At 46.6% G+C, this 55,150-nt stretch carries 63 protein-coding genes (1 of these 63 cut by a window edge); 37 read left to right on the plus strand and 26 right to left on the minus strand.

Features of this window, described 5'->3' with window-relative positions; genetic code table 11:
- Positions 1-162 precede the first annotated feature (162 nt).
- The 8 genes from AC1RJL_RS09955 (at position 163) to glmS (ending at position 9,389) form a co-directional block, all read left to right on the plus strand.
- Positions 163-450, plus strand: a complete 288-nt coding sequence (locus AC1RJL_RS09955) for a hypothetical protein (RefSeq protein WP_492913474.1) — start codon at positions 163-165, stop codon at positions 448-450.
- Positions 437-784, plus strand: coding sequence for a hypothetical protein (locus AC1RJL_RS09960; protein ID WP_492913476.1), 348 nt, complete (start codon positions 437-439; stop codon positions 782-784). Before AC1RJL_RS09955 ends, AC1RJL_RS09960 begins: the two co-directional genes overlap by 14 nt.
- 51 nt (positions 785-835) lie before the next feature.
- A complete protein-coding gene (glmU, locus tag AC1RJL_RS09965) occupies positions 836-2,194 on the plus strand; it encodes a bifunctional UDP-N-acetylglucosamine diphosphorylase/glucosamine-1-phosphate N-acetyltransferase GlmU (RefSeq protein ID WP_492913478.1) in 1,359 nt (452 codons plus the stop codon).
- Positions 2,195-2,456: 262 nt separating this feature from the next.
- Entirely contained in the window at positions 2,457-2,549 is a 93-nt protein-coding gene (locus AC1RJL_RS09970; RefSeq protein ID WP_492913480.1) for a hypothetical protein, read from the plus strand.
- A gap of 277 nt (positions 2,550-2,826) precedes the next feature.
- Entirely contained in the window at positions 2,827-4,302 is a 1,476-nt protein-coding gene (locus AC1RJL_RS09975) for a polysaccharide lyase (RefSeq protein WP_492913481.1), read from the plus strand.
- A gap of 142 nt (positions 4,303-4,444) precedes the next feature.
- The gene (locus tag AC1RJL_RS09980; RefSeq protein WP_492913483.1) at positions 4,445-6,562 is read left to right on the plus strand and encodes a glycoside hydrolase family 9 protein; all 2,118 of its coding nucleotides are present in this window, start codon (positions 4,445-4,447) and stop codon (positions 6,560-6,562) included.
- Positions 6,563-6,705: 143 nt separating this feature from the next.
- Positions 6,706-7,476, plus strand: coding sequence for a DeoR/GlpR family DNA-binding transcription regulator (locus AC1RJL_RS09985; protein ID WP_492913485.1), 771 nt, complete (start codon positions 6,706-6,708; stop codon positions 7,474-7,476).
- 80 nt (positions 7,477-7,556) lie between these two features.
- Positions 7,557-9,389, plus strand: a complete 1,833-nt coding sequence (gene glmS / locus AC1RJL_RS09990) for a glutamine--fructose-6-phosphate transaminase (isomerizing) (RefSeq protein ID WP_492913487.1) — start codon at positions 7,557-7,559, stop codon at positions 9,387-9,389.
- Positions 9,390-9,553: 164 nt separating this feature from the next.
- Here the strand turns inward: glmS and AC1RJL_RS09995 are convergent, their stop codons facing one another.
- From AC1RJL_RS09995 to AC1RJL_RS10005, 3 genes are all read right to left on the minus strand, one after another.
- Positions 9,554-10,057, minus strand: a complete 504-nt coding sequence (locus AC1RJL_RS09995; protein ID WP_492913489.1) for a hypothetical protein — start codon at positions 10,055-10,057, stop codon at positions 9,554-9,556.
- A gap of 148 nt (positions 10,058-10,205) precedes the next feature.
- Positions 10,206-11,495 (minus strand): sensor histidine kinase, encoded by a 1,290-nt coding sequence (locus AC1RJL_RS10000; protein ID WP_492913491.1) that lies wholly within the window; start codon positions 11,493-11,495, stop codon positions 10,206-10,208.
- Positions 11,492-12,166 carry a response regulator transcription factor gene (locus AC1RJL_RS10005; protein WP_492913493.1) on the minus strand — a complete coding sequence of 225 codons (675 nt, stop codon included), beginning with the start codon at positions 12,164-12,166 and terminating at the stop codon, positions 11,492-11,494. Before AC1RJL_RS10005 ends, AC1RJL_RS10000 begins: the two co-directional genes overlap by 4 nt.
- A gap of 154 nt (positions 12,167-12,320) precedes the next feature.
- Between AC1RJL_RS10005 and AC1RJL_RS10010 the strand changes: the two genes are divergently transcribed.
- From AC1RJL_RS10010 to AC1RJL_RS10025, 4 genes are all read left to right on the plus strand, one after another.
- A complete protein-coding gene (locus AC1RJL_RS10010; RefSeq protein ID WP_492913495.1) occupies positions 12,321-12,800 on the plus strand; it encodes a Fur family transcriptional regulator in 480 nt (159 codons plus the stop codon).
- 155 nt (positions 12,801-12,955) lie between these two features.
- Positions 12,956-13,222: a PepSY domain-containing protein gene (locus AC1RJL_RS10015; RefSeq protein ID WP_492913497.1), complete on the plus strand. Its 267-nt coding sequence runs from the start codon at positions 12,956-12,958 to the stop codon at positions 13,220-13,222.
- Entirely contained in the window at positions 13,222-13,752 is a 531-nt protein-coding gene (locus AC1RJL_RS10020) for a cytochrome b/b6 domain-containing protein (RefSeq protein ID WP_492913499.1), read from the plus strand. Before AC1RJL_RS10015 ends, AC1RJL_RS10020 begins: the two co-directional genes overlap by 1 nt.
- Positions 13,753-14,011: 259 nt before the next feature.
- Positions 14,012-16,954: a bifunctional diguanylate cyclase/phosphodiesterase gene (locus tag AC1RJL_RS10025; protein WP_492913501.1), complete on the plus strand. Its 2,943-nt coding sequence runs from the start codon at positions 14,012-14,014 to the stop codon at positions 16,952-16,954.
- A gap of 22 nt (positions 16,955-16,976) precedes the next feature.
- Here AC1RJL_RS10025 and AC1RJL_RS10030 read toward each other — a convergent pair whose 3' ends face one another.
- A complete protein-coding gene (locus AC1RJL_RS10030) occupies positions 16,977-17,111 on the minus strand; it encodes a hypothetical protein (RefSeq protein WP_492913503.1) in 135 nt (44 codons plus the stop codon).
- 179 nt (positions 17,112-17,290) lie between these two features.
- Here AC1RJL_RS10030 and AC1RJL_RS10035 point away from each other — a divergent pair, with 179 nt between their 5' ends.
- Together AC1RJL_RS10035 and AC1RJL_RS10040 are read left to right on the plus strand one after the other, a co-directional pair.
- The gene (locus AC1RJL_RS10035; RefSeq protein ID WP_492913505.1) at positions 17,291-17,803 is read left to right on the plus strand and encodes a methylated-DNA--[protein]-cysteine S-methyltransferase; all 513 of its coding nucleotides are present in this window, start codon (positions 17,291-17,293) and stop codon (positions 17,801-17,803) included.
- Between the two features lie 30 nt (positions 17,804-17,833).
- A complete protein-coding gene (locus AC1RJL_RS10040; RefSeq protein WP_492914723.1) occupies positions 17,834-18,118 on the plus strand; it encodes a DUF4143 domain-containing protein in 285 nt (94 codons plus the stop codon).
- A 94-nt stretch (positions 18,119-18,212) separates the two neighbouring features.
- Here AC1RJL_RS10040 and AC1RJL_RS10045 read toward each other — a convergent pair whose 3' ends face one another.
- Both AC1RJL_RS10045 and AC1RJL_RS10050 read right to left on the minus strand, forming a co-directional pair.
- Positions 18,213-18,710, minus strand: coding sequence for a hypothetical protein (locus AC1RJL_RS10045; RefSeq protein WP_492913507.1), 498 nt, complete (start codon positions 18,708-18,710; stop codon positions 18,213-18,215).
- Positions 18,711-19,147: 437 nt separating this feature from the next.
- Positions 19,148-19,363: a helix-turn-helix domain-containing protein gene (locus AC1RJL_RS10050; RefSeq protein WP_492913509.1), complete on the minus strand. Its 216-nt coding sequence runs from the start codon at positions 19,361-19,363 to the stop codon at positions 19,148-19,150.
- Positions 19,364-19,498: 135 nt separating this feature from the next.
- On the opposite strand from AC1RJL_RS10050, the gene AC1RJL_RS10055 reads away from it, so the two are divergent.
- Positions 19,499-19,729 carry a hypothetical protein gene (locus AC1RJL_RS10055; RefSeq protein WP_492913511.1) on the plus strand — a complete coding sequence of 77 codons (231 nt, stop codon included), beginning with the start codon at positions 19,499-19,501 and terminating at the stop codon, positions 19,727-19,729.
- A gap of 116 nt (positions 19,730-19,845) precedes the next feature.
- On the opposite strand, the gene AC1RJL_RS10060 is transcribed toward AC1RJL_RS10055, so the two are convergent.
- The gene (locus AC1RJL_RS10060) at positions 19,846-20,124 is read right to left on the minus strand and encodes a hypothetical protein (protein ID WP_492913513.1); all 279 of its coding nucleotides are present in this window, start codon (positions 20,122-20,124) and stop codon (positions 19,846-19,848) included.
- A 206-nt stretch (positions 20,125-20,330) separates the two neighbouring features.
- On the opposite strand from AC1RJL_RS10060, the gene AC1RJL_RS10065 reads away from it, so the two are divergent.
- Positions 20,331-20,717, plus strand: coding sequence for a helix-turn-helix domain-containing protein (locus tag AC1RJL_RS10065; RefSeq protein WP_492913515.1), 387 nt, complete (start codon positions 20,331-20,333; stop codon positions 20,715-20,717).
- Positions 20,718-20,906: 189 nt separating this feature from the next.
- On the opposite strand, the gene AC1RJL_RS10070 is transcribed toward AC1RJL_RS10065, so the two are convergent.
- Positions 20,907-21,683 (minus strand): nucleotidyltransferase domain-containing protein, encoded by a 777-nt coding sequence (locus AC1RJL_RS10070; RefSeq protein ID WP_492913517.1) that lies wholly within the window; start codon positions 21,681-21,683, stop codon positions 20,907-20,909.
- 125 nt (positions 21,684-21,808) lie between these two features.
- Here AC1RJL_RS10070 and AC1RJL_RS10075 point away from each other — a divergent pair, with 125 nt between their 5' ends.
- Positions 21,809-23,041 carry an ATP-binding protein gene (locus AC1RJL_RS10075; protein WP_492913519.1) on the plus strand — a complete coding sequence of 411 codons (1,233 nt, stop codon included), beginning with the start codon at positions 21,809-21,811 and terminating at the stop codon, positions 23,039-23,041.
- A 139-nt stretch (positions 23,042-23,180) separates the two neighbouring features.
- Entirely contained in the window at positions 23,181-23,834 is a 654-nt protein-coding gene (locus AC1RJL_RS10080) for a helix-turn-helix transcriptional regulator (protein ID WP_492913521.1), read from the plus strand.
- 125 nt (positions 23,835-23,959) lie between these two features.
- Here the strand turns inward: AC1RJL_RS10080 and AC1RJL_RS10085 are convergent, their stop codons facing one another.
- A complete protein-coding gene (locus AC1RJL_RS10085) occupies positions 23,960-24,199 on the minus strand; it encodes a hypothetical protein (RefSeq protein ID WP_492913523.1) in 240 nt (79 codons plus the stop codon).
- A gap of 13 nt (positions 24,200-24,212) precedes the next feature.
- Between AC1RJL_RS10085 and AC1RJL_RS10090 the strand changes: the two genes are divergently transcribed.
- A complete protein-coding gene (locus AC1RJL_RS10090) occupies positions 24,213-24,377 on the plus strand; it encodes a hypothetical protein (RefSeq protein WP_492913525.1) in 165 nt (54 codons plus the stop codon).
- Between the two features lie 58 nt (positions 24,378-24,435).
- On the opposite strand, the gene AC1RJL_RS10095 is transcribed toward AC1RJL_RS10090, so the two are convergent.
- The 4 genes from AC1RJL_RS10095 to AC1RJL_RS10110 form a co-directional block, all read right to left on the minus strand.
- Positions 24,436-26,979: a DEAD/DEAH box helicase gene (locus AC1RJL_RS10095; RefSeq protein WP_492913527.1), complete on the minus strand. Its 2,544-nt coding sequence runs from the start codon at positions 26,977-26,979 to the stop codon at positions 24,436-24,438.
- Entirely contained in the window at positions 26,976-27,884 is a 909-nt protein-coding gene (locus AC1RJL_RS10100; RefSeq protein ID WP_492913529.1) for a HamA C-terminal domain-containing protein, read from the minus strand. The genes AC1RJL_RS10095 and AC1RJL_RS10100 overlap by 4 nt, the downstream gene beginning before the upstream one ends.
- 144 nt (positions 27,885-28,028) lie before the next feature.
- Positions 28,029-29,102: a ParA family protein gene (locus AC1RJL_RS10105; RefSeq protein WP_492913531.1), complete on the minus strand. Its 1,074-nt coding sequence runs from the start codon at positions 29,100-29,102 to the stop codon at positions 28,029-28,031.
- 208 nt (positions 29,103-29,310) lie between these two features.
- On the minus strand, positions 29,311-30,081 hold the full coding sequence (locus tag AC1RJL_RS10110; protein ID WP_492913533.1) for an HNH endonuclease: 771 nt from the start codon (positions 30,079-30,081) through the stop codon (positions 29,311-29,313).
- Positions 30,082-30,497: 416 nt separating this feature from the next.
- Between AC1RJL_RS10110 and AC1RJL_RS10115 the strand changes: the two genes are divergently transcribed.
- The 3 genes from AC1RJL_RS10115 (at position 30,498) to AC1RJL_RS10125 (ending at position 31,949) form a co-directional block, all read left to right on the plus strand.
- Positions 30,498-30,785, plus strand: coding sequence for a hypothetical protein (locus tag AC1RJL_RS10115; RefSeq protein ID WP_492913535.1), 288 nt, complete (start codon positions 30,498-30,500; stop codon positions 30,783-30,785).
- Entirely contained in the window at positions 30,737-31,054 is a 318-nt protein-coding gene (locus AC1RJL_RS10120) for a hypothetical protein (RefSeq protein ID WP_492913537.1), read from the plus strand. The genes AC1RJL_RS10115 and AC1RJL_RS10120 overlap by 49 nt, the downstream gene beginning before the upstream one ends.
- A gap of 268 nt (positions 31,055-31,322) precedes the next feature.
- A complete protein-coding gene (locus AC1RJL_RS10125) occupies positions 31,323-31,949 on the plus strand; it encodes a hypothetical protein (protein ID WP_492913539.1) in 627 nt (208 codons plus the stop codon).
- 9 nt (positions 31,950-31,958) lie between these two features.
- Here the strand turns inward: AC1RJL_RS10125 and AC1RJL_RS10130 are convergent, their stop codons facing one another.
- Positions 31,959-32,390, minus strand: coding sequence for a DUF924 family protein (locus AC1RJL_RS10130; protein ID WP_492913541.1), 432 nt, complete (start codon positions 32,388-32,390; stop codon positions 31,959-31,961).
- Between the two features lie 75 nt (positions 32,391-32,465).
- Between AC1RJL_RS10130 and AC1RJL_RS10135 the strand changes: the two genes are divergently transcribed.
- Together AC1RJL_RS10135 and AC1RJL_RS10140 are read left to right on the plus strand one after the other, a co-directional pair.
- Positions 32,466-32,747 carry a helix-turn-helix domain-containing protein gene (locus tag AC1RJL_RS10135; RefSeq protein WP_492913543.1) on the plus strand — a complete coding sequence of 94 codons (282 nt, stop codon included), beginning with the start codon at positions 32,466-32,468 and terminating at the stop codon, positions 32,745-32,747.
- Complete coding sequence (locus tag AC1RJL_RS10140; protein ID WP_492913545.1) at positions 32,744-34,030, plus strand: type II toxin-antitoxin system HipA family toxin; 1,287 nt, start codon at positions 32,744-32,746, stop codon at positions 34,028-34,030. The genes AC1RJL_RS10135 and AC1RJL_RS10140 overlap by 4 nt, the downstream gene beginning before the upstream one ends.
- Positions 34,031-34,048: 18 nt before the next feature.
- On the opposite strand, the gene AC1RJL_RS10145 is transcribed toward AC1RJL_RS10140, so the two are convergent.
- From AC1RJL_RS10145 to AC1RJL_RS10165, 5 genes are all read right to left on the minus strand, one after another.
- The gene (locus AC1RJL_RS10145; protein WP_492913547.1) at positions 34,049-34,957 is read right to left on the minus strand and encodes an NAD(P)/FAD-dependent oxidoreductase; all 909 of its coding nucleotides are present in this window, start codon (positions 34,955-34,957) and stop codon (positions 34,049-34,051) included.
- Between the two features lie 4 nt (positions 34,958-34,961).
- Positions 34,962-35,474 carry an RrF2 family transcriptional regulator gene (locus tag AC1RJL_RS10150; protein ID WP_492913549.1) on the minus strand — a complete coding sequence of 171 codons (513 nt, stop codon included), beginning with the start codon at positions 35,472-35,474 and terminating at the stop codon, positions 34,962-34,964.
- A 113-nt stretch (positions 35,475-35,587) separates the two neighbouring features.
- A complete protein-coding gene (locus tag AC1RJL_RS10155) occupies positions 35,588-36,019 on the minus strand; it encodes a YybH family protein (RefSeq protein ID WP_492913551.1) in 432 nt (143 codons plus the stop codon).
- A gap of 144 nt (positions 36,020-36,163) precedes the next feature.
- Positions 36,164-36,700, minus strand: a complete 537-nt coding sequence (locus tag AC1RJL_RS10160; protein ID WP_492913553.1) for an SRPBCC family protein — start codon at positions 36,698-36,700, stop codon at positions 36,164-36,166.
- Positions 36,701-36,769: 69 nt separating this feature from the next.
- A complete protein-coding gene (locus AC1RJL_RS10165) occupies positions 36,770-37,120 on the minus strand; it encodes an ArsR/SmtB family transcription factor (RefSeq protein WP_492913555.1) in 351 nt (116 codons plus the stop codon).
- Positions 37,121-37,344: 224 nt separating this feature from the next.
- On the opposite strand from AC1RJL_RS10165, the gene AC1RJL_RS10170 reads away from it, so the two are divergent.
- From AC1RJL_RS10170 to AC1RJL_RS10185, 4 genes are read left to right on the plus strand one after another with little or no spacing between them, the layout of a single operon-like run.
- Entirely contained in the window at positions 37,345-37,608 is a 264-nt protein-coding gene (locus tag AC1RJL_RS10170; protein ID WP_492913557.1) for a helix-turn-helix transcriptional regulator, read from the plus strand.
- Positions 37,601-38,821, plus strand: coding sequence for a type II toxin-antitoxin system HipA family toxin (locus tag AC1RJL_RS10175; protein ID WP_492913559.1), 1,221 nt, complete (start codon positions 37,601-37,603; stop codon positions 38,819-38,821). The genes AC1RJL_RS10170 and AC1RJL_RS10175 overlap by 8 nt, the downstream gene beginning before the upstream one ends.
- Before the next feature lie 3 nt (positions 38,822-38,824).
- Positions 38,825-40,630 carry a DNA helicase RecQ gene (recQ, locus tag AC1RJL_RS10180; RefSeq protein WP_492913561.1) on the plus strand — a complete coding sequence of 602 codons (1,806 nt, stop codon included), beginning with the start codon at positions 38,825-38,827 and terminating at the stop codon, positions 40,628-40,630.
- Positions 40,631-40,646: 16 nt separating this feature from the next.
- Positions 40,647-41,699, plus strand: coding sequence for a metal-dependent hydrolase (locus AC1RJL_RS10185; protein WP_492913563.1), 1,053 nt, complete (start codon positions 40,647-40,649; stop codon positions 41,697-41,699).
- Positions 41,700-41,868: 169 nt separating this feature from the next.
- Here AC1RJL_RS10185 and AC1RJL_RS10190 read toward each other — a convergent pair whose 3' ends face one another.
- Together AC1RJL_RS10190 and AC1RJL_RS10195 are read right to left on the minus strand one after the other, a co-directional pair.
- Entirely contained in the window at positions 41,869-42,657 is a 789-nt protein-coding gene (locus AC1RJL_RS10190) for a TFIIB-type zinc ribbon-containing protein (protein WP_492913565.1), read from the minus strand.
- A complete protein-coding gene (locus AC1RJL_RS10195; RefSeq protein ID WP_492913567.1) occupies positions 42,654-43,562 on the minus strand; it encodes a LysR family transcriptional regulator in 909 nt (302 codons plus the stop codon). Before AC1RJL_RS10195 ends, AC1RJL_RS10190 begins: the two co-directional genes overlap by 4 nt.
- Positions 43,563-43,699: 137 nt before the next feature.
- Between AC1RJL_RS10195 and AC1RJL_RS10200 the strand changes: the two genes are divergently transcribed.
- The 4 genes from AC1RJL_RS10200 to AC1RJL_RS10215 are packed head-to-tail and all read left to right on the plus strand — an operon-like array spanning position 43,700 to position 45,177.
- Complete coding sequence (locus tag AC1RJL_RS10200) at positions 43,700-44,455, plus strand: SDR family NAD(P)-dependent oxidoreductase (RefSeq protein WP_492913569.1); 756 nt, start codon at positions 43,700-43,702, stop codon at positions 44,453-44,455.
- 10 nt (positions 44,456-44,465) lie between these two features.
- Positions 44,466-44,678, plus strand: a complete 213-nt coding sequence (locus tag AC1RJL_RS10205) for a type II toxin-antitoxin system TacA family antitoxin (RefSeq protein WP_492914725.1) — start codon at positions 44,466-44,468, stop codon at positions 44,676-44,678.
- 9 nt (positions 44,679-44,687) lie between these two features.
- Positions 44,688-44,978, plus strand: coding sequence for a hypothetical protein (locus AC1RJL_RS10210; protein WP_492913571.1), 291 nt, complete (start codon positions 44,688-44,690; stop codon positions 44,976-44,978).
- Positions 44,979-44,994: 16 nt separating this feature from the next.
- Positions 44,995-45,177 (plus strand): hypothetical protein, encoded by a 183-nt coding sequence (locus AC1RJL_RS10215; protein ID WP_492914727.1) that lies wholly within the window; start codon positions 44,995-44,997, stop codon positions 45,175-45,177.
- Here AC1RJL_RS10215 and AC1RJL_RS10220 read toward each other — a convergent pair.
- On the minus strand, positions 45,174-46,034 hold the full coding sequence (locus AC1RJL_RS10220; protein ID WP_492913573.1) for a PA4780 family RIO1-like protein kinase: 861 nt from the start codon (positions 46,032-46,034) through the stop codon (positions 45,174-45,176). The genes AC1RJL_RS10215 and AC1RJL_RS10220 overlap by 4 nt on opposite strands.
- A 352-nt stretch (positions 46,035-46,386) precedes the next feature.
- Positions 46,387-48,351 carry an alpha/beta hydrolase family protein gene (locus tag AC1RJL_RS10225; protein ID WP_492913575.1) on the minus strand — a complete coding sequence of 655 codons (1,965 nt, stop codon included), beginning with the start codon at positions 48,349-48,351 and terminating at the stop codon, positions 46,387-46,389.
- Between the two features lie 271 nt (positions 48,352-48,622).
- Between AC1RJL_RS10225 and AC1RJL_RS10230 the strand changes: the two genes are divergently transcribed.
- The 5 genes from AC1RJL_RS10230 (at position 48,623) to AC1RJL_RS10250 (ending at position 53,205) form a co-directional block, all read left to right on the plus strand.
- Complete coding sequence (locus tag AC1RJL_RS10230; protein ID WP_492913577.1) at positions 48,623-48,931, plus strand: PepSY domain-containing protein; 309 nt, start codon at positions 48,623-48,625, stop codon at positions 48,929-48,931.
- A 35-nt stretch (positions 48,932-48,966) separates the two neighbouring features.
- On the plus strand, positions 48,967-49,296 hold the full coding sequence (locus tag AC1RJL_RS10235) for a PepSY domain-containing protein (RefSeq protein ID WP_492913579.1): 330 nt from the start codon (positions 48,967-48,969) through the stop codon (positions 49,294-49,296).
- Positions 49,296-49,967, plus strand: coding sequence for a response regulator transcription factor (locus AC1RJL_RS10240; protein ID WP_492913581.1), 672 nt, complete (start codon positions 49,296-49,298; stop codon positions 49,965-49,967). Before AC1RJL_RS10235 ends, AC1RJL_RS10240 begins: the two co-directional genes overlap by 1 nt.
- A complete protein-coding gene (locus AC1RJL_RS10245) occupies positions 49,964-51,295 on the plus strand; it encodes an ATP-binding protein (RefSeq protein ID WP_492913583.1) in 1,332 nt (443 codons plus the stop codon). Before AC1RJL_RS10240 ends, AC1RJL_RS10245 begins: the two co-directional genes overlap by 4 nt.
- A 95-nt stretch (positions 51,296-51,390) precedes the next feature.
- Positions 51,391-53,205, plus strand: coding sequence for an ABCB family ABC transporter ATP-binding protein/permease (locus AC1RJL_RS10250; protein ID WP_492913585.1), 1,815 nt, complete (start codon positions 51,391-51,393; stop codon positions 53,203-53,205).
- 97 nt (positions 53,206-53,302) lie between these two features.
- On the opposite strand, the gene AC1RJL_RS10255 is transcribed toward AC1RJL_RS10250, so the two are convergent.
- From AC1RJL_RS10255 to AC1RJL_RS10265, 3 genes are all read right to left on the minus strand, one after another.
- Complete coding sequence (locus AC1RJL_RS10255; protein WP_492913587.1) at positions 53,303-53,617, minus strand: hypothetical protein; 315 nt, start codon at positions 53,615-53,617, stop codon at positions 53,303-53,305.
- Positions 53,618-54,002: 385 nt separating this feature from the next.
- Positions 54,003-54,221, minus strand: a complete 219-nt coding sequence (locus AC1RJL_RS10260) for a VF530 family protein (RefSeq protein ID WP_492913589.1) — start codon at positions 54,219-54,221, stop codon at positions 54,003-54,005.
- A 17-nt stretch (positions 54,222-54,238) separates the two neighbouring features.
- Positions 54,239-55,150, minus strand: the 3' portion of a protein-coding gene (locus AC1RJL_RS10265) for a Bcr/CflA family multidrug efflux MFS transporter (protein WP_492913591.1). 288 nt of this gene lie beyond the right edge of the window; 912 of the gene's 1,200 nt are visible here — the last part of the coding sequence; the start codon falls outside the window, past its right edge; its stop codon occupies positions 54,239-54,241.

Below are 55,150 nucleotides of genomic sequence, written 5' to 3' on the forward strand. Positions count from 1 at the left end.
CTGCAGGAGGCTGGTATAACACCCTCAATGACAGAGGGTTATGACTGTTACCAGAATGCATTGGCAGAGCGAGTCAAATTTATGTCCATATATGGCCCATATTTGGACTCACAGTAAAAACAAGCGTATCCTTAACAGGTAACTAATTATCCGGAGGGGCTTATGTCCTTATCAATAGGATCACGTATTACTACCGTGTCGGCTTTTAAGAAGGCACTGGCATCAATGGATGTATCAGAGCCTGTGATCGTTACCCAAAACGGCGAGCCATTGTATGTGGTGCAAGACCCGGTTCAATTTGAAATGCAGCAAGAGCAGATGGCACTGTTGCGGATGCTGTCTTTTGCAGAAAAGGATGTGAACGCTGGTCGCACTTTGTCTTCCGTCCGGCTTCGCGACGGTTTAAATGGACTGGTGGATAAAGGATTGGTAGATAGTGACTCCGAGTAATATCGAATATTCCCAAACATTTGAGCGTCAGCTCCACGACCGTTTTTACTACCTTGCCAGGCACATAGGCCAGAAAGCCGCAAAAGATTTATTGGATGATTTTCTTGATGGTTTTGAGGCTAGGGTTCTAGCGCATCCGAAAAGCTCCCCTTTGTGTGAAGAAACTGCTGACCTTGGCATGACAAACTATTGCGATTACGTGGATCCAAAATGCCAGATGAGAGTGATATATCGCACAGATAAAACTAAAGGTATGGTCTATGCCCTGCTCTTTCTAAACACCAGACAGAGTATTCGGCAAGCGCTGATTCAATACTGCTTACGTCAAGAATGACAATTTACCCAGCACATTAACATTAAAGAATTCGTTTAAAAGGAAACAACCATGCTCGATATCCTCGTCCTTGCCGCCGGTAAAGGCACCCGTATGCGTTCTGATTTACCCAAGGTATTGCACCCGATTGGCGGCAAAGCGCTGGTGCAACATGTAGTCGATACTGCGCGTCAGGTTGGCGGCGAGCAGATCCTGATTATCGTCGGCCACGGTGCGGAAAAAGTTGAAGAAAGGATGGCCGCGCCTGATGTGAAGTTTGTATTGCAAGCGCAACAACTCGGTACTGGCCATGCGGTGCAACAAGCGCTGCCGCAATTGCGCAATGATGCAACGGTATTAATCCTCTATGGTGATGTTCCACTGACACGTGCAGAAACCCTGCAAAAATTAATTGCCGGTGTGAATGAAACACAAATGGGTTTGCTCACGGTCAATATGCAGGATCCGACCGGATATGGCCGCATCGTCCGCGATAATTCCGGCGCAGTGATCGCGATTGTCGAACACAAAGATGCCACTGACGAACAAAAAAAAATTGCTGAAATAAATACGGGCATCATGGCGGTTAAAGCGGTGCACTTACAAAAATGGTTGCCGCAATTAAACAATAATAATGCGCAGGGCGAGTTTTACCTCACCGATATTATCGCCATGGCCAAAGCGGATGGTATTGCGATTCACGTCGAACAACCCAACGCGGTTGAAGAAGTGGAAGGAATTAACAATCGCCAGCAACAAGCCGCCCTTGAACGCTTTTATCAACAACAAAAAGCGAATGAATTGATGGTGGCTGGTGTGACTTTGCTTGATCCGGCGCGCATTGATATTCGCGGCAATTTAACTGCTGGCCGCGATGTGGTTATCGATGTGAATTGTGTTTTTGAGGGTGATGTTGTGCTTGGTGATGGTGTTGTCATTGAACCTAACAGCATCATTATCAACAGCAAAATCGGCAACAACACGCACATCAAAGCCTTTAGCCATATCGAAGATTCCGTGCTCGCCGATCATTGCGATATCGGACCTTATGCGCGCTTGCGTCCGGGAACCCATCTTGCAGACGATGTAAAAATCGGCAACTTTGTCGAAACCAAAAAAGCGGTGATTGCCAAGGGCAGTAAAGTGAATCACTTGAGTTATATCGGCGATGCAACCATTGGCAGCAAAGTGAATGTTGGTGCCGGCACAATCACCTGTAACTATGACGGCATTAATAAATTCAAAACCGAAATTGGTGATGACGTTTTTGTTGGCTCTAACTCAGCATTGGTTGCGCCGGTAAAAATCGGTGCCGGCAGCACCATTGGTGCCGGCTCGGTAATCACTAAAGATGTTGAAGAAGTTGAGCTTGCCATCGCACGGAGCAGGCAGCGTAATATCCAGGGCTGGGAACGGCCAACTAAAAAGTAATGATCGACAAAAAACAAAGGAGCCAAATCGGCTCCTTTTGTATTTTTGGGTAGCAATTTGATTGTTTTCACCTGTTTGTCAGGTTGCTGACGTGTTCCTATTTATTTGTCCCGCGCACAATTTCTCCACCTCAATACACAGGTGACGACATGATTATTAGAAAACTCAGGCTGCAACGCGGCTGGTCGCAAGAACAATTGGCAGAGGCTGGCATATCCAGGATATCTTCTGGCCATTTATCGGTTGGGGTCTGGGTCTAACCATGCATGGGCTTTGGTCATACGAAGTGTTTAGTTGGATAACGCCCAACTGGGAACGCAAGATGGTTGAAAAGCGTTTGGGAAGGAAACTGTAAATGACAACGAGGCCCTGGCGCCTCGTTTCAGACCGCTAACAAACTATTCGGGCCAAACGCCGGGCGTTTTATTTTGAATGAGCTATGTATCCTATTTTTGCGGTACGACTTTCAGTAGTGATCAAAATTGGTAAAAAGTGGGATGAATAGTACAGAAGAAATACCAATGATCACGACATAAAAATAGTTATAACATCGACCACCACAATTGCATTGCTCTGGCTTTTCGTTAGGCGCCGCTGTCGCGCTGAGTTCGCAAAAAACCGGGGATTAAACCATGAACAAAAATTTGATCAGTGCCTTGGCACTGGGTGTGAGTGCATTGTTATTATCAAGCGTAAGTAATGCCTACGAATGCGGCAGTCTTACCCAATACCAAAATGGCCAGAGTTACACTACGGGCCAAATCGTCAAAAATAGTAATCGCGCATTTTCCTGCACGGTGGGTGGCTGGTGTTCGCTAGGCGGCCCTTATGAGCCGGGTGTTGGCTGGGCGTGGACAAATGCGTGGAGTGATTTAGGTTCATGTGGATCAGTGGCGACGAGTTCATCTACCGCGCCAGTATCAAGCAAATCTTCATCCAGCCTGCTGTCATCAAGTTCGAATTCCAGTTTACCGCCTTCCAGTAAAAGCTCATCGAGTGTAGTCAGTTCAAGTAAGTCTTCCGCGAGCAGCCTGACAAGTAGTTCACGATCTTCGCAATCGAGCATTTCCAGCAATTCGTCTGGAATTGGAGCGCCGTCGGTATATAGCAATAATTTCCAACAGCACACTGCCGGTGCTTATACCGCTGCCAGATTCAGTGCGGATTGGGGCTTTACGCCGGGAGCGTCTGCCGGTGTAGCGGATAATCGTCTTAGTGTTGTGACTGATCCGCTTGAGTCCGGTAATCGCGTGTTGCGCGTAACCTACAAGGCTAACCAGATTGGCGGCAGCTCTGCCTCGGTGTTCACTTATCCGATCCCGGGTGGGCCGCACACCCAACTTTGGCTGCAATACAAACTGATGTTTGATAACAATTTCACTTGGGTAAAAGGTGGCAAGCTTCCGGGGCTGGCGGGTTACAACGGCACCAAACCAACCGGATGCGTCAACAATAGTCTGCTGGATGGATTCAGTGCGCGCTTTATGTGGCGTGAAAACGGCAATGGGTTTTTGTATCTCTACAATCCGGTAAAGCAAGATGAATGTGGAGACTATTCGCCGCTTGCGAGTTTTTTCACCAAAGGGCGCTGGTATACCATCACCAGTTTTGTTGAGTTGGGAACAGCCAATCAATACAACGGGGTTGTCACAACTTATATTGATGGGATTGAAGTATCCCGAGTATCCGGGTTGATGTTGCGCAATTCCGCTGCGGTCAGTATCGATAAGTTTTTATTTGAAACTTTTTTCGGTGGCAGCACTACGGATTGGGCACCCACTACCGACCAGTATTCCTATTTTGACGATATCACTATTAGCACTACGAGCCGTTTAAGTGAGGTGACCACCGGCGGCAATAATAATGGTGGGAATATTAACCATCCTATAAGTGGCTACAGCCTCTGGCAAAGCAACAAATCCTATAGTCAAAGCGCGCGTGTTTATCTGCAGGATAGCTCGAATACCTATCACTATTACCAGGCGCGCTGGGGGGTGTCCGCCAACAAAAGCCCGCTGCAAAATTCCCTGCCGGAAAATTATGTGGGCGTTTACAGCCCGGTAAGGTTGGATAATGGCCAACCCTGGGTAGAATTGATTAATCCTTGATGACAATCCCGGTGCCCATGAATCCAATATGGCACCGGGTTGTTTACCAGAGGATGCTGGAAAAGTATAAAAATCGCTTATCTCTTTACTGTGAAACCGTTATCATCCGGTAATTAAATCAGATAATTAATAAGAGTGATTTATGAGCCAGTCTGCATCTGCATTGTCAAAATTATTTCTCGGCCTGACATTCATCGGATTGATCACTGCCTGTGGTGGTGGAGGTGGTGGTTCGGGCAATGTTAAACCCAGCTCTACACCGGTGACTGTATCCAGCCAAGCCCCGGCGGTTTCGTCGGTCGCACCGTCATCAACACCTGCATCCAGTGCTGCCGCGAGTTCTTCTGCGAACGGCTGCCAGCAACCGGCGTCTTCATCGGCTATGTTTGTGCCAAGTGCTGCTTTATTGGGTAATGCGACCATCAGTAATTTTATTGTGGTGGATCAATTTGGTTATCTACCGGACGCTAAAAAAGTCGCGGTGATTCGCGATCCGCAAATCGGCTATGACGCTGATCTTAGTTTTAACCCGGGCGCGTCCTATGAGTTGATTAATCTCGATACCAATACGGTTGCTCTTAGCAAAGCCGTTACTAGCTGGAAATCCGGTGCGACCTTTGATGCGGCTGGCGACAAAGCCTGGTGGTTTGATTTCTCCAGCATAACCACGCCGGGTACCTACGCGATTTTGGATAAAGCTAATAACGTCCGCTCACCTAGCTTCAAAATTTCAACGACGGTGTACAAAACCGTGCTTAAGCACGCAATGCGCACGTTCTACTATCAGCGCGCCGGATTGGCTAAACAGGCGCCTTGCGCCGAAGCGGGTTGGACCGATGCAGCCAGTCATATAGGTGCAGGTCAGGATAAAAACGCCCGTCTCTACAGCGATAAAAATAACGTCGCGACAGAAAAGGATTTATCCGGCGGTTGGTACGATGCGGGCGACTACAACAAGTACACCAACTGGCACGCCTACTACCTCGTCGCCCTGCTCCATGCCTATGCCGAAAATCCCAATGTCTGGACTGACGATTACAACATTCCCGAGTCCGGCAACGGCATTCCCGATATTATCGATGAGATCAAATGGGGTTTTGATTGGCTGAAGAAAATGCAGAACAATGACGGTTCTGTACTTTCAATCCTTGGGCTGTCGCACAGCAATGCTGCAAACCAGCACGCCAGCCCACCATCGACTGCGACAGGTGCCAGTTATTACGGCCCGGCAAATACTTCGGCAACCTTGACCAGCGCCGGCGCATTTGCGTTGGGCAGTAAAATTCTGGGCAGTATGGGTAATGCCGAACTTAATACCTATGCTGCTGATTTAAAAACCCGCGGTGAAAAAGCCTGGGATTGGGCAATCGCCAACCCGAATGTCATCTTCCGCAATAACGAAGGTGCATCAGCAGGTTTGGGTGCCGGCCAACAGGAAGTAGACGATGCAGGCCGTGCGACGAAAAAACTCACGGCGGCGATCTACCTGTTTGCTGCGACCGGATCATCAACCTATCGCGCCCATGTCGATGCCAATGCTACCAATGCAACCAACTGGGTTGCGCCATGGAATGAGCCGGAGTTAACGGCTTGGCTGTATTACGCCAACTTGCCGGATGCGACCGCTACAGTCACAAGCAGTGTAAAAAACCAATACCAATCCGCACTTAATGCCAATGATAACTGGCCGGCTGTACACAACGGCAATGATCCTTATCGCGCCTTTTTAGGCACCAGCAACTTCACTTGGGGTAGTAACCGCACTATGTCGCGCAAAGGCCAGACTTTTTACAATCTGATCAGTTACGGCGTAGGCACCCCGGATACAAACGAAGTGCGCAACGCGGCAGTCGGTTACCTGAATTACATCCATGGCACCAATCCACAGGGCATGGTTTACCTCTCCAACATGTACAGCCTTGGCGTCCACAGCTCAGTCAATGAGTTCTACCATTCCTGGTTTACCAACGGCAGCGCATTGTGGGATAGAGTCGGTACATCAACCTACGGTCCGGCACCGGGATTTTTAGTGGGTGGCCCTAACCCGTCCTACGACTGGGATAGCAATTGCACCTCCAACAGCCCGAATGCTGGCTGTGGCGCTGCAGCACCCAATCCGCCCAAAGGCCAACCGGCAATGAAAGCCTATCTGGATTTCAATACCAGTTGGCCATTGAATTCCTGGCAGGTCACCGAAAACCACAATGACTATCAGGTTGCCTACGTGCGTTTGCTTTCAAAGTTCGTCCCCAATCCTTAGTTGTTAAAAGATCAAGTAAAAGGCATTTGTCGCAGGACAAATGCCTTTTGTCGTTTTAATTGACATATTTCGTCAAAAATCTTGCTTAAAAGTTTCGAAAGTTTAAAATATCTTTCAAATCGAAACTTATGGGCAAGTCGAGAATGACAAAACGCAATACCCAGCAGCGCCGCCGCGCGATAATCGACCTGCTCAATGCCAGCGGTGAGGTCAGCGTAGAGACGCTGGCGGAGCACTTTTCTACCTCTGAGGTCACTATCCGCAAAGATTTAGCCGCATTGGAGTCCAACGGTTTGTTACTACGTCGCTATGGCGGCGCGGTATTGATGCCGCAAGAATTAATCAATGATCCAACCAGTGAAAAAATTTCACTCCATAAGCAAGCCATTGCCAAAGCCGCCGCCCAATTGATCCGCGACCACAACCGCATCATCCTCGACAGCGGCAGTTCCACTACCGCCGCGCTCTTGCCTGAATTGTCCGGCAAGCAGGGTTTGGTGGTGATGACCAATTCCCTCAGTATCGCCAATGCCCTGCGCGAACTGGAAAACGAGCCCACTATTTTGATGACGGGCGGCACCTGGGACCCAAAATCCGAAGGCTTCCAGGGCCAGCTCGCCGAGCAGATCCTGCGCTCCTACAACTTCGACCAGTTTTTTATCGGTGCCGACGGATTGGATCTGGAGCGCGGCACAACAACATTTAACGAACTCTATAGCCTCAGCCGGGTGATGGCGGAAGTCGCACGCGAAGTTATCGTGATGGCGGAATCCGACAAGATCGGCCGCAAAATCCATAACCTGGAATTGCCTTGGTCAGCGATAAAAGTATTGGTGACTGACGACGGCATCGACGAACAAAACAAAAAGAAAATTGAACAACAAGGTGTGCAAGTCATTTGTGCATCTGCATAACAATTTATAAAAAGCGTTAAGACCACGATTTACAAAAACAAAATATTTTTACTACTACTAAACAGCTCAAGGAGTTAATCATGTGTGGAATCGTCGGCGCAGTAGCGCAACGTGATGTGGTGGATATTCTGGTAGAGGGATTGCGTCGCCTTGAATATCGCGGTTATGACTCTGCCGGTGTGGCCGTCGTTAACAGTAATGGTGAATTGCAGCGTGTTCGCCGTCTGGGAAAAGTAAAAGAATTGGCGGATGCGGTGCACTCCACGCCAACGCCGGGTGGCACTGGTATCGCACACACCCGCTGGGCAACACACGGTGAGCCGAGTGAGCGCAATGCACATCCGCATTTATCAAAAGACCATATTGCGGTAGTGCACAATGGCATTATCGAAAACCATGCGTCGTTGCGCAATTTGTTGCAGGAAGAGGGCTATATATTTACCTCGGATACCGACACCGAAGTTATCGCGCATTTGGTGCAAAAAGAATTAAAAAATACGGATAGCCTGTTAAAAGCCGTGCAGAAAAGCGTAAAAAATTTGCACGGCGCCTACGGCACAGTATTGATGGATAAAAATGATGCATCACGCTTGGTAGTCGCGCGTTCCGGTAGTCCACTTGTAATTGGATTAGGTATCGGCGAAAACTTTATTGCTTCTGATCAACTTGCGCTGTTGCCGGTAACCCGCCGTTTTATTTTCCTGGAAGAAGGCGACGTTGCGGAAATCACTCGTCACAGTATCCGGATCTTTGATAAAGGCGGCGTAGCGGTTGAGCGTCAAATTCATGAATCAACTGCCAGTTATGACGCGGGTGATAAAGGCCAATACCGCCATTTTATGCTCAAGGAAATTTATGAACAGCCTAACGCAGTGATGAGTACGCTCGAAGGTCGTTTGAGCAGCGAATCGGTAATGGACGAAACCTTCGGCAATGGCGCTGCCGATTTATTTAAAAAAGCAAAACACATCCAGATCGTTGCTTGCGGCACCAGCTATCACTCCGCAATGGTCGCGCGCTATTGGCTGGAATCACTCGCCGGAATTTCCTGCAACGTAGAAATCGCCAGCGAATTCCGCTATCGCAAATCCTTTGTACAACCCAACAGCATGGTTGTGACAATCAGCCAATCCGGTGAAACGGCGGATACACTTGCGGCATTGCGTTTAGCAAAAGAACTCGGTTATTTAGGTAGTTTGAGTATTTGCAACGTGGCCGGTTCATCGCTGGTGCGCGAATCAGATCTCGCGTTTATGACCCGTGCCGGAGCAGAAATTGGTGTAGCCTCTACCAAAGCATTTACCACCCAATTGGTTGGTCTGGCGATGTTGGTATTAGCGATTGGAAAATACAATGGCCTGTCAAATGAACAACAAAAAGAGATGGTCACTGCATTAAAAAATCTGCCGGCAAAATTGGAAGAGTCGTTAGCGTTAGCACCAAAAATCGAAGCACTTGCCGAAGAGTTTGCCGATAAACACCACGCACTTTTTTTAGGCCGCGGCGACCAGTATCCGATCGCAATGGAAGGCGCGCTAAAATTAAAAGAAATTTCCTACATCCACGCCGAAGCCTACGCTGCCGGTGAATTAAAACACGGGCCACTCGCATTGATCGACGCGGAAATGCCAATCATCGTTGTTGCACCGAATAACGACTTGCTGGAAAAATTAAAATCCAACGTGGAAGAAGTGCGCGCGCGCGGCGGTATTTTGTATGTGTTTGCCGATGAAGATGCAAAGTTCGAATCTGATGCGACCATGCGTGTAATCAATATTCCGCATATTCATCCATGGTTAGCGCCTATACTCTACACATTGCCATTGCAATTGCTGAGCTATTATGTAGCGATTATCAAGGGTACTGATGTTGACCAACCACGTAACCTCGCAAAAAGTGTGACAGTGGAATAACGTGCAATAACCCCCCCGGAGGGGGGGCAGTGTTAAATAATTAGTAATACTAACCCAGCAGTGACCTGGTTAAGACCAGGCTACTGCTGGTTTTTTTATTTTCAAAATGTTGCAGTTTGTAATAATCACTGATCACAGAAAAATAAAAAATTAAATTAATAAAACTATATTTTCTTTGCTATCGAAATCACCTTCAATATTTTTGGTTCACGCCAGTGATTTACGATTATCATTGATTGAAACAGTTGCTCGCTCTTTTCAGTTAATCCAATCTGATAACTTTGGTTCATATCAATGGATACTAAAGCCATACTGTTATCTACCATGGAAATTCTTAATGAACTTATATCAATGTGAATATTTGTAAGTCGCTTTAGGTCTTGCAAATGCTTTTCTATTTGAGATGCATTAAATGTTTCAACATGGCCTGTTGAATGTGAAACATCCATTGAAAAGCCAGGGTGATACTTAGAGATCATACCTTCAATATCGGCATTTTTTACCGCATTTTCGTGATCTTGTAAAAAACGTACTACTTTCTTTTCATCAAGAGGATTCAACCAAGAGGCAATATCAGGTATAAAGTTAACTATTGTTACTATTATTCCGAGCAAAGTTGAAAAGAAAAAAACATATTTATTAATGCGGTTAAAACGAAAAATTGACAATTTGAAAATTCCAAAATAGTAAAAATTGATATTAAACCAAGTTAAAAATAAATTTTCTCAGATTTGCTGATAATTCATTATTACGAGATATTACACAAAGACGCCGATGCCTTTGGTGTTTTATTTCTTACCAAGTCTAATTTATAGATCAAATAAACTTTACTGAAAAGGTAATCGTTTCTGAGTCGGGCACAAAAGACAGATTCCAATTACAGTGCACACAGAGCCGACTAATCAACTCAAGCCCCAGGCCCCCGCCATTGCGGCCGCTTTTGCGCGCGAGCCGGCCGTACATTTCGCTGATTTCCTGCATGGTCATTTCTTTATTGGTATTTTTAATGGTGACCGTTGAATCTTTATCCAGGCTGATAAAAATTTCTCCGCTGTGAGAATTTTCAATGGCATTCCTGAGTAAATTTCCTAATGCACATTTTACCATTTGCAGCGGTGCTATAATTTCCGAGGCCTGCAGTTCTTCCATTTTAATTTCAATATTTCTTTCACTGGCCAGGAAGGTGTGCTCTTTTATTATTTCTATTAATAGCTGATCAAGAAAAATCAATTCACTATTTTCCTGAACGCGGGCTGGATCTTTGGCGAGTACCAGCAAAATAGCGATCATTTCATTTACGTCACTGATCGATCCACGCACACAAGTTAAACGGCCCTTAACATTGTCGGGAATATTTTTTTCATCGAGGGATAGTTTTACTACGCCATCGATAACCGACAGTGGCGTTCGCAACTCATGGCTCGCCATATTGATAAAATCGCGTTCCCGCTCCAAAAATTGTTCGTTACGTTCGATATAGGTGTTCATTGCATCGACAATTACTGCGATTTCCCTGCTTGAGTTAGCGGGTAATAACAGGCGCTGGTTTTGCTTGTCCGGCGTTAGCCGTTGAATTTGTTGTGCAAGTTCTTGCAGAGGTTTGACCAACCATCCCGCTGCCCATGCAATAAAAAGACAAAGGATAAAACTGACAACTCCTGCAGCAATAAAAATAGTATTCCTGGCTTTTGCTTCGGTCCGCTCAAGATCATCAATATGCAGTAGCAAAACAAGCGATTGCTCACCGATCTCCCTGATCAATAGCACTCTGTTTTTTCCTTCAAATATAAATTCATCATGCAACCCTGGTCCAAGTTCAAGCAGTGGTGCATGGCGTTGATTATTTTCATCCAAAGCGAACATTGCCATGGCGTCAGTGTTTGGCCACTCATAGTCGGGGTCAACTGCGCGCCGGTTAATCAAATAATCCATTTCGCTTTTCAGCGATGAATTCCACACGAGTTTCTCGGCACTTTCGTTGACGACAAAGTCATTGGCCAATACGCCCAGTGTCAGCAATATCTGATAAGTGATTAAACCGATAATAATTTTTCTGCGTAAACTCCAGCGATAGTTAAATTTTTGCAGCGCATTAGTTGAATTCATAAACTCGCCAGGCGGTAGCCGATTCGTGGAAGGGTGTGAATGAGTTTGTTAGGAAAAGGTGCATCAATTTTACGGCGCAAGTCATGGATGTAAGCACGCAGCTTATCGCTGCCCGGAGGGCTATCACCCCAGATACATTCTTCAAGTTGCGTGTGGGTGACAATTGACGGACTCGCCTCCATAAGAAGGCGCAATAATTTTTTATACATTGGATAAAGTTGGATGGATTGTCCGGACCGACTCACTTCCATTGTAGAAAGATCAAAGCGCAGATCGGCAATTTCCAAAATACGCGCTTTGGCCGAACGGGACGTGCGCGCAATCAACGCCTCCATACGCACTTCCAATTCCAAAAACTCAAACGGTTTGGTCAAGTAATCATCCGCACCTGCATGGAAGCCGCTGACTTTATCCGGCAGTTCCGCGCGTGCGGTCAGCATGATGATGGGCACAGTGCTGTGGTGCTCTTCGCGCAATTCTTTTAACAATTGGAATCCGTCCAATTTGGGCAGGTTCCAATCCAGAATAATGCCATCGTACTGCTGGGTCGTTGCCAGCCACCGTCCCACTAACCCATCGGGCGCGGCATCCAATATGTGTCCTTTCGCTTCAAAATAATCGAATAAATTGGCTACCAGATTTTGGTTGTCTTCAACAATAAGCAGCTTCATTTTTCTCAATCCACAAGGTTGATCTGGTTCTGCAGGAGACAGTTTGCAGGGACAAAATAAGGACGGGGTGCCCGCTACAATAGCGCGCACTCATTCTTATTAACGATTGCTATTAAATATCAGTGAAACCAACTTGATAAGTCAAGAAATGTCTATGAATTCAAGTAGCGGCATTATGAGAAAAGCGAAAGCGGCAGATCACCTGGATTTTGGCGAGCGTTACTTTGCGGTTTCGCAGCTCAAGCATGCCGGCTTGGCGGCGACAGACTCCCGGTTGAAAGTGCTCGCTACCTTTTATTCTACCCATGGATCAAAGCAATCCATCCTTGATATTTACCGCACCTTGCAAAAAAACAAAACACCGGTGCCCTTTTCCACTATTTACAGTGTATTGAGCCGTTTTGCTGAAAAGGGCATTTTAGTCTCCCGGATGCAGATTAATGGTGCGAAACACTACGAGGTAAATTGTGGTGCTAATCCTTCACATATTGTTTGCTACAAATGCGGCAAACGGTTGAGTTTTTTTAACTACCAATTAATGGATGCCTGCAAAAAACAAATCCAACATTTAGGTGTTGATACCGAAGAATTTTCCTTGTCAATAAATGGTAGATGCAAAGCCTGCGCTGTTTAGCATGGCTATGTGTGAAAAAGGATTCTTTAGCGTTATCCGATTATAAAAATAGTTACAAAGTTCGCATAAAAAAATAACAGCTTGAACTTATGCCTTACCTGGGAATCATTTCTATTGTTAGTCAAAACCTTCTAATCCAATACGGAGATTACACTATGCGTACGCTTATCCTTGCGACCCTAACCCTGTGCAGTGCAACTGCTTTTGCCGGTCCACAATGTACAACGGCCGATAAATCAACCTGGTTAGACCAAACTAAATTCCAGCAGGAATTAAAAGAAAAAGGTTACGAAATTAAAGTATTTAAAGTAACCGACGGCAATTGCTACGAAATTTATGGCTGGAACAAAGACAAGAAAAAAGTTGAAATTTATTTCGATCCGGTTTCAGGTAAACCGGTCAAAGAGGAAATTGACGAGTAATGTCACCACAAACCGAAAAACTCTGGGACCCGCTCATCCGGTTGTTCCACTGGTCGATAGCGGGAATTTTTATTGCCAACTATTTCTTCAATGAAGCGGGGGATTCCTGGCACCAATGGTTAGGTTATATCGCCGTGGCTTGGTTGGTGGTGAGATTTTTCTGGGGTTTTTTCGGCGCCGGCGCGGCGCGTTGGGCAGATTTTTTCCCGACGCCTGCACGGCTTAAAACACATATCAGTGCTTTGATAAAAGGCGAACATTATCACCGCATGGGCCATTCACCCTTGGGCGGCTTGGTGATGATCCTAATGATGCTCTGTATTTTATCACTGGGTATCACCGGTTTTATGATGGAAGAAGTTGATTATTTCTGGGGCGAAGATTGGGTGCAAAATCTGCATGACGGGATTGCCAGTACTTTATTGGCGCTGGTATTAGTACATATAGTCGCTGCCTTGTTTGAAAGCTATCGCTTAAAGGAAAACCTTCCGTTGTCGATGATTACTGGCAACAGGCGCAAAGTAGAATAAATAACTATAAATGGCATCGCACACATTATTTAATCTGGATATAGACGGCCGCATCTTTTGCCAAACGCGCGATCTGGCAGACAGGGTACCAAGCGGATTACACGCAGCCTCATGCGTATTTATGCGCCACACAAAACTCACCGCAGCGGCTAAGGCTTTTATCGATGTGATGGGCGTGGTTTAAATCCACCGGGCAATAGACCGGGTGACTGCTATAGTAATCACTAATGTCTACTTTTTCGCCGGATTCCTCCCCTCCATGCCTGATGCTATTCCTCTACTGCTGCGTCGCCCCAAATTGTTGGCGTTGGCAGTGCTGACTACTTGCCTGAGCCTTGCAGCGCTGGTTATTTGGCAGCTGGAGCAAAACCAGCGCCATGCGATGCGTGCCGATGTGGAAAATATCGCCCAAAATCATGCGTTTTTAGTGCGTGATAGCCTGGATCAGGCGCTCACGCTCAATTATTCCCTCGCTGCCATGATCCGTCTCGGTCAAGGCGCGACCAATCGTTTTGACGATGTAGCGCGCGAGTTGCTGCCCTATTTCGAAAGTGTTTCCCATATCAGCCTGTCGCCTGATGGCATCATCAGCAAGGTTTATCCACTGGAAGGCAATGAAAAATCCATCGGTTTTAACCAGCTTGAAGATTCTGCCCAGAATAAAGAGGCCATTCGCGCGCGCGATACTGGCAAATTGACCTTGGCAGGACCGGTGCAACTGGTGCAAGGCGGTGTCGGTGCTGTGGCGCGTTTACCGGTATTTTTGGATAGCCAGGGTGAACAGCATTTCTGGGGCTTTACCAATGTGATTATCCGTATCAATCGCCTGCTCGAGACCGCCAACCTCAGCCAATTGGCCGAGCAAGGCATGGCCTACAAACTCTGGCGCCATAACCCGGATACCGGTGAAGAAGAAATTATCGCCGCGAATGTCCCGGAATATTTAGACGATCCGGTGCACAAATCGTTTGATGTTCCCAATGGCAGTTGGACGCTCAGCGTAACGCCTATCCGCGGATGGATTGGCGGTTGGCGGTTGGCGAGTGAAATCCTGATCGCCCTGCTGTTCAGTATGTTACTCGCCTACCAAAGCTGGTTGATGGTGCGTTTACAACGTCGTCGCTTGACCTTGCAGGATGCTGTCGCTGAGCAGACGCGCGAGTTGCTCAATGCGCGCGCGCAACTGCAAGCAACCCTCGATGCTATTCCCGATTTATTATTTGATATTGATGCAAACGGGATTATCCACAATTACCACACCAACCAACCCGAGTTGCTTACCATTGCGCCGGAAAAGTTTTTGGGTAAAAGTTTCCATCAATTTTTACCTCCGCATGCCTGTACGGTTGTTCACGCAGCCATTGATGAAGCGATGGAAAAAGATGTGTCATCCGGCAAAAGCTATTCGATCAATTTGCCGCGCGGTCATGCGACTTTTGAAATTTCGGTATCGCGCAAGGCCGATGACCAAAACGGCGTCGCCCGCTTTGTGGTGTTAAGCCGCGACATCACCCAGCGCCGCGCGGCGGAAGAAGAATTGCGCGTGGCAGCGACAGCATTTGAAGCGCGCGAAGGCATGATGATTACCGACCCGGATGGCATTATTGTGCGCGTCAATAAAGCGTTCACTGAAATCACCGGTTACGAGGCCAATGAAGTTATCGGAAAAAATCCGCGCCTGCTGAGTTCCGGTTATCACAATGCCGAGTTCTACCATCAAATGTGGGACGCGATTATTGAAAAAGGAAATTGGAAAGGCGAAGTATGGAATCGTCGCCGCACCGGTGAGATTTATCCCGAATGGCTCACGATTACCGCGGTAAAAAACCAGGAGGGAAAGATCACCCAATATGTCTCTACCCTGGCAGATATCAGCGAGCGCAAAGAAAGTGAAGAGCGCATAAACAAGCTTGCGTTTTTTGATCCACTGACGCAATTGCCCAATCGCCGATTGCTACAAGAACGGTTGGAACAAGCGATCGCCAGCAGCCATCGCCAACGCACGCTCGGCGCATTATTGTTTATTGATCTGGATGATTTCAAAACGCTCAACGATAACCGCGGCCATCACATTGGCGATTTATTATTGATCGCCGTTGCTGACCGCTTGCGCAGCGCTGTGCGCAAACAGGATACAGTCGCGCGCCTCGGTGGCGATGAATTTTTAGTGGTATTGGAGGGGCTTGGGCAAGTGCATGATGATGCGGCCGCCCAAGCGCAACACGTCGCCGAAAAAATTCTTCTCAGTTTAAATAATCCTTACGCGCTCGAAGGCCAGGATTATTTTAATTCGCCGAGCATCGGCATTTGTTTGTTCGGCGACCAACCGGCGCAAATTGATGAATTGCTAAAACAAGCCGACCAAGCGATGTACCATGCAAAAGCCGCCGGGCGTAATACCCTGCGCTTTTTTGATCCGGAAATGCAGGCAGTCACTGCCCAGCGATTTGCAATGCAAAATGAAATTCGCGAAGCATTGCATCAGCACCAATTCCAACTCTATTACCAGCCGCAAGTGGATCACACCGGAAAAATTGTCGGCGCTGAAGCATTGATTCGCTGGTTACATCCGCAACGCGGTATGGTGCCCCCGTTAGATTTCATTCCGCTTGCCGAAGAATCCGGTTTGATTTTAGCGATGGGCAATTGGATTTTCGCCACTGCCTGCGCGCAATTGGTTGTGTGGAGTAAATCCGCTGTCACCGCCGATATTATTCTCTCAGTCAATGTCAGCGCGCGCCAATTCCAACACCCGGATTTCGTTGCACAACTGCTGCTGATTATTCACGGCAGCGGCATCGATCCGCATAAGCTCAAACTGGAATTAACCGAGAGTATGCTGGTTGCCAACCCGCAAGACATCATCACCAAAATGGATGCACTAAAAACCCACGGTATTAAATTTTCGCTCGACGATTTCGGCACCGGCTATTCATCGCTCTCCTACTTAAAACGCCTGCCGATCAGCGAACTGAAAATCGATAAATCCTTTGTCAATGACATATTGATCGACCCTAACGATGCCGCCATCGCGCGCATGATTATCCGCCTCGCCCAGAGTATGGAGCTGACAGTTATCGCTGAAGGTGTGGAGACAAAAGAACAGCGCGATTGGTTGGAGAGCGAGGGCTGTTATAAATATCAGGGCTATTATTTTGGTCGACCAGTTGCCGTCGATCATTTCAAAACTGAATTCCATTAGCTGTCGCAAAGAAATATATTGCTCAACGTGTTTCCTTTGCGCCCGTAACCGGATGATCAATCCCTTCTTCAATCGGGACGACAGCAAGATCGAGGTTCGACAAGAGCGCACCGCAGGTCAATGGCAAACTGGCAGGGCGGGTAAATTTAATTGCCATTCCTGGAAACATTTAATGGAAAAAGAGAGCTAATTGGTTAAAATCTTTTTTTGGCTACTGAGGCAATTCGCGGTTCCAAATATTGAAAACATTTCACTCGTCAAGAAAATCACCGAAGCGCTGGTAATTCTTTAACGATTAAAACTGTATCCAGCATTCATCTCACTGCGGATAAGACCATGCCGAACTACCACATCATCATTCCCTCACCTGTTGGCCAACTAACCTTGATTGCGAGTGACAGAGGCCTGGCGGCGGTTTTATGGGAAAACGAAGATCCAAAAAGAGTAGGTATCGACAAAGGTGAAAACAATGATGATTTCCCGTTGCTGCTAACAACCGCGCAGCAACTGAAAGAATATTTTAACGGGACGAGAAAAGTATTTGAGTTGCCGCTGGATTTTTACGGCACCGATTTCCAGCAACAAGTGTGGCAAGCCCTGCTTACTATTCCCTATGGGGAGACCCGAAGTTACTTGCAAATCGCACAACACATTAATAATGAAAAATCCGTACGCGCCGTCGGGGCCGCTAATGGTAAAAACCCTATTTCCATTATTGCACCTTGCCATCGCGTGATAGGTTCATCCGGCAAGCTGACGGGTTTTGCAGGTGGCTTGGAAGCTAAAGCATTTTTATTGCAGTTGGAGTCACCCGTGCAACAATCCGATTTATGGGGCGATGTGCGCTGAGCCTTTTAATAACAGCTGCGGCATTAACTTATCACCCAAGCCACCTGGCTTGATGACGATATACGTTTTTCCCACTATCGTGATAAGGATCAAGTTGAAGTTGATCTGGTCATTGAGCAGGGCAAAAAAATATGGGGCGTGGAAGTTAAAAAAGCCACAAGTATTCAAGCAAAAGATGGTGCAGGCCTTAACCGTCTTGCCGATCAGGCAGGCGCACAATTCCAAGCCGGAATTGTGTTATATGGCGGTAACAATACCCTCCCGCTTGCGCAGAAAAATTGTTTTGCAATACCTATGAGCGCACTGTGGGAATAAACTATTGCAATTACAGCGTGATGAAGTGTTATTGCAATAAGTGTTTAAAGAAATTTAAAAAAACCCGGCATATATGTGCCGGGTTTTTTTTGCATTAATTTTTGCAGGTAACTCTGAGCCACGCCCACCACGCGCCGGAGCCAAGTACGCCGCTGTTATAACCGCAGGCACCACAGAAGGCATTCACCTCGTTAGTCGGGAAAGCACGGTTGTCGCCGATAGAATGGGGATTGTTATTGACATACACATCGCCATAAAGTTTGCCGGCATTAGGTCCGCAAGATTGAGGTGGTTCAGTGTCTGGAACATATTTCAAAATAGTTGGATCGCACACATAACCACTATAGGTATAACCACTTTGCGGGGATACAGTACATTGGCCCGCGTAGGCATCAACACCGACTACCTTGGTCGCTGCGAGCACACCGTTGTCGTAACAAACATAATTAAAATATGCACCCCAGGCTCCTCCGTGGATGTAAGTTAATTGCCAATTACAACTCAAGGGAACGGTCGCGGCATGGGTGTTGATAGAGACTGCAGCCAGGACAAAAAAAACAAAGGTCGCACCGATTTTTTTAAAAGTTTTCATACAAACTCCTGTTGAATTGAAAAGTTATTGTGGTGTGAATTCACAATAGTCATCCTGCTATTGCATTCACGGCAATAGAGTTCCACTGCCAGACTGATATGACTCAGCAAAAAACTCCTGTTAATGACAATTTGAAGTAGAAAATAAAAAATAAAAAAACAGACACGCTCGCCCCCGAAAAAGCAGGAGCGAAAGAGATGAATACACTAGTGGTGTAGTAGAGTGGTTAAAAAGCGGGAATCCTTTCTGCACATTATATGTTGATAGAGAGTGTAGAGGATTTTTTGTGGCAAATCGGCTTTTTTATTTGAATTGAAAGTTTTAGGATAAAAAAATTAAATAAAAACGAAAACAGATGCGCCAAAATAATATTTGTCGCATTTAAATTTATTGTTTCGAATTGAATAATCAAAGAAGTTTTCTAGCGGTGCTGTTTTTTACAGACCATCAAATTCAAACAAACTTTTTGCAGGTACATTCAGGGCGAGGATAATTTTTTCCAGGTTGTCAAAACTCGGTCCATGAATTCCGCGCTCAATATTACTGATGGATTCAATGCTCAATCCCACCTGTTCGGCTAACTCCTCCTGGGTTATTTTCCTGGCTTGGCGCAGTTGCTGTACACGTTTGCCAAACTGTTTTTTAAGCTGCACGAGGGCACCTATTTGAAGGTGAAGGGAGGCAGGTATCTTATTGAAGTTGAACTTCGGCTTTAACGAAGCTAGACTTCGGGTGTGATCAATAGGTGATCGATATCAGCCATTGAAATAGGACGAAACGGAGGAATTATGAAAAAGGCGGACAATGCGGAACTGAATCTGGATTTTCTAAGTAATTATGCGCTGGAAGATGAAATCTATTTACAACTGGACAAACTGCAAGCCTTGACCGCATTACAAACGTTGATGAATTCAACGGAAGACCCGGGCGTCCCCAGAAAATATCATCAGCACTATTCCGCAGTAGTGGAGGAGCAATTGCTACAATTGCGCGGTTTACTCAATCAGTTATTTGATTAATATTGTAAAAGTACAAACGTAAAAAAGTTGCATCTGTGCAGATGCAACTGAAGGTTACTTTAGAGACATAACTTTTTTGAAAAGGAAAAAATAATCACCCGGATCACATCAACTTATCATCCATCAGGGCGTACTTTATAGAGTTGTTGTTTGAACGCTGTTGTATGTTCCCGGAGCTGACTGACAAACATATCAACACCATGTTTTCCGGCCTGCTCCAACGGGTTTTCCCGTCGGCTCAAGCAAATGAGTAATTCGCATAACAAGGCGCATTGACCTTCCAGATTGACAAAGTCATCACACAATCTGATCCACTGCTCACTGGTGCGTTGTTCGCTGTCATTTACCTTGTTTAACAACCCTTCCAAAGGGGTTTGCAAATCATCAGGCTCCATTGTAGGTAGACCCCCTGAGGCAATATCACACGTATAACGCGTGTCCCGATTACCTAATGCTATCCATAACTACTCAAATGCTGTCTATAAGCGTGTTTATTCTTACATTTTAATATATTTATGTTGATGAATGGATGCTAGTCGATAATTACCATAGCTGTCAACCGTGTGAATCAAGCCGATTCACCTGTATTCGGATGACTTCCATGGCAAAACCTGCCGTCACAGAACTGGATCGCCAAATCGGGCAGCGCCTTAAAAAACTCCGTATGCAGGCGGATGTCAGCGCCGTTGCCCTGGCAGAAGCCATAGGTTCTACCCAGCAACAAGTTTCCCGTTATGAAAATGGTGAAAACAAACTCAGCGCCTCCCAACTTTACTTGCTCTCCCAATGTCTGGGTGTACCTATCTCCTGGTTTTTCCTGGAGTGCACTCCGGAGCACCCAGTTCCCCTGTTAGTAAAAGAACCCACCTCACACTATTTGCGCCACATCATCGAAGAAGAAATCCATTCACTGCAAAACTTCTGGCCGCGCCTTGCCCAAGACCAGCGCACGGCTATGTTGAGACTGCTGGATTCATTTTTGAAATAACCAACTCGCAGCATGGCGGGTGTTTGGCAGGCAGGTGGCGTCACTCAATCAACAACTCTAAAGTATGGCGCGCTTGTGCAGTAGCCCGTATGGAGCCTAGCGACATACGGGAGCTTTTGATGTTGATCTTGAATGTTATTTTAATACTCCAAAAAAACCAACCCCGCATTCCGCTAGGCTCCATGCGGGCTACACCATATACCGTTTAAACAACTGATTTAACCGCTCAATATCCCGCTCGGTATCCACCTCAACAGGTTTATGTTCCTCGTAATGCTCCAGCATGCTTTCAATAAATTGGTTAAGCACCGGAATCGCAGGCGCTAACTCCTTTTCCATGCTTTGCTTTTTACGCTCTAATAGCAATTCAATTTCTTGATTCACCTGTGGGAAAGCGGTTAATAATTCACGCAGTCGGTGAAATTCAATTGGCGCTGGTGTTTGGCATTTTTCCAACCACATGATGGAAAGCAGTGGGCGCAATACATAAAAATATTTTTTGAGCGGAACAATATCTTCTTTAAGATAACCGCAATAATTCGTTTTGGCCATGCTGCGATAGTGATAAATCCCCTTCACTGGTGAATAAATCTGGGGCAACAAAGCGCGTGCCGCAGGCGCAAATAAACCATCATCGACATACACAATAGGCGATTGCAGCCACTCCACAATACCGGGGTTTGATCGCCATAAAAGCGTTAACGCCTTGCGAATATCCCAGCCATTAATATCGATCTCATCCACAATCGGATATTCAATCACATCGCGCTTGTCTTCCAGGTCAATCGCCAAATACCAATCGCGCGGATGCACATAAATAAACCGCACATCGTAATCACTATTCGGTGATGCAAACCCCCATGCGCGGCTGCCTGACTCAATCGCGTACAACACTTTTACGTTGTGCTCTTGTTCAGCGGCTTTGATACGTTTCAGGATTTCGGTGTGGATATGGTCGGGGATCATAGCATTAGACACAACTCAAATAGGCAATTAGTCGATTAAATAATAGGCAACTGGACGCTAGCTAAATAGGCAATTGGACGATAATATAAGACTATCCTTGCAACCCTTATCAGTCCTTTACTCTCATGCCAACAACTTATCCCCGGTTGATCTCCGCCAAACTAGCCGAAATACTCAGCGATACACCAGTAGTGTGCCTGCTTGGCCCGCGTCAGGTGGGTAAAACTACCTTGGCCCGTCAATATTGTCCGGGATATAGCTATATTAATTTTGACGATTCCAGCCTGCTCAACATTGCCAGACAAGATCCATCAGGGTTCATCCAGGGCTTGGCGGAATACGTCATTCTCGATGAAGTGCAACGCGTTCCCGAACTCTTGCCTGCCATCAAAGCGTCCGTAGATGCCAATCGCAAACCGGGCCGCTTTCTGCTCACCGGCTCAGCCAACCTATTGCTACTTCCCGGCGTACAGGAATCATTGGCGGGGCGAATGGAGGTGGTTAACTTATTACCGCTTGCCGAACAGGAAATACAAGGTGGATCGCATTCACTGTTGCAGCGGTTGCTTGCAGGCGACATAACGGCAGCTATTCATGGCGAGCAGCAAGCCGTTCAGGGAATCGGTGATATTGTCTGTCGCGGCGGATTTCCTGAACCTATGACACGCACGCCCAACCGCGCAAGGCAATGGCATCGTCAATACATCAACGCCATTATCCAGCGCGATGTAAAAGATATAGCTGCCATTCGCGATGAGGCGGAAATGTTGCGGTTATTTGAAATGCTTGCCTATCGCACCGCGAATCTGGTCAATATCACCAGTCTGGCGAATGAATTACAAATGCGCCGCGAAACAGTAGAAAAATACATCACCATACTGGAACGTTTGTATTTAATTCGCCGCTTACCCGCGTGGCATAAAAATGAAACCAATCGTTTGATCAAAACACCCAAAATCCATTTGGTAGATTCAGGTCTCACCGCCACCTTCTGCAATTTACATGCGAGTAACTGGAATAATTTCAGCACCGATTTTGGCGCACTGTTGGAAACCTTTGTTGTGCAACAACTTACCACCCAGGCGACCTGGTTGGATGATGGCCTACGCTTTTCCCACTACCGTGATAAGGATCAAGTTGAGGTGGATATAGTCATTGAGCAGGGCAAAAAAATATGGGGCGTAGAAGTTAAAAAAGCAGCCAGTATCCAGCCTAAAGACGGTGCAGGCCTTAACCGGCTTGCCGCGTTGGCGGGGCCACAATTTCAGGGCGGGATTTTGTTATACGGCGGTAACAACACTTTACCGCTCGCCATAAAAAATTGTTTTGCGGTGCCTATCGATGCCTTGTGGAAATAACCGGCATATTTTCCAAACCCCTTATGTTTACTGGTGTGGCGGGCAATTGGCAGGTTGGTGGCGTCACGTAATTAACAACTCTTCAGGTAATTTACTCCACATCAAATCACTTGGATAAATGTACCTGGAGTAACGAAAGATGGACATGAAAGCAAAATCGTCACTGATTAGAAAATACCGCACCGAGCGTTTGTGGTCACAAGAGCAACTCGCTGAAATCAGCGGCCTCGGCTTGCGCACCATCCAGCGATTGGAAGCGCGCGGCAGCGGCTCGCAAGAATCCATCAAAGCCCTCGCAGCTGTTTTTAACGTAGAAGCCGACACCTTGTTCTGGCGTGATGGTGCTTACCAGACATACAAACATAAACAGTGGGGGTTTGTTATTTTGGCCGTTATGCCGCTGGTTGCGGCATTGGTACTGGTGATCAATGACCTTGTTGTGGCGCTACCGGCAGCGGGCATCGGAATTCTGTTTGGTCTGCTCACGCTGGTGACGGTTGCCTTCAGCTCAATGACAATCGAAGTCAACGAAAGCGAAATCAGTTGGTATTTTGGCCCCGGCCTCTTTAAAAAGAACCTGCCATTGGAAGAAGTTGGCCAATGCCAAAAAGTAAAAAATCCCCTCTGGATGGGATTCGGCATCCACGCCTACGGCACCGGCTGGATCTACAACGTATCCGGCTTGCTGGGAGTTGAAATCGAACTGAAAGGCGGATCATTTATCCGCCTAGGCACTGACGAGCCCAATTACCTGATTCAAGCGATAGAAGATGCAAAAGATAATGTGGAATGAAAAGCTGCGAATAGCGGTATAGATCCCAATAACACACCCATTACAAGCAACTAGAGCGTTCTATATCGCATCAAATACTACTAAAAGGGTGTTATTGGGTGGCCGCATCACCGATGATATAAAACCTATAGTGAACCATCCCCACGCATAGCCAATAATTTATCTCTCAAACTTTCCGCCCGCGCCTTAACCTGCACGGCATTCATATGCAACCCATTCACACTCCACTTATCCATCACCAATTCCGACATCGCCAATGCCGCCACGGCATCACACAGAAATGTGCATTGGCTTTGAAATTCGGTGAAGTCGTCGTAGAGGAGTAATAACTCATTCGTGGGGTTTTGGTTTGGTGGTGATGGCATAAAAGATCCCTCTATGATTAAAGGCGGCGGGCCGGTTTTTGTTGGTTGGTACTTCGGTGGTTGCATTCGGGGCATGGTAGTGCAATGTTTTATTGCAAACAAATTAGTGAGCCCAAATAGCCAGGATGTTGGCTATTTGGGCTCACTTGAATTTATGGAAGGGATTTTAGGGGATTAGGATTTAATCTCGAGAGCATATAATCCTCAATTTCATTTTTAAGCGCCCTTGGACATAATTAAATCACTTCCAGCAACTCTTTAAATTCGGAAGAGTTTACATCCATAGCCTCTATCAAGGCTTCTTTTTTGACAACTAACAACGCTCCATCCTCAAAAACAAAAAAATCCTCGTGGTTTTCAAGTAGAAATTTGGCTAAATGCCTTTGAATTCCAATATTTTGCAATTCAATTACACGCAGGTCATTCGTGCCATACTCTAGAAACTCTCCCCAGTTTTCACCTGCATGTTTATCCCCTAATTTCTCAACCAATATATCGTAATAATTACTGAAATAATTTTTCAGTTTAAATCTAAGAATGTTGTCTACATCAGATATAAGGTTATTGATTACTATATTAATGTGTTTTTGGCTTTTTGGATTAAACGTAATCGATTGATTTTCATCCCAAATCACTTTCGTTTTTTCATGATATTTTATAGAGTCAGAAATCATCCAGCTCAGAGGTTGAGAGTCCATCCAGTTAGCCATAAGTACAGCATAGTATTTTAAAACGTCTCTTGACCCTGATGGGAGCATCGGATTTGTTCCTCCCACCTCCTCTGCTTCCCAAGAATAGAAATCACATAAAAGTTCGAGTTTTTTTAATACAGAATCGTAACGAATATCTGACGATAGTTTTTTGGTGTCCAAATCACTTTTTTGATAAATGCTATTTTGGTATTTAGATTTTATCATTGAATAGGAGGATAGGATTTTTTCTGGGATTAAGATTTCTCTCTTCAATTTTTCTAGAATAGCTTTTGCATTATCATTTTTTATAAGAAAATTTGACCTTAAAGCAGAGTCATCTGATCGAATTTCATGGATCAGTGCGATGTTTGCATAGTGATTCCAAATATTTCTTTCGTTTTCAGAGAATGATTTTTTTGTAAACTCTTGTTCGGTTAGCGCTGCCTCAATATTTTTGTAGAAATTTTTACGGCCAGAAATTAACAACGGTTCTATGGGGCTTATTTCTCTATTTTTGACAACACGTAAGTCTATCTCTGGGTGCTCCCACCTATTCCGCTTATTTTGAATACGAGTACAGATAATATTTCCCGAAAGCTCTCGAGTGAGTCTTCCAGCACGCCCAGCCAAATTCCAAAAATCAATATCCGTGAATTTTGTAAGGCCAATAGCATTGCTAAGTATGAATATATTTTTAGCCGGAAGATTAACGCCTTCTAGTAATGTTGAGGTGCAAAATACAAAGCTTATAACTCTATCAGAAAATAGCTGTTCGACCTTTTCTCGTATTCTTTGGGGAAGACTTCCAAAATGGAAAGCCACGCCCTTTTTAAGGCAATTAATTAGAAAATATTTTTTATGCAGATGTTCCTCAATGACTGATATAACTTCATCAATGCGATCATCTTGTTTATCCGGCAAAGTTTTCGAGAACTCCAATGCATACTCAATGGTGTCGTTCTTTGTATTGCAATATATGATGCTGGCGTCACGCTTATTTAAACGCTTAACCCACGCATAAAAATTATCATTGCTAAAATCAACATCTATATTTTGTTCATCCGCTACATCGGAAAACATTAAACAACGCTTATCCAGAAAATCCAAAAAGTATCTATTCTGAGAAACTGGTGAGCTTTTTACACTTTTTGATTCCTCTGTACTCTTCTCAAAAAGTTGTAGAAAAACTTCTGGGTTAGGGATATTAGGCGACGCAAAATAGAGCTTAATACTCTTTCTCTCGGCCTGTAGAATTGCATGATAATATAGTGGGCTTCTTGTATCATTTTGGGATGTGACTTTTTGTGCCTCATCAATGAATAGATATCCAATTTTAGGATTGCTAAATTCCGCGAGGTACGCTGTTAATCGCTCAGGTGTAAAAATAAAAATAAACTTTTTTTCTTCAGCTTTAAAAGCCTCGGAAACAGTTGGATGGGAAATTATTTTATAGTTCTTTACATCAGAAAATTCCTTTTTTAACTGTAGCAAAGTTTGATTTATCAATGCTCTTGTTGGAACAAGGATAACTATATTTTCATTGCAATTATTCTCCTCTATCAAATGCCTTATAAATTCTTTAATAATGAAAGACTTTCCTAATGATGTTGGCCCTGAGAAGCTGTAATGGTTACTATTCTTTAAGTTTCTAAAAATATCATATTGCTCATCGGTAAAGATTAAGTCTTTGCTCCGAGATTTTTGGTATATTTCCTTAAGACTTTTCTCAAAAACAAGTTCAATCGAGTTATCGTGAGAACCTAGATCATTGTCTTCTAAAAATTTTATCGCAGGGAAATTTCCAAGCTTGACTAATATAGAGTGAGCAAACCTCTTAAATAGGTCATCGTGTTTATAGTCATCAATTAGAAGGCTCACTGCTTTATAAGCTTTATTTTGTGCGTCAAATATTTTTGAGCGCGAAAGAATGTCTGCGAAACGCAATAAATCAACATATTCCTTGGAGCTTAGAACCGTTTTTTTTGAGTTAAAAAAAATTGACGCAGATAACATCTCTGCTTTTATGAATAATTCTCTGAAATATTCCTCTCCAAGTATCTCCTGCGATAGTTTATCAAAAAAACTCATGCTGTAATCTCCTGCTGAATTTTTTTGCGGCTATCTTCTAGGTTTGTAAAAGGCAGTACATATATATAGAAATGGTGACCTAAAAGGTCGTGTTCTTCAATTTTATTTTTTATGTGATCAAAAGATTTCTCAACTTCTGACTTAATTTGTTCTTTAACTTTAAGGCGAAATTCTGAATTGGGAAGGCGCTTATCTTCTGCACTTATAGCTATTTCATAGCCAACAAATATTCCGAACGCATCATCCACCTCAAAATCATTATCCCGCTTTGGTATTATGACAGACCGAATAAAATCTACTTCCTCTTCAGAAAACTCTTCTTTTTCCAAATTATCGCTGACAAGAGATTTTTCATACGGCAAGCCACTCTTCTTATCTCCCTTTGCGTTAATACAATTTTTGAACTCATAAATTGATTTAAAGGCATTAGTTAATGCTGTTGTCAGTGATTTAATTGTCTTGGATTCACCAAAGATAAGTTGATAGTTTCCATTATCTAGCTTTAAAAAATGCACTCCGTCAGCACCATTAACATAATGACCCGTGGATGTTTTTAATTCTAATTTGGAAAGAATTTTAGGCGCGTTTAAATGCGTTTCCAGAAAGCAATATAAAAGAAGTTCGCCCAATTCGCCTTTATTTCTAAGATAATCTAGAAATTTTTCTCTAGCTTTTTTAGACAAACTTCCGGGACGATCAGAATAACGTTCCCTTACCTTTCTTGATAATGAATATTCTATCAAAGGGTCAGTTAAACGATCTGATAGCGAGTTGTAGTCAAATTCATTTGCATTTATTTTCAACGAAAACAAATCTAGCTTATTTTTTTCATACTCATCCAAAACATTCGAACTTATATGATCAAAGCTTTCTAGAAATTCCTTACTTTTAATACTTAGTTCCATGTCTCAACTTCCGGTGATGTATAAAACCAAAGAAATATCTCATGAATATAGCGCAACCTGACTATAGGTTTTTTCTTGCCCTTTTCTGATGGCCTGAAAACCCTATTTGCGACAATAGGAGAATTTTTGATCGAATGAAAAACTCTAAAGCTTTTCAGTGAATGCGACAATATTATCAAGACACTCTTGATAATTTTGCCTTGGAAGCTGCACTCGATCCCCGTCGGGCATGTTGTAGTTAGTCTGCCAATCAAGACGGCACATTGGAATTCCGAGGCTTGACGAAACCTTACCTGCAGTATGAAAATCTTTGACATTACTTACAAATATCTTTTGCCACTCAGCAGAAGAACTTATTGAACCATTAACGGAAGCAAACAATTGTGGCGTCAATTTCCATTGTTCAAAACAGAAATCGATTAATTCATTTCTCACAGAATTGAATGCAGTCGCCACTCCAGCATTTGTTGTGTAATTATTAAAAACAAACTCAAACAATTTTGGTAATTCAAGATCGAACTCGTCCACTTTATTTGAGAAAGTAACTATATCTTCCGCATATTTCTTTAAAGCCGAAGAAGGATACTCACCATACAAAAGCATCAAAATACCTTTAATACCTTCCAGCGAGCTAAAATCCGCCATCATTGGAACGACCAGATAATCCGAAGAAACCAATGCCATCTGGGTATAAATTGAAAAGCTAGGGTTGCAGTCGATAAAAACAGTAAGCGAAGAATAGTGCTCAGATCTGAATTCAAGCTCAGCAAGCCGGCGAATTGCAGTCATGTATTCCTGCCATGCTTTTCGATTTGCTGGATTAATCACAGCATAATTCAAAGCTAAGGATAATGATTCCAAGAACGAGTCACCGGGAATTAAATATAAATTTTCAGGGAGCCCACGATTATGTTTCGATACTTGAACCAAATATGAATCTTTAATGGTGTTGAACCCTGAATTCCCTTTCAAAAGCCAATCCATGAAGCCAACAATATTTCGCCTAGTGCTTTGGGCTTGTATTCGCTGATTAGTTTCATAGCCTCGATGGCCACCGCCCAACAAAAATTGCGAGATATTCGCTTGAGGACATAAATCAATCACCAATACTTGTTCTTGGGGATGATTTTCGGCGTACAGACAGGCTGCGTTTTGGCAAAGAGTCGTTTTTCCGACGCCACCTTTATTATTGTAAAATGCGTAGATTGATGTACTCATTGTCACCTTTCCGTTGTGTTAAAAATGGTGTAAATAATCATATTTTATTTGCTAGTAAATAATAGGCCATAGCAGTAGCTATACATTTAAAATCGAAAATCTTAATGGCAAACTCGGCTCATGGACTAAAACTTAGTAGCGACAAAATAGAAGTGTATTTCTTAGTGCGCCGAACGTCCGCTTTGGGCACAAAGCAGAAGTCAGATAATTATTTTTCCGCATATTCCACCATTCTATCTCGATGCCTACTTAATGCATTTTCATCTGGATAGAATCGACTCGGCATATCTAAGGCTTTTCCTTCGTAATCTAAAAAGTAGTTTTTAACTATTTCATCATTCGATTGTTTCTTTAGTGCTGGAGAAATTATCAATCTAAAACTTTTGTCGAACGAAATTAAATACTGGTCAAATGCTTTGTCATAAAGTGCATTTAAAGCAATGCCATTGCTGGGGAGAGCCCTGCGATTTTCATCTTCAGACCAAGGAATAATATGGCTGGCGACGAGTAATTGCGGAATCGCCAAACCTGAAATCGCGCAGCGATTGTTGTAGCTTTGCAACACAGTCCGGCGGAAGAAATTTTGAACGCGACGCGCTTTTATTTCGCGGATTGTTTCTGTTTCACCGGTAGGAAACTTTGGTTCTTTTATTTCATAAACGGATGTAACAGGTTCTGGGTTGGTAATGCGCGATTCATAAAGCGCTTCGGCTTTTTCGGCGATATCGGTGGAGTTTTGCATAAATGCATTCCACAGTGCGCGATCGGCCTTACTGGTATTGCTCATACCTTTTTGGTGAATGGATGGATCTAAGCTGGCGAAGTTAACGGCTTTTAGGGCAACAGCAGAGGGTGACCGGCTAATGATATTGGCCAGTTGAATAATGTCGGGGTTGGTTTTGTGCAATTTGCCGAACGGAGTGCGGCAATATAAATGCAAGGTGAGCAGCAGCTCGTCCTCTTGCCAATCATTAGCCATGCAGAGTCCCCCAAGGGGCAATAGCTAACATCCAATCGTTATTCATATGTATTTCCTATCCCAGTCCTATGGCGTAAGTTTCTACTATAGCCGAAGATTCGTGAAATACATCCCATTACATGATGGGTTTTTGTAAGCCAAAAGCTATTGCGCTGTATTTAGTAGCTTCCAATCACCTGCCCAAGCTTTTCCAAAAGCGCTTCTTTGGTGTCTGTTCCCGCCTTATCCAACTTCAATTCCCGCCAGCGCACCGCTGGCAGGTTTTGCACTCCGGTTATTCCCAATAAATCCTATTCAGGCTTGCGGTTGTAGAAAGAGCATGAGACTTACCGATCAATCGCCTTGCTTGGTGTTGTCCAAGCGATAAAGTGGCGAATCCTCATATAGTTTCCAAATCGGACAGGAGAAAAAACCACATGGACAATAAACAGGTAAAAGATATGCAATCCCAATTTGATGCCTTGGCTAAACGTGTGCCGGATGAAAATATTGAATTCTGGTTTGCACGGGATTTGCAGGAGCCACTGGGTTATGCCCGTTGGGAGAATTTTTTAGTTGTCATAAGAAAGGCAATAAAGTCATGTGAATCAACAAGTTATGATTCCTCCGATCATTTTCGTGACGTCACGAAAATGATCGAACTTGGTAAGGGGGGATGCGAGAGATTGATGATTTTATGCTCACCCGATATGCCTGTTATTTGATCGCCCAAAACGGCGATCCGCGTAAGGCGCCTATTGCGTTTGCCCAAAGCTATTTCGCAATTCAAACGCGCAAGCAGGAACTTGTTGAAGACCGTATGAGGCTGCAGGCGCGGTTAGATGCACGTGAACGCTTGCGTGAATCGGAAAAAGAGCTTTCACAAAATATTTATGAGCGCGGTGTAGATGATGAGGGCTTTTTCCTTGGGTATGGTGATTTGATGTTTTGTATGAAACTTTCCGCCTTTTATCAGCGTACGTTCTTTGCCTAATATGCTTTACCCCATTTAAAACCCCGACCCCGGCTGTTTCAAAAACTCAATAAAAATAGCCATGCCTCCAAGTGGGGTATGGCTTATCGTTATTAATTTCCTATCTCTCACGCATGACGTTAGTCCTAGCCGAAAAACTGTGAAATAAATCCTATCCTCGCGGAAAATTTGTAAGCCAATCTCCACTATTTTCGGAATGCGAAATGATGGTTAACTGGAGCCTGTATCGCGTTCTTAAATTTCCAATACGGACAGGAGTAAAAACCACATGGACTACACGCAAGTCAAAGATATGCAATCGCGATTCGATAATTTGGTACGGCGGGTACCGGGGGAAAACATTGAATTCTGGTTTGCGCGGGATTTGCAGGAGTTATTGGGATATGACAGTTGGGCAAATTTTTCTATCGCCATGCGGCGCGCGATTAATGCATACGACTTGATCGATTATGGGCCAACAGATCATTTTCGCAGCGTCACGAGAGAGGCCATATTGGACGGCGATATGGAGTGTGATGTTGAGGATTTTATGCTCACTCGCTATGCCTGTTATCTAATTGCCTGGAATAGTGACGCACGCAGAGCGACGATTGTTTTTGCTCAAAGCTATTTTGCAATTCAGACACACAAACAGAAACTGGTTAATGACCGTATGCGTTTGCAGGCGCTGATAGATGCCCGTGCAGGTTTGCGTGAATCGGGGGAGCTATTAACCAACAACTATGAACGGGGTGTGGATGATGCAGGTTTTGCACTGCTGCGCTTACTTGGAGATTCTACAAGTGAGGCGCAGGGCCAGCGCAAAATTCAGCAGGAAAACTTCGCTGATATTAAAAATCTCGCGCGACGGTTGAAAGGTGAGTTGCACGAGCTGGTGAGGGATTTTCTAACTTAACGGGTTATTTTATGTGAGTGGCCATGCACCTTTTTTACCAACGGGTATCAGCGTATTTTCACGTAATGCAAATACATAAAACACAACAGCCGATTTTTTAAAAACTCGAACCTGGTTGCTGAAGGAATTCAATTTCTTCCACTGTGGATGTTCTGCCAAGTATCTTATTGCGATGCGGATAGCGGCCAAAGCGGTTGATGATGTTTTAATGCTGAAGCTCAAAATCCAGATTGCCTTCCAGACCGGGTGCGCTAAATAACACCACGGCCGCTTGGTGGATTTCTGCTGATTCGCTGTGCATGAAAGGAGATATAAAAAGCGGCGTTCGACCGGTGACAAGGCTTTGTCTGCGTTTACTGTGACCGCCTCCTGGGCTAGTGCTAAGGCCAGTGAGTCATTGGCGAAGGCTTGGGGGGTCTCCCTGAATATATTACTGCGCAATCATAAATGGATAATATAGTATCTATTTCGTGCTATATTATGTATTTACAGACAATATATTATCTATTTTTACTTATGAGCCTTTTATCCCTACATACTCCCAACGATATCCAACTGGAGCTGGCGCGCTTTGTACGTGCGCGGCGTAAGGCTTTGAAGTGGACGCGGGATGTCTTGGCCGAGCGGAGTACTGTGCCGGCGCCGACAATCAAGCGGTTTGAATTGACGGGTGAAATTTCTCTGCGGCAATTATTGCTCTTGTGGCAGTGTGTGGATGATCTGGAGCGCATGGCTGCCTTGTGTAAACCTTCGATAGTGAAAAAGCCGGCCAGCATTGAAGAGGTGTTGAATTCATGACGAATTACAACCGCGTGCGCAAGCTGGATGTGTTCAGATGTTTGGGCGATGGTTCGCAGGTCGCGGTGGGGACTCTCGCACAAAATGCGACGGGCGTTTATTTTCAATATGACTCGGGTTATCTCGCCCATTACGCATCATTATCTCCCTTCAAATTAGCGTTTAACCCCGAGTTGCATCAGGCTCCTGCCGAACCCCATGTGGGGTTGCATGGGGTGTTTGCTGATTCGGTACCTGATGGTTGGGGAATGTTTTTGATGGATCGGATTTTTCGCCAGGGTGGCATAGCGCCGCAACAGATTACCGCCATGGATCGATTGGCCTATATCGGCGAGCGTGGTATGGGCGCATTGAGTTATTACCCGAGTATGGAGCCGGAAAATAATAGCGATCGGCAGTGGCTGGATTTAGACCATCTCGGCAAAGAGGCGCAGGCAATTTATGACGGTGAAACCGAATTGGTTTTGGCAGAGCTTGCCAGGGCTGGTGGTTCCGGTGGCGCCAGACCTAAAGCACAAATTTATTTCGACCCTGATTTTCCCACTCACGCCAGCACACAAAATCAGCCAGGTTTACAGCCTTGGTTGGTGAAATTTACTTCACGCAATTTGCCTTTGCAGCATGAAGAATCCTTATGTGAAGCAGCCTATTTGCAGATGGCGGCGAATGCCGGAATTAATGTACCGGAATGGAAATTAATAAACGCATACGCAACAAAAGATGCAATTGCCTGGTTGGCGTTGAAGCGTTTTGATTGCACTCCTGCGGGGCGTTTTCATATGCACAGCGTGTGCGGTTTGATGGATGCATCTTTCCGTATACCGTCAATGGACTATGCAGATCTCATCAAAATCACGCAGAACTTATGTAAAAGTGTTGCTGCTGGTCAGGAAGTATTTGTGCGTGCGCTGTTTAATTTATTTGGTTTGAATCAGGATGATCACACAAAAAATTGGGCTTATTTAATGGATGATGTTGGCAACTGGAATTTGTCACCTGCTTATGATGTGACTTTTAGCCCTAATGCTAATAATGAACATATGATGGCATTTAATGGTTACGGCAAAACGCCGCCACTGGCGGCCATTCAACAGTTAGCGAAAGTGGCGAATTTTTCTGATTGGAATGCTGCAAAAGAAGTTGTTCAAAAAATGCTGGATACATTCAGTGATTGGCAATGCATTGCCACAGACCTTGGTGTAAAAGCGAGCACGCGTAAATTAATTGGCAATCAGCTCGCTAACCAGCAAAAAATTTATCGCGCTCTTTACCACTTAAATTGATTGAAAATTACAATAATTTCATCCGGACAAACCATCAAAAATCAGCGAGCGGTGTACGGCAAACCCTGCTTGCGCACCATCGCCAATTGCAAAAGTTACGCTGCCCATTGGTCTGCCTAGATCACCGCAGGCAAATACGCCGGGAATTGAGGTTTGTTTTAATTCGTCGGTCTTTACATAAAAACCCACCGGGCTTTCGGCGAGTTCGCAGCCCAGATCTTGCGCGATTGGGCTGGCGGGTTTGGTGAGCGAGGCAACAAAAAGTCCGGCGAGTTCGACCAATCTGCCATTGGCGAGTTTAATGATGACGGATTGCTCGCCGGCAATTTCGCTAACCGTTTCGGTTTCTATTTGCACATTGCGTGTGGCCAATTGCTTGCGTTGGAGTTCATCCGGCGTAAAACAATTGTTGGTGAATAATGTAGTTGGGCCCCAATCGGGAATTAACAGCGCTTGATGCAGTGATGCTTCGCTGGTGGCGAGTACGCCGAGCGCGCCCTGGTTTAATTCGTAGCCGTGGCAATAGGGGCAGTGGAAAACGGTTTTTCCCCAGCGATCCTGCAAGCCGGAAATGGCTGGCAGGTGGTCACTGACGCCGGAGGCGAACAGTAATCGTTTGGCGCTCAGGGTTTTATTATCGCTAGTGATAACGGAAAATAAATCGCCGGTTTTTTCTGCGGATTCAACGCTGCCTTCAATCCAGGTCACGGTGGGATATTTCAGTAATTGTGCTTTTGCTTCGTCAGCGATGGCAGACGGTGTTTTTCCATCTTGCCCCAGCACACCGTGTGAATGTGATGCGAAACGGTTGCGGCGGATACCCGCATCGATCACCAATACATTGCGCCGTCCGCGCGCCAATTGCAGTGCGCCCGCCATACCGGCATAGCTGCCGCCAATCACAATGACATCGTAGGTTGTTTGCATAAACTCACCCTTCCTGTGCAGGAGAAATTGATTGCTCTGACGATGAATGTTCATCCGGGAAAATCGAATGTTCGTGGTGGCCGGGAAAACCATGCGCTTGTTTGCGTTGATGGAAATCGGCGCTGAGTTGCGCGAGGGTCACGGTGCGGAAACGTTCCAGTAATAAGGCTTCGGCGTCGTGAAAGGCTTGGTTGAGCGCGTTGTTCACCGCTTCTTCTACCAGGCATCCCGGCGCTTCGGTGCGATTGCCCATGGCGAGCAGCGTGGGTTCATCCAGTGCGCGGTAAATATCGTGAAGGCTGATAGTTTCCAGCTCGCGACAAATCTGCCAGCCACCGCCGTGGCCTTTCGTGGAACACACCAGTCCATGCTCGCGTAGGCCGGCGAGTACACGGCGAATCACCACGGGATTGGTTTTCATCATGTTGGCCAAGGCTTCCGATGTCATTGGGGTAGCGACTTCGGCCATGTGCAGGAGGACGTGGAGCACGCCGGATAGTCTGGAATCTCGTTTCATAAGCAGTATCCTTTCATGTAACTGTGTTAGTTGCGTGAAAGATACGCTATGAATGCAGGTTATGCAACTTTTATTGTTACATAATAAATACTGGAAAAGATGGGATGATGTTTTTAAGGATGCACATCCAGCGCCGCCCGCTCGCTGCCATCCCTATAGAAAGGTATCGAGGTATGTTCGTGGATGACCAGCCAGCGGCCGTTATACTGCTTCAAGCAAGTAGTGGCGCGGAACCAGAGATCTACTTCCTCGCCCTCTTTCTTTTTACCGGACATATGCAGGAGCGCAGTAGTAATCGCCAGATTACCTGAGAGTTCAGTGTTTACGTCTTGATATTCCAGGTTGATGGAGCCGTCCCAGGTGTCAAACCAGCTGGCGATGTCGCCAACATTCATGCCGATGCGAGTGAGCGGTGGTGCGAGATCAAACAACCGAGTGGCGGGTTTGTAGAGGGATGCCAGTTTGGCGGCATTTTTTTCGGCATGCGCCTCGGCAATTTGTTGGAGAATGGTCTTGATGGTGGACTTATCGTTCACAGAATTCATAAATACTCCTTCATCGCTAAACACAAGGTTTTGACAATGAAGGAGGCGACTCTGTTCTGGCGGGAATCCCGGAATGGGATCTGGTTGGCAAGTCTGGGGCCAAGGTGATCAGGCCGTTCTGCAATCCTTTGTCCGTGTAAATCCCTATCCTGCCAGGCGTTCCGTGTATTCCTGTTCCAATTGTGTATGGACTTTCCAGAAGCCTTCCGGTGTTTTGCCGGAGAGGATATCGCGCAGAATATTGAGGTGCGTATGCCAGCCGGAGGCGACGCTCAGGCGCTCGGATTGCCTGGTGAGGCGGCGATGGGTAACGGTGAGTTTTACCTCATCCTTGTGTGGCGCCAGTTCGAAGCTGACTTCTGATTCCTCATCGGACCCTGCATTCCAGATATAGCTGAGCAAGCGCAGTGGTTCGCAGGCGGTGACTTTGCCAAGCATGGGAACATCACCCGCGCAGTCGCTGTATTTGGGGGGTGGGATATCATGTTCGGGCGAGAGTTCGGAATTGCGGAAGGTATGTTCTACCTTGCCGCCAACCTGCTGTTCGACATCGCCCGCAGCCAGCCATTTGGCGCGTTTGTCGGAATCGGTCAGGTATTGCCAGACGCGCTCAAGCGGGCCGGGCAGGATGCGCTCAATGCACAAGGTATCCGGGGCGGTTAGTACACCATAATCATTCATCTCAAACTCCTTTGGCCAAAGGCCTTGATGGGAAAGTAAGGGTCTGGCCTGATGAATAGCCGACCCGGGTTAATCCGTGCTGTCTGGAATCTGGCCATCCGCAAGTAGTGCGGCGGTCAGTGCATCCAGCCGTTGGTTCCAGAATTGTTCGTAGTGGCGCAGCCATTCGATACCACCCCGCATGGGTTGGGTATCCAACTGGCAGGTGTGGTTGCGCCCCTGGATATTGCGTACCAACAGCCCCGCACCTTCCAATACCTTGATGTGCTTGGAGACTGCCGCAAGCGTCATATCAAACGGCGCTGCCAGCTCGCTGATACCGCAAGGTGCTTGCGCCAGCCGGGCGATCATCGCGCGTCGGGTTGGATCCGCGAGTGCATGAAAGACGGCATCAAGTTGTTCGTTCTGATTGTTTACCATATGGTTAAGTATTATCCCGTAAATATTAATTGTCAACCATTTGGTTGAATATATACCTTAAAGTCTCTGATCGTTAACGGATGGAATTATCGGTGCAATGGGTGCCGCTTATCAAAAATTCATCGCTATGAGTTTACATAAAGATGAATATATGCATCATTTATGTTGATTATGGTTATAATGATGTATATATTCATCTTTTTTGCCTATAAATTATCTTCTATATGACTGCCATGGAACAGCTCGGACTGCACATCAAAATCCTGCGTAAGCAAAAGGGTTGGAGCCAGTCACAGCTAGCGGAAATGGCCGGGTTGGATCGCACTACCTTGGGCATGCTGGAGCGCAACGATTACACCGATATCGGTATTCGTAAAGTGCAGCGCGTATTGGAGTTGTTAGGTAAGAAGCTGACGCTGGCGAATGCAGGCTTACCCACCTTGGATGAATTGGTAGCGGCGCAAGCACAGGAGCGTGAGCGTGAGTGATAAGGTCGATGTATTTGTAACTCGCCAACTGGTCGGACGGCTGGCGCGTGCGCAACAGCGTCATAGTTTTACCTACGGCCTGGATGCCACCGAAGCGCTTTCGCTCACTATGCCCTTACGCCTGGAAACCTATAGTTATGAGCAGGGTTTGCATCCATTGTTTCAGATGAATTTGCCTGAGGGTTATTTGCGTCAGGCGCTTGAGCGTTTTGCCGCAAAAAGTTTCGGCAGTGATGATTTGAGTTACCTCACGCTGCTGGGCAATCATCAAATCGGACGCCTGCGTTACAGTCCGGCAGATATGCCGCTGTCCGCCGATAATCGCACCATACTTTCGCTCAATGAATTATTAGGTAGTGGTGATGCGGCGTTATTCCAGCAATTATTTGAACGCTATGCGATGCATTCCGGGGTCGCTGGTGTGCAGCCGAAAGTATTGATGGATGCGCGCAATGACAATGCAAATTTGCTTACGGATAAAGCAACCTTGCCATTAAAAAAATACATTGTGAAAAGTTGGGGCGCTGAATGTCCGGAATTGGCAGCTAACGAATTTTTTTGCCTGACACTTGCGCGCACTGCAGGGCTACAAACACCGAATTTTTTTCTCAGCGATAATGGCAAGTTATTAGTGTGCGAACGTTTCGATATTGGCGAACAAGATGAACCCTTGGGGTTCGAAGATTTTTGTGTCCTGCAAGGGAAAACAACCCAGCAAAAATATGAATCGAGCATAGAAGCTTGTGCAATCACTGTGGCCCAATTTGTATCGCCCGAGTGTGTACAGCAAAGTTTGGAAGATTTATTTAAATTAACGTTGCTCAATGTAAAAATCAGGAACGGTGATGCGCACCTGAAAAACTTCGGCGTTCTTTATTCCGGTTTGCGCGACTATCGCAGCGGTCAAAGCCCTTTCGCTATGCGCAAGTTTGCACCCGTTTATGATCTTGTGAGTACGACACCCTATATTCCGCGCGATTCAATGGCGCTCACCTTAACGGGCAGTAAACGCTGGCCGAAATGGAAAGTATTGGAAAAATTTGCCAGGATTCACTGCCGCTTGAACAATAAAACCATTGAGCAAATTGTAAATGACGTTGAAGAGGCCTGTACTGCCAGCTATCCATTATTGGAACAGCTAATGGCTACCCATCCCGGTTTCCAACCGATTGGTGAAGAAATCGGAAAATTAATACAGCAAAGGATTGCTTAACTTATGAAAACTCCCCTCTCTATTTTAAATACCGTTTTCGGCTACCACGATTTCCGTGGCCCGCAAGCGGCGGTGATTGATGCGTTAGTGGCCGGTGATGATGTGCTGGTGCTTATGCCGACCGGTGGTGGTAAATCGCTGTGCTACCAAATCCCGGCGCTGGTGCGCGAGGGTGTGGGCATTGTGGTATCGCCGTTGATTGCATTGATGCAGGATCAAGTCAGTGCCTTGCGCGAGTTGGGGGTGCGTGCCGGATTTTTAAATTCGTCGCTTACAGCGCAAGAAATGTGGCAGACAGAATTAGCGCTGGAGCGCGGCGAGTTGGATATGCTTTATGTCGCGCCCGAGCGTTTGATCCAGCCACGCACGCTGGAATTATTTCATCGCGTAAATATTTCCCTGTTTGCGATTGATGAAGCGCACTGTGTGTCCCAATGGGGTCACGATTTCCGCTCCGACTATTTAAAACTGGAATTGCTGCACCGCGAATTTCCGCAGGTGCCGCGTATTGCACTCACGGCGACGGCGGACGTGCGTACGCGCGATGAAATTATCGCGCGCCTGCAACTGGAAAATGCACAACAGTTTATCAACGGCTTTGATCGTCCCAATATCCAATATCGCATTGCGCAAAAAAATAATCCTAAAATCCAGTTAATGCGTTTTTTGCGTGAAGAGCAAGCGGGCAATTCCGGTATTGTGTATTGCCTGTCGCGCAACAAAGTAGAGCAGATTGCCGAATGGTTGAGCAGCGAAAAATTTACCGCGCTGCCCTATCACGCCGGTTTGCCTGCGAATGTACGGCAAAAAAACCAGGAGCGTTTTTTGCGCGAAGACAACATCATTATGGTGGCGACTATCGCGTTTGGCATGGGGATCGATAAGCCCGATGTGCGTTTTGTGGCGCATCTGGATCTGCCCAAAAGTATTGAAGCCTATTACCAGGAAACCGGCCGCGCCGGCCGCGATGGTGAACCCGCAACGACTCTGTTGCTCTATGGTTTGGAAGATGTCGTCAAGCTGCGGCAAATGATGGCGCAGAGCGAAGGCAGCGAAGAATTTAAACGCAATGAACAGCAGCGTTTAAATGCGATGCTGGGCTTGTGTGAAATCACCTCATGCCGTCGCCAGAGTTTATTGCGTTATTTTGGTGATACGCTCGCGCAAGCGTGCGGCAATTGCGATTGTTGTATAACACCGCCGCAAACCTGGGATGCGACTGAGGCGGTGCAAATGGCGCTCTCCTGTGTCTATCGCACCGGCCAACGTTTCGGTGCGGGCCATGTAATTGATGTGTTGCGCGGCAGCAACAACGAAAAAATCCTCTCGTTTGGCCACCATAAATTAACGACTTACGGCATAGGTAAACATTTAAGTGCCGATGAATGGAAAGCGATTTTCCGCCAACTGGTTGCGCGCGGTTTGCTGGATGTAAACAGTGATGGTTTTGGCGGTTTGTTATTGAATGAGTCTTGCCGCATTTATTTACGCGGTGAAGAAAACATCAGTTTGCGCCGCGATCTTAAAATTGCCACTACTGCGCCGCGCCGCGCTAACCTCGGCCAAAATATCGAGACAGAAGATCAGGGATTATGGAATGCGCTACGCTCCTGCCGCAAACGCCTTGCAGAAGAACAGGGTGTTCCGCCTTACGTTATTTTCCATGATGCAACACTGCGCGAAATGCTGGAATTCCGTCCGCTTACACCAGAACAACTGCGTAGCATTACCGGCGTGGGCGATAGCAAACTAAAACGCTTTGGCGATGAATTTTTAGCGGTGATCCGCGAAGCCGAATATCAAAACTAGTGGAGCATCAAGAATAATGGATTCTCTTTCACAAATAGCCTTGGGTACAGCAGTGGGTGTTGCGGTGATGGGACGTAAAACCGCGCTTTGGAAAGCGGCACTCATGGGCGCGGTCTGCGGCACTTTGCCGGATCTGGATGCGTTGATCGAACACGGCGATCCGATTCGCAATATGACCTTGCATCGCACTGAAAGCCATGCGCTGTTTTATCTCACGCTGGTTTCACCGGTAGTTGCATGGATTGCCGCCAGGCTCGCGCGCGAACTGCATTTATTTAAATATTGGTGGCTTGCGGTGTGGCTGGTATTCATTACCCATCCACTGCTCGATACCATGACGATTTACGGTACCCAACTTGCGCTGCCGTTTAGCGATTATCCGTTCGGTATTGGCAGTGTATTTATTATAGATCCGCTTTACACCTTGCCGCTGTTGATCGGCACCGGTATCGCATTAGCGCGCAAACAATTGCACGGTTTGCGTTGGAATACTATCGGCCTTGGCATTAGCAGTCTGTATTTGCTGTGGGGCTTGGCAATGCAATTTTATGTCGGAACCCTTGCTGATAAATCCATTGTCGCGCAGGGTTTATCGGTGGAGCAGCGATTCGTGACGGCAACACCCTTTAATAGTGTGTTATGGCGGGTGGTGGCGATTACCCCGCAAGGTTATGCCGAAGGTTTTTATTCGCTGTTTGATAACAACACTGATATCCGTTTTGTGGAATACGCACGCGGTCAGGATATTTACAACCCGGTCAGAGGTAATTGGGAAATAAATCGCATTGCCTGGTTTAGCCATGGTTATTTCAAAATGGCAGAAGACAATGGTGTAATCCGTATTACGGATTTACGCATGGGTGTTGAACCCTATTATACTTTTACATTTGAAGTTGCCGAGCACACTATCGAAAAAAATAGTGAGAGAATAATTTTTATTCCACCAAGGCAAATAATACCTGCGATCGACAACGAACAAATTTTGCAGTGGTTGCCGCAGCGCCTATTGGGTAATACCGACCAGACATTGATAGAGTTTTTACAAACGCAATGGCAATTATCAAAATAATCCTGACTGGGATATTGGCGATGTGTTCAAAGAAGCCTGGGAGCTAACCAAAGGATTTAGATTAACCTGTTGGGGCACATTGTTGATTTACATCGGTATATCCATTGCCGTGTGCTTGCCAATAGATTCCACGCTCCGGAATATATCTGTGAGCATGGCATGCATTTGATTAATCACGAAAGGATACCAAATTTTTCTTTTGTGTTTTCAGCAACCATCCTCCCCACGCGAGTGCGACAATAATTAAAACAGTTCCAATTGCAAAACTGCAATTCGCAACTTTTTGTGTGCTGTCCAGCATGTCCATCATGGTTAACAAATTCCCCCAGTCGTGGGATTCTTCACCGCCACCACCTACCAAGGGCAATGCACGATATTGCGCATCTGCAATATAAGGTGATACATCGATAAAATTTTGTCCGCACCACCAGAGCATAATGCTGCCGGCAAAAGTGTCGCGCTGTTTGAAGACAAATACGCACATGCATATTAGTGGTAATAATATCTGGAATAAACTGCCGCCGAGGAACATTACGAATGTGCCGAATGGCATAAATAAGATGTGACCAAATTCGTGGAACGGCAAATTGACAGCATGTAAAAACGAGCTGCCGATTTTCTCCCAGTTAACTCCCGCGGTAATAAAATAACCGCCCCAGAGCGCAAATGCGGCAAGCATAAACGCGCGTGCATAAAATACGTCTTTAGTAACTTGTGCAGGCACATATAAAAAAGCAGCGCTTAATCTTTGCTGTAGTGTCGGTACTATTTCGTAATTAATGTTAGTTTCGTAATCAATTTTAGTGGCAATGACGGGCTCAGGATTGTCGGCAAGCGGGTTTTGCTTCGCCATAAATTTACTGTAGACAATACCGCAATTGGGGCAGACATCCAGATGGATTGGGTGATCGATTGACTGGCGTTGATAGCGGCACTTGGGGCAGATAGTAATTGTCATCGTTGTGTATCCATATAATCATCCATCACAGCGCTTACCCAATCCATAAACACTTGTACGCGACGCGACAGGTTGCGGCGGTTGGGATAAATCAACGAAACCGGCATGGCTTGCGCGCGATAATTTTTTAGTACTTCCACCAATTTTCCCGCGGTTAAATATTCCTGCGCACCTATGCGTGGAATTTGCGCAATACCAAATCCGGCGAGACAGGCTGCGCTGTAAGCATCGGAATTATTCACGGTGATATTGCCTGCCATGGACAAAAATTTTGTTTCGCCTTTTTCGGTGTATTCAAAGCCAGGCGATTTGCTACCCAGCGTAATCACGTAATGGATCAGTTGGTGATTCGCTAAATCAGCGAGTGTGGTTGGTGTACCAAAACGCGCAAGATAATCGGGGCTGACACAATTCAATAATTCGAGCGCGCCGACTGGTCGCGCGATTAACGAGGAATCGCTGAGCTTGCCGACGCGAATCACGCAATCAAAGCCCTCGCGGATGACATCGACACGGCGATCAGTGCTGCTGATTTCCACTTGCAGTTGCGGGTGCTGCCCAAGCAATTCCGGCAGGCGCGGAATGATGTGGTTTTTAGCCATGCCGCTGGGCATATCCACACGCAGGCGCCCGCTCAAATTGCTCGCACCTTGCTGGAACAGCCCCTCCAATTCATCCATATCGGCCAGTAAATCCTTGCAGCGCTCATAAAATACCTGGCCGTCCTGGGTCATCTGCACTTTGCGTGTGGTGCGGTGCAAAAGCCTTGTGGCCAACAGGCTTTCAAGCTGCTGGACGGCAGTCGAAATACTCGCCTTGGGCAGTCCGAGGCTATCGGCCGCTTTGGTAAAACTGGCGAGTTCGGCCACCCGCACAAAGATCTGCATGGCATCCAATCGATTCATAAATACCGCTCATTGTTCAGATTATCCAAACAGTCTAATCATTATTTGCAGATTTATCGAAGTTTATTCGAGTAATAGACTGGCCTCGTTAATTGATTTCCCTTCATACATTTTCTTCACCGGATAAAGAGGCACATATGAGTAAGATTGCATTGGTTACCGGCGGCAGCCGCGGTTTGGGCAAAAACACCGTATTGGCATTGGCTAAACAGGGTGTTGATGTGGTGTTCACCTACAACAGCAAACAGGCTGAAGCCGAGGCGGTAGTGGCTGAGGTTCAGGCATTGGGCGCGAACGCGGCGGCGCTGCAATTGGATGTCAGCAACAGTAAAAACTTCCCCGCATTTGCAGAGCAATTAGCTGTGCTGCTGAAGTCAACATGGCAGCGCAATAACATTGATTTTTTGGTCAACAACGCCGGCATCGGCATTCACGCGAGTTTTGCTGAAACAACAGAAGAACAATTTGACCTGCTGGTAAATATCCACCTCAAAGGCACTTTTTTTCTCACCCAAAAATTATTGCCATTGATTAACGACGGCGGCCGCATCGTCAATATTTCAACCGGCCTCGCCCGTTTCAGTTTCCCCGGCTACGCCGCTTATGCCGCGATGAAAGGTGGTATTGAAGTATTGAGCCGCTACATGGCAAAAGAATTGGGCGCACGCGGAATCGCGGTCAATGTTGTTGCCCCGGGTGCGATCGAAACTGATTTTGGCGGTGGTGCGGTACGCGATAACGATCAGCTAAACCAAATGATCGCCGGACAAACTGCCTTGGGCAGAGTAGGCGTTGCCGATGATATAGGCCCGATGATTGCGTCGCTATTATCTGAAAGCAACCGCTGGATCAACGCGCAGCGTATTGAAGTGTCGGGCGGGATGATGTTGTGATCAGCGTGATCTGATTGATCAGGCAGCTAGTCTGCTGGGTAAAAACCGCTCTGATTTTATGTTGGAGGCCGCGTGCGAGCGCGCCCAGGCAGTATTGCTTGACCAGGTATTTTTCAGTCTGGATGCGGATAAATTCCAGCAGTTTTGCGCCTTGCTGGATACGCCTGTGCAAGCTAATCAAGGTCTTGAGCGGCTGATGGGCAGTGAAATCGCCGTGGGATGAAAATAAGGCATGAGTGTGCTGTTAAATGCGCCTCAACCTCTGATTCCATCTCACATCGCCAATGAATTTGACTGCGGTGAAGCCAGTCTGGATGACTGGTTGAAGCGCCGCGCTATGGTTAATCAATTGAGTGGTGCCAGCAGAACATTTGCTGTGACCGATCAAAATAATCGAGTTTGCGGCTATTACGCGCTAGCGGCGGGTGCGGTAGCCCATCAACTGGCGACTGGCGACTGGCGCTGTGCGACGCAATATGCCCGAACCGATTCCGGTATTGGTGCTGACTCGTTTAGCGGTTGATCGCCGTACACAGGGTATGAAAGTGGGCTCTGCTTTATTAAAAGACTGTGTGAGTCGTGCGGAGGCAGTAGCGCAAAATGCTGGCGTCCGGGCGTTACTGGTACATGCATTGAATGAAAAGGCCAGGCAGTTTTACGAGTATTATGGTTTTACTGCCTCGCCTGCAGATCAACTTACTTTAATGTTGCGGTTGAATTAAAACTCCCCGTCCCTTGCCATGCGCTCACGCTCTTTGCGGTCTTCCTCCTCTGCTTTAGCGTGTTCGATAATGCGCATCATAGTGGCGATATCGGCTTCGACATTGCTCTCGGCAAATTCGCCGGTGAGCTTGACATTGGGATGCAGGTTGCCGTGTTCGAATAAATTCCAGATTTCGTCGGCGTAATGGGTGACTAATAAATCGGGTGCGTACTGGCCAAAATAATCGCGCATATTATTTACGTCGCGCGTGAGCATCATCTTGGCGTTGTTGTTGCCCGCCGCATTGACCGCTTGGGGCAGGTCGATAACCACCGGGCCGTCACCATCGACCAGCACATTAAATTCGGATAAATCGCCGTGGACCAAACCGGCGCAGAGCATGCGCACAATTTCCATCATCATTTGCGCGTGATATTCGCGCGCGGTATCCGGATCAAAGGCGACATCGTCGAGGCGCGGTGCCGGGTCGCCATCTTCGTCGACAACCAATTCCATCACCAGCACACCTTCCAGAAACCAGAAGGGCTTGGGTACGCGTACACCGGCTTCGGCAAGGCGATAAAGGGCATCTACCTCGGCGTTGAGCCAGGCATCTTCCGCTTCTTTTTGGCCGTAGCGGGTGCCTTTGGACATGGCGCGGGCGCGGCGCGAGTTGCGCACGGTGCGCCCCTCTTGATACTGCACCGCTTGTTTGAAGCTGCGTTTGTTGGCTTCTTTATAGACTTTGGCGCAGCGGATCTCGTCATTTGCGCGCACGACAAAGACCTGGGCTTCTTTGCCGCTCATCAATTGGAACAAGACTTCATCGATCAGGCCATCGTCCACTAATGGCTGTAAGCGTTTGGGTATTTTCATCGGCGCTCGGGGGGTCAGGTGTAGGGTCGCGCGCATAATAGCACTCTGCCCCGCTTACCGGAAAACCCTTGATGGATTAATCGCCGTAATATTCGCATGCATATCGCGGGTGATGCAGATATGGGTTTTTACACAGAAATAGCCGGAGTAAACGCGCGCAGCACTTACCGCGGTTATGCTCATGGCGCAAAATTTGGGTGCGAGTCAGAAATATCCTGCTGCGGAAGTTGGGAATTTTTGTGCGGGGTTGTAAAAGAGAGTGGGACAAAAAAGCGCGCCGGTTTAAGGGCGCGCTGCTGATAAATGAGTATTAAAAATAGATGATAATTCAAATACTGATCCGGATAACAAGCTAGATAGGCAAATACTTTTGCAAGAAATTTTCCATCGCTTCAAAGGTCTGCTGGCGGTCTGGCAAATAATCCAGGTAGTGGGTGCCATCTTCCAATTCCACATACTCGTAAACCTTGCCTTTATCTTTCAGCGCATCTGCCATAATCCGACTTTGCACTACGGGTACGGTAGTGTCATCTTTACCGTGAATCAGCAAAATTGGAATTTTAACTTTTTCAGCCATGCGTACCGGCGAGGTTTCTTTTAACTGGGTTTTGTCTTCACCAAATTGTTTGCGTGCAGTGTTTTTGTTGGTGAAGTTGCGGAAACTATCGCGCATTCTTACCAGATCTGACATACCCGCGAAACTGATGGCACACTGGAATAGATCTGGCGTTTTGGTCGCGCCCATCAGCGCTGCATAACCACCGTAGCTGGCGCCGACAATACACACTTTTTTCGGATCGGCAATTTTTTGCTCGACCAGATATTTTACTGCATCTTCCAGATCATCCTGCATTTCCAAACCATAACCGCCTACCGCCTGCATCATGAAATTATGACCGTAGCCGGAGGAGCCGCGGAAGTTGGGCTGGAAAACAACGTAGCCGCGATTCGCCATATAAGTGGAGAACATATCAAAACTTTTTCCGTCCTCACTCATAGGGCCGCCGTGAGGGAGGATAATGGTGGCGGTTGGTTTATTCGGGAAATTTTTCGGCAGCGATAAAAATCCTTCCAGGGCTAAACCATCGCGCGCTTTGAAGGTACGCGATTCTTTTTCCACTAATATTTCTTTGGTTAAATCCGGATAAGTTGCCGCAATGGGTACAAGGCTTTTTTCATCGCGATTGCCGAAAAAATACGTGCCCGGATTGGTATTGTTGGTGGTGAACATTACGTACTTGCGTGCATCGTCGCTCATGCTGCCGATGTAGTTACGCGAGCCAGCCAAGGCTTTATCCAATCCGGCCTGGAATGCTTTGAATTCTCTGTTCCAGAATACACTTTTGGAATTACCATCGTTGTAATAAAGCCCTACGACTTCTTTAAGTGCGGTGGAGTAAATCAAACGGCCAGTCACGTCGTAGTCGGGATCGCTCAACATCAATTCACGCGGATAACCGGGCTCGGACAAATCCACTTTATACAGCGCCTGACGACCTTCGTGATCGGCAAAAATAAATAATTCGTTTGGATCATTGCCGAAACCGGCGATACTGATATCCGGTTCATCGAACACCACATATTCCCAGGCCACTACCCATTTTTGCGTTGCGTTATCTAACAGCTTGTAAGTGACTTTGCGTTTTTTATCATCGTAGTGTTCACCGATACGCACATTGCCCGCACGGTCTGCATACCAGGAACGCACGCTCGTAGAATGTTTTTTCACGCGTTTTAATTTACCGGTGTACACATTGGCTTTGTAAACGGTTTGATGCAACGGCATTTCGCGATCCACGCTCAGTAATACGTGGTCGTTATCATCCGGCAGGAAGCTGATAATGTTGTCCTGGAATTGGCTAACCCAACCGGCGTCTTCATCCGGTTTTACCAGGGTGATCATTTTGCCGGGTTTTTTGGCATCGGTCGCCAGCAAGCGTGTCTGCATATATTTCACGCCGTTGGGCATACGGCTATCAAAACGTAAACTCATTAACAGGCGATCATTGTTAGCCCAGCTGACCCAATTGAATTTGAATTGTTTGTTATCCGTTTTGGTGGGATAAAATGTTTTACCGGTGGCGATATCCAATACCATCACCACCGTATCGCCGCCGACATTTTTCAATGCCAGCAAGTGCGTGCCATCGGGTGATAGCTTGATGTCTTCAATCATCGCGTCATTGTAAAAAACGCTAAGCGGCAAGGGAACGTGTTTTGAAGCTGCGTCAGCAGCGTTGACTGGTGTTATGGCGAAAGCCAATACCAGCACCAGCAGCGCACCCAATGGGCGGCCAGCGAGAAGGGGAAGGTGCATATCTGTGTCCTTTGGTTTATTGCTATTGTCGTTGGTAAACCGGCAGTTTCAATCCTTGGGCATCGGGTTCCTGAGCGGTCCGCTCTTACCGGGTCCTGTCACAAGCAATACAAAGCTGCACCGGCGCATTATAAGCTGCATTTAGGCGCCAATCCACTTATCGATAAGTGGCGTAAATTGGCATCTGGCTAAATTAAGTTTCATTTAAGCAAGCATGGTTAACCTGATCAGCGTCAAGGCATTTTTTATTAACCGATTCAGGAGCTTTACCATGAAAACTACCGCTAAATACTTGTTACTTACCAGCCTTGTTACTTTCACCCTGGGTGCACAAGCGCGTGATCTGGGTCCGGATGAAGCGCTGAAATTGCGTGATTCTGGTAGCATCCAGTCTTTCGAGAAACTGAATGAGTTGGCGCTGGCGCAACACCCCGGCGGCACTGTGCGCGAAACCGAACTGGAAAATAAATGGGGCCGCTATATTTACCAACTGGAAGTGATCGATAGCAAAGGCATTGAGTGGGATGTGGAGTTAGATGCAGCCACCGGCGAGATTTTGAAAAACCATCAGGATGAGTAGTAGTTACACTTCATCTATCAGCCAAAATATAATTTATGAAACCAATGCGAGTAAGACTGCGAACTGCAGTTTATGTTTGTCTCTCCGCGCTGGCCTTGTGGGTCAGTAGCGGAGTCAGCGCGCGCGATTTATCGCAAGATGAAGCACTGCGCCTGCGCGAACAGGGACGCATTATTCCATTGGAAAAATTATTGGAGTTGGTCGCCCGGCGCCATCCGCAATCCAGGTTGTTGGAAGTAGAACTGGAAGAGGATGATGATATTTATATGTATGAAGTGGAGCTCGCTACGCGCGACGGCGTAGTGCGCGAGCTTGAATTTGATGCGCATACCGGCACCCTATTGAAAGATGAGGAAGACGATTAATGCGGTTGTTAATCGTGGAGGACAATGTGGCGCTCGCCGATGAACTGGTTGCGGATTTGCAACGCGCCGGTTACGCCGTGGATTGGCTGGCCGATGGTCGCGATGCACTTTATCAAGGCGCAACTGAACCCTACGATTTAATCCTGCTCGATTTGGGGTTGCCGGGTAAATCCGGGTTGGACATTTTGCGCGAGTGGCGCGCAACTGGAATGAATCGCCCGGTATTAATCCTCACCGCGCGCGATCACTGGGCCGAACGCATTGATGGTCTAAAGGCCGGTGCCGATGATTACCTCACCAAACCTTTTCATCCGGAAGAATTGCAACTGCGCATACAAGCGCTGCTGCGCCGCACTCACGGACAAGTTAACCAACCGCAACTGGATGTTGCCGGTTTGCAACTTGATGAAGCGCACCAAGTCGTGATTAAAGATGGAAACCCAATTGAATTAACCGCGGCCGAGTTTAGTTTGCTGCGCTATTTTATGTTGCACAGCGGAAAAATTATTTCCAAAAGCCAATTGAATGATCATCTTTACGATGGTGAAAGCGAGCGCGATTCGAATGTGATTGAAGTACACGTCAATCACTTGCGCAGCAAGTTGGGTAAAGCGGCCATCGAAACCAAACGCGGCCAGGGTTATCGTTTTCTCGGTGTCGATAATCCATGAGACGCCTGTTCAATTCAATCCAGCAGCGGCTCAGTGTCAGTTTGATTGCAGTGCTGATTTTGGTGGGATTGGTATTTGCGCAAATCAGCTTATGGTTGTTCGACCAGGGTCTGCGCCGCTATCTGGAAAATCACCTGCGCAATGAAACGGAATTATTGGTCGCCGCTCTCGCACGCGGTGCCAATGATATTGAACTGGATCAACGTCGCATCTCCGCAGTTTATAACAAACCTTTTTCCGGACATTATTTTGTTGTCGATCTGGATGGCCAGCAGTGGCGCTCGCGTTCGTCGTGGGATTATACGCTGCCGGAACCGGCGCAACCGGGTTTGATGCCGGTGTTGGCAGATGGTCCGCAAGCGCAGCAATTATTAATTGTGCGCGCCGATTATCGCCGCTTTGGAAAAAATATCCTTATCGTCGTTGCGCAGGATTACACGCCCATACTCGACAGTTTCCGTCGCGTGCAATGGATAGCGAGTGGTTTGGGGTTGGGTGCATTAATTTTATTGGTGTTATTGCAGCGCTATCTGGTTGCGTGTGCGTTGCAACCGCTCGAACACGTGCGCGAGCAAATCGCACAGTTGCAACAAGGACAACGTTCAACCTTGGATGCAAAAGTGCCGCAGGAATTGCAACCATTGGTGCAGCAAATCAATCATCTTTTACAACACACTGAAGACACGCTCACCCGCTCGCGCAATGCATTGGGTAATCTCGGACACGCCTTAAAAACGCCGCTCGCGATTTTATTCAGCCTCGCTAATCGCCAGGAATTAAATCATCACCTGGAATTGCGCGCGAGTTTACGCAACCAGCTTGAACATATGCAGCAGCGCATCAGCAGGGAATTGGGGCGCGCACGCCTCGCGGGTGAGGCACTGCCCGGCGCCTATTTTGATTGCGCGGCAGAAATTCCTGATCTGGTAAATACGCTGGCGCAAATCCACGGGCGGAATTTATCATTTACCTGGTCTGCGCCGGATAATTTACGCTTGCCCTGGGATCGGGAAGATATCTTGGAATTGCTTGGCAATTTGCTCGATAACGCCAGCAAGTGGGCACTGCAAAATGTGCAACTCAAGATCGCGCAAATCGATAATCATTTTATCTTGACGATTGATGACGATGGCCCCGGAATTGCGGCGGAATTGCGCGAACAAGTGGTAGCGCGCGGTACACGCATTGATGAGCATATCCAGGGCCACGGGCTGGGATTGGGCATAGTGCGCGATATAGTAGAGCACTGCAAAGGTGACTTCAGTTTGCACGATAGCCCGCTCGGTGGGCTACAGGTTGTAATTCGTCTGCCCGCCCCCAAATCCTAACCGGCCTTCGCAGTGGTTAACCATTAGCGCAATCGCTATAGTTCATCCATCTCCTATACGCGGTCGAAAAAACCGTTCCCACAGAAGAATATTTTATGCGCGGCATGCATACCTCAGGTTTATCCGTTCATCCCAATAATGAAACGCGCGCAGCCAGCGCGAAAATGAATTTGCGCCAGAGCATGGCTTACCTCTTACCCTATCTGTGGGATTTTAAAGGCCGGGTGATATTGGCCGTAGTCGCACTGCTTGCCGCCAAGGGTGCGACCCTGGTGATGCCCTGGGCGCTTAAACATATTATTGATGGTGTTGACCGCAGTCTCGCACCGGAACTGGCGTTACCGGCTTTTTTTATTTTGTTTTACGGCGCGCTGCGTTTTGCCAGCGTATTTTTTGGTGAAGTGCGCGATGCATTATTTAGCCGCGTTACCGAACATGCCATGCGCAAAATTGGTTTGCGCGTGTTTAACCATTTGCATTCACTTGAACTTGCATTCCATCTCGACCGCGCCACCGGCGGTATCAGCCGCGATATAGAGCGCGGTACCAATGGCATCAGTTTTCTGATGCGCTTTTTAATGTTCAATATCGTTCCCACCCTGTTTGAAATTATGATGGTAGCGATTATTTTCGCCGCTGCATTTTCTATCTGGTACGCGGTGATTACGCTTGTCGCGGTGGCGATCTATGTGATCTTTACCATCTACACTACCGAGTGGCGCAATAAATTTGTGCGCGAGGCGAACCAGGCTGATTCATCTACCAGTACCCGTGCGATTGACTCGTTGCTCAATTATGAGACGGTCAAATATTTTAATAACGAACAGCACGAAGCCGACACTTACGATAAGTTTCTCGCCAATTGGGAAAATGCCAAATTAAAAAACCGGATGTCGCTGCTGGCGCTTAACTCGGGTCAGGCATTGATTATTGCGCTGGCAATGACGGCGATGATGTGGATGGCGGCGCAAAGTGTGCTCGATAAAGAAATGACACTGGGTGATTTGGCGATGATTAACGCCTATATGATCCAGTTATTTATCCCGCTTAACTTTCTCGGTTTTGTCTACCGCGAAATTCGTCGCTCGTTAACCGATCTGGAAAATATGTTGGCGCTGCTCAAGCGCAGCCCAACAATTTCTGACAGTGAGGAAGCACAGCCATTGCAAATCAACAAAGGTACGATTGAATTCCAACAGGTAGAGTTTGGTTATCATGCCGAGCGGCCGATCCTCAAGCACTTTAATTTGCATATCCCCGCCGGTGCCAAAGTGGCGATTGTCGGTTCGTCCGGCGCAGGCAAAAGTACGCTGTCGCGCTTGCTCTATCGTTTTTACGATATTAATTCCGGCAGTATCCGGATTGATGGACAGGATCTTCGCGGGCTTACGCTTGACAGTTTGCGTCGCGCTATCGCCATAGTCCCGCAAGATACGGTGCTGTTTAATAGCAGCATCCGTGACAATATTGCCTACGGCAATCCACAGGCGAGCGACGAACAAATCGATCGCGCAATAAAAATGGCGCATCTGGAACAATTTATTAGTAGCTTGCCGGAGGGCGACAAAACATTAGTGGGCGAGCGCGGGTTAAAAGTATCCGGTGGCGAAAAGCAGCGTATTGCTATTGCGCGGGTATTGTTGAAAGGCTCGCCGATTTTGATTTTTGATGAAGCGACCAGCGCACTGGATTCCAATTCCGAGGCGGCGATTCTTACCGCAATGCGTGAAGTTGCCAGCGGCCATACCACGCTGGTAATCGCGCATCGTTTATCGACGGTAATCGATGCTGACCGGATTATCGTGTTGGATGCCGGTGCGGTGGTCGAGCAGGGAACGCACGCAGAATTATTGGAGCAGCAGGGAAAATATGCGCAGATGTGGACGATGCAATTGCAGGAGGGCGAGTAGCGCTTTCCGGACTATTTATGAAGGATGAAGTAATTCCGGATCGGATGTATAGCGGGGATATAACCGGGCCAGAAGAATCGGCCCGGTTAACAACGACTTAGTTTTTGGTCGCTTCTTCTACTTTTTCTTGTGCAGCTTCAGCAGCGTTTTCGATGGTAGCGGCAGCATCAGCAGCGCTTTCCTGAATCGCTTCACCGGTGGCTTCAGCAGTGTCAGCCGCGTCTGCTTTCAATTCAGCTGCCGCATCACCTACATCGTTCGCCGCTTCTTGCAAGGTGTCGCCAGCCTGTTCCAGCTTCTCAGCTGCCGCTTCTTTTGCTGCGTCGGTGGCGGTTTTTGGTTCTTCTTTAGCACAAGCAGTCAACAGACCTGCAGCTACCAGTAACATTGCCAGTGTGTGGATGATTTTCATTGTGTAATCCTTATGATTGATATGTGAATAGATTGCCTAAACAACAAGCAGTATGGTTGCCGGCTATGCTGCCCGTGGCGATTGCTATAGCCGCACGGCAGAGTCTATACCCATCGGCAAATCGATTAAAGAATAAATCCCGCAAAACAGTGGCAAAAAGGTGTAGCAAGATGATTTATTGCACTTTTTGATGCTGCGCCGTAGCACGTCTGACAAAAAGTTGTCGTGTTGTGGCACGATCATTTTTATATCCATTATCAGGCGGTAAATAAGCTGTGAGGCCCGGTGTGGTAGAAAATGCGCCCAGGATTATTATCAATAATTAACAATTGATTGGACAGGAAAACCTGATTAGTGCATCAGCAAAAAATGCTGCTATCAGGTATTATGAAAAATTGGTATTCAAATAGAGCTGTTCTACTTTTTCGCGTGCCCAGGGAGTCTTGCGCAAAAATTTCAAACTGGATTTCACACTGGGATCACTTTGGAAACAGCGGATATTAATTAACTCCCCCAATTCCTCCCAGCCGTAATGTTCGGCGAGGCGAGTGACAAGGGTTTCCAACGTCAGTCCATGTAAAGGATTATTTTTTTGTTCGGTCATGGATTAGTTCACCTTATTTATTCAATTATTGGGCGCAATTTTTTCTCATTGAATGCATACCAGAGTTGGCAGGCGATAACGCCGAGCACACCCGATAACATTAATAACGAAAACGGCATCGCAGTGCCGGTATAAAAATAAGCGAGCAGCGGACCGGCAAACGCGCCGCTGCCAAAACGCAGGGTACCCGTCACTGCAGTTGCGGTGCCTGAGTTGTGTGGAAATTTCATGATGATCAGCGCATCGGTATTGGTGGAAATCAAGGTGAGGCCGCCCATTAGTGGCGCGATACTGAATACACTAAACCAGATGTTTAAACCAAGGAAATTAAAGATACAGAGCAAAATTGCACTCACCAGCGCAACTGCTAGTCCCGCACGCAGCATGCGCAATGAACCATAGCGCGTAACCAAACGGCTATTAATAAAGTTGGCGATCATCAGGCAAATAACATTCACCCCGAACAACACGCTGAATACCTGCTCGCTCACACCAAAATATTTGATGTAGATAAACGACACGGCAGTAATAAAACAGAAAAAGGAAAACGAACCAAACATCATACTGGTAATCAGCGGACGAGCGAGCGGATTGGAAAAAACAATCTTATAGCCATTGAAAAAATTTCCGGTCGCTTTGGGTTGATCATTAATAGGTTTGCTTATCTCCGGCAACCATTTCCACACCAAGGTAAATATCAATGCGCCGTAAATCGCTAACACCGCAAAAATGCTGCGCCAATCACTCACCAACAAAATGGCGCTGCCGATACTCGGTGCAAGTAAAGGGGCGAGCATCATGATCATCGATAAATAGGACATGCCTTTGGCGGTGTGTTCCTGATACAAGTGTCGCACTATTCCAGGTACCACAACTGTCGCCGCTGCACCGCAAAATGCTTGCAGCGCGCGCAATACCAAAAAGTGGCT

This window comes from Cellvibrio sp. GW822-FHT04B05 (assembly GCF_058800985.1).

What these genes read in the sequence shown, in the direction of transcription:
- AC1RJL_RS09955 (WP_492913474.1), top strand. Translation starts at nt 163, where the DNA reads ATGTCCTTATCAATAGGATCACGTATTACTACCGTGTCGGCTTTTAAG.
- glmU (WP_492913478.1), top strand. Translation starts at nt 836, where the DNA reads ATGCTCGATATCCTCGTCCTTGCCGCCGGTAAAGGCACCCGTATGCGT.
- AC1RJL_RS09970 (WP_492913480.1), top strand. Translation starts at nt 2,457, where the DNA reads ATGCATGGGCTTTGGTCATACGAAGTGTTTAGTTGGATAACGCCCAAC.
- AC1RJL_RS09975 (WP_492913481.1), top strand. Translation starts at nt 2,827, where the DNA reads ATGAACAAAAATTTGATCAGTGCCTTGGCACTGGGTGTGAGTGCATTG.
- AC1RJL_RS09980 (WP_492913483.1), top strand. Translation starts at nt 4,445, where the DNA reads ATGAGCCAGTCTGCATCTGCATTGTCAAAATTATTTCTCGGCCTGACA.
- AC1RJL_RS09985 (WP_492913485.1), top strand. Translation starts at nt 6,706, where the DNA reads ATGACAAAACGCAATACCCAGCAGCGCCGCCGCGCGATAATCGACCTG.
- glmS (WP_492913487.1), top strand. Translation starts at nt 7,557, where the DNA reads ATGTGTGGAATCGTCGGCGCAGTAGCGCAACGTGATGTGGTGGATATT.
- AC1RJL_RS10000 (WP_492913491.1), bottom strand. Translation starts at nt 11,495, where the DNA reads ATGAATTCAACTAATGCGCTGCAAAAATTTAACTATCGCTGGAGTTTA.
- AC1RJL_RS10005 (WP_492913493.1), bottom strand. Translation starts at nt 12,166, where the DNA reads ATGAAGCTGCTTATTGTTGAAGACAACCAAAATCTGGTAGCCAATTTA.
- AC1RJL_RS10010 (WP_492913495.1), top strand. Translation starts at nt 12,321, where the DNA reads ATGAATTCAAGTAGCGGCATTATGAGAAAAGCGAAAGCGGCAGATCAC.
- AC1RJL_RS10015 (WP_492913497.1), top strand. Translation starts at nt 12,956, where the DNA reads ATGCGTACGCTTATCCTTGCGACCCTAACCCTGTGCAGTGCAACTGCT.
- AC1RJL_RS10020 (WP_492913499.1), top strand. Translation starts at nt 13,222, where the DNA reads ATGTCACCACAAACCGAAAAACTCTGGGACCCGCTCATCCGGTTGTTC.
- AC1RJL_RS10025 (WP_492913501.1), top strand. Translation starts at nt 14,012, where the DNA reads ATGCCTGATGCTATTCCTCTACTGCTGCGTCGCCCCAAATTGTTGGCG.
- AC1RJL_RS10030 (WP_492913503.1), bottom strand. Translation starts at nt 17,111, where the DNA reads ATGGCAATTAAATTTACCCGCCCTGCCAGTTTGCCATTGACCTGCGGT.
- AC1RJL_RS10035 (WP_492913505.1), top strand. Translation starts at nt 17,291, where the DNA reads ATGCCGAACTACCACATCATCATTCCCTCACCTGTTGGCCAACTAACC.
- AC1RJL_RS10045 (WP_492913507.1), bottom strand. Translation starts at nt 18,710, where the DNA reads ATGAAAACTTTTAAAAAAATCGGTGCGACCTTTGTTTTTTTTGTCCTG.
- AC1RJL_RS10055 (WP_492913511.1), top strand. Translation starts at nt 19,499, where the DNA reads ATGAAAAAGGCGGACAATGCGGAACTGAATCTGGATTTTCTAAGTAAT.
- AC1RJL_RS10060 (WP_492913513.1), bottom strand. Translation starts at nt 20,124, where the DNA reads ATGGAGCCTGATGATTTGCAAACCCCTTTGGAAGGGTTGTTAAACAAG.
- AC1RJL_RS10065 (WP_492913515.1), top strand. Translation starts at nt 20,331, where the DNA reads ATGGCAAAACCTGCCGTCACAGAACTGGATCGCCAAATCGGGCAGCGC.
- AC1RJL_RS10070 (WP_492913517.1), bottom strand. Translation starts at nt 21,683, where the DNA reads ATGATCCCCGACCATATCCACACCGAAATCCTGAAACGTATCAAAGCC.
- AC1RJL_RS10075 (WP_492913519.1), top strand. Translation starts at nt 21,809, where the DNA reads ATGCCAACAACTTATCCCCGGTTGATCTCCGCCAAACTAGCCGAAATA.
- AC1RJL_RS10080 (WP_492913521.1), top strand. Translation starts at nt 23,181, where the DNA reads ATGGACATGAAAGCAAAATCGTCACTGATTAGAAAATACCGCACCGAG.
- AC1RJL_RS10085 (WP_492913523.1), bottom strand. Translation starts at nt 24,199, where the DNA reads ATGCCATCACCACCAAACCAAAACCCCACGAATGAGTTATTACTCCTC.
- AC1RJL_RS10090 (WP_492913525.1), top strand. Translation starts at nt 24,213, where the DNA reads ATGATTAAAGGCGGCGGGCCGGTTTTTGTTGGTTGGTACTTCGGTGGT.
- AC1RJL_RS10095 (WP_492913527.1), bottom strand. Translation starts at nt 26,979, where the DNA reads ATGAGTTTTTTTGATAAACTATCGCAGGAGATACTTGGAGAGGAATAT.
- AC1RJL_RS10100 (WP_492913529.1), bottom strand. Translation starts at nt 27,884, where the DNA reads ATGGAACTAAGTATTAAAAGTAAGGAATTTCTAGAAAGCTTTGATCAT.
- AC1RJL_RS10105 (WP_492913531.1), bottom strand. Translation starts at nt 29,102, where the DNA reads ATGAGTACATCAATCTACGCATTTTACAATAATAAAGGTGGCGTCGGA.
- AC1RJL_RS10110 (WP_492913533.1), bottom strand. Translation starts at nt 30,081, where the DNA reads ATGGCTAATGATTGGCAAGAGGACGAGCTGCTGCTCACCTTGCATTTA.
- AC1RJL_RS10115 (WP_492913535.1), top strand. Translation starts at nt 30,498, where the DNA reads ATGGACAATAAACAGGTAAAAGATATGCAATCCCAATTTGATGCCTTG.
- AC1RJL_RS10120 (WP_492913537.1), top strand. Translation starts at nt 30,737, where the DNA reads ATGCGAGAGATTGATGATTTTATGCTCACCCGATATGCCTGTTATTTG.
- AC1RJL_RS10125 (WP_492913539.1), top strand. Translation starts at nt 31,323, where the DNA reads ATGGACTACACGCAAGTCAAAGATATGCAATCGCGATTCGATAATTTG.
- AC1RJL_RS10135 (WP_492913543.1), top strand. Translation starts at nt 32,466, where the DNA reads ATGAGCCTTTTATCCCTACATACTCCCAACGATATCCAACTGGAGCTG.
- AC1RJL_RS10140 (WP_492913545.1), top strand. Translation starts at nt 32,744, where the DNA reads ATGACGAATTACAACCGCGTGCGCAAGCTGGATGTGTTCAGATGTTTG.
- AC1RJL_RS10145 (WP_492913547.1), bottom strand. Translation starts at nt 34,957, where the DNA reads ATGCAAACAACCTACGATGTCATTGTGATTGGCGGCAGCTATGCCGGT.
- AC1RJL_RS10150 (WP_492913549.1), bottom strand. Translation starts at nt 35,474, where the DNA reads ATGAAACGAGATTCCAGACTATCCGGCGTGCTCCACGTCCTCCTGCAC.
- AC1RJL_RS10155 (WP_492913551.1), bottom strand. Translation starts at nt 36,019, where the DNA reads ATGAATTCTGTGAACGATAAGTCCACCATCAAGACCATTCTCCAACAA.
- AC1RJL_RS10160 (WP_492913553.1), bottom strand. Translation starts at nt 36,700, where the DNA reads ATGAATGATTATGGTGTACTAACCGCCCCGGATACCTTGTGCATTGAG.
- AC1RJL_RS10165 (WP_492913555.1), bottom strand. Translation starts at nt 37,120, where the DNA reads ATGGTAAACAATCAGAACGAACAACTTGATGCCGTCTTTCATGCACTC.
- AC1RJL_RS10170 (WP_492913557.1), top strand. Translation starts at nt 37,345, where the DNA reads ATGACTGCCATGGAACAGCTCGGACTGCACATCAAAATCCTGCGTAAG.
- recQ (WP_492913561.1), top strand. Translation starts at nt 38,825, where the DNA reads ATGAAAACTCCCCTCTCTATTTTAAATACCGTTTTCGGCTACCACGAT.
- AC1RJL_RS10185 (WP_492913563.1), top strand. Translation starts at nt 40,647, where the DNA reads ATGGATTCTCTTTCACAAATAGCCTTGGGTACAGCAGTGGGTGTTGCG.
- AC1RJL_RS10190 (WP_492913565.1), bottom strand. Translation starts at nt 42,657, where the DNA reads ATGACAATTACTATCTGCCCCAAGTGCCGCTATCAACGCCAGTCAATC.
- AC1RJL_RS10195 (WP_492913567.1), bottom strand. Translation starts at nt 43,562, where the DNA reads ATGAATCGATTGGATGCCATGCAGATCTTTGTGCGGGTGGCCGAACTC.
- AC1RJL_RS10200 (WP_492913569.1), top strand. Translation starts at nt 43,700, where the DNA reads ATGAGTAAGATTGCATTGGTTACCGGCGGCAGCCGCGGTTTGGGCAAA.
- AC1RJL_RS10210 (WP_492913571.1), top strand. Translation starts at nt 44,688, where the DNA reads ATGAGTGTGCTGTTAAATGCGCCTCAACCTCTGATTCCATCTCACATC.
- AC1RJL_RS10215 (WP_492914727.1), top strand. Translation starts at nt 44,995, where the DNA reads ATGAAAGTGGGCTCTGCTTTATTAAAAGACTGTGTGAGTCGTGCGGAG.
- AC1RJL_RS10220 (WP_492913573.1), bottom strand. Translation starts at nt 46,034, where the DNA reads ATGAAAATACCCAAACGCTTACAGCCATTAGTGGACGATGGCCTGATC.
- AC1RJL_RS10225 (WP_492913575.1), bottom strand. Translation starts at nt 48,351, where the DNA reads ATGCACCTTCCCCTTCTCGCTGGCCGCCCATTGGGTGCGCTGCTGGTG.
- AC1RJL_RS10230 (WP_492913577.1), top strand. Translation starts at nt 48,623, where the DNA reads ATGAAAACTACCGCTAAATACTTGTTACTTACCAGCCTTGTTACTTTC.
- AC1RJL_RS10235 (WP_492913579.1), top strand. Translation starts at nt 48,967, where the DNA reads ATGAAACCAATGCGAGTAAGACTGCGAACTGCAGTTTATGTTTGTCTC.
- AC1RJL_RS10240 (WP_492913581.1), top strand. Translation starts at nt 49,296, where the DNA reads ATGCGGTTGTTAATCGTGGAGGACAATGTGGCGCTCGCCGATGAACTG.
- AC1RJL_RS10245 (WP_492913583.1), top strand. Translation starts at nt 49,964, where the DNA reads ATGAGACGCCTGTTCAATTCAATCCAGCAGCGGCTCAGTGTCAGTTTG.
- AC1RJL_RS10250 (WP_492913585.1), top strand. Translation starts at nt 51,391, where the DNA reads ATGCGCGGCATGCATACCTCAGGTTTATCCGTTCATCCCAATAATGAA.
- AC1RJL_RS10255 (WP_492913587.1), bottom strand. Translation starts at nt 53,617, where the DNA reads ATGAAAATCATCCACACACTGGCAATGTTACTGGTAGCTGCAGGTCTG.
- AC1RJL_RS10260 (WP_492913589.1), bottom strand. Translation starts at nt 54,221, where the DNA reads ATGACCGAACAAAAAAATAATCCTTTACATGGACTGACGTTGGAAACC.